Source organism: Mesorhizobium sp. P2_H9 (assembly GCF_056403215.1).
In genome coordinates, this window is record NZ_JBFUFX010000002.1 from 1 (window position 1) to 56299 (window position 56299).

Below are 56299 nucleotides of genomic sequence, written 5' to 3' on the forward strand. Positions count from 1 at the left end.
GAGGCATCCGGCGTGAACGAGTAGGACCCGTCCGCCTTCACCTGGATGGTGCCCGCGCCGATGTCGATGGACTGCGAATAGCCCGTGCCAGGATCGAAGGTCAGCAGCGTGCCGTTGATATGCGTCACCGTCGCGCCATCGGCGCCGGCGACGAAGTCCAGTGTTCCGGTCAGCGCCGGGGCACCTTCCGCAATCGACTGCGAGGCTTCATCATGCGCCGTCGGCACGTCGTCGGATACCGTCACGTTGACCGTGCCGGTTGCCTGGGTGCCATCGGTATCGGTGGCGACTACGCCGACATGGCCCAGATTGACCAGGTCGTCGAGATTGATGCCGGGATGGGCATCGTAATTGTTGTTCARCGTCGCCGTCACCGTCGCCACGTTGTTGGCAACCGACAGATCCAGCGTCACCACCGTCACGGCGCCGTCCTTGCCCACGACCTGGGTRTCCGACACCCGGGTCCAGGTCAGGTTCGCGGTGTTCAGCCCGCTCAGGTCGGTGCCGAAGGCAATCGAGGCGATCGCATCCGAGCCCGGCGTGAAGGTGATCGAGTTCGAGGCGAAGTCCGGACCGGCCGGCGTCGAGCCGTCGCTCAGATTCTGGTCGTCAAGCGCCAGCGTGATCGGAGCACCCGCAGCCGGGCCCGCGCCGTCCGTGATTGTGAAGGCGATGTTGGCCGTCGAAGTGTCGAGGTCGCCATCGGTCACCGTATAGGTCGCGTTGACCGCCACCGGACCGGAGCTGTTGTCGACCGAGGCATCCGGCGTGAACGAGTAGGACCCGTCCGCCTTCACCTGGATGGTGCCCGCGCCGATGTCGATGGACTGCGAATAGCCCGTGCCAGGATCGAAGGTCAGCAGCGTGCCGTTGATATGCGTCACCGTCGCGCCATCGGCGCCGGCGACGAAGTCCAGTGTTCCGGTCAGCGCCGGGGCACCTTCCGCAATCGACTGCGAGGCTTCATCATGCGCCGTCGGCACGTCGTCGACGATCTGGACGGACAGCGTGCCCGGAAGGGAGACGTCTCCGTCGGTGTCGGTAACCGTCACCGTCATGTTGTCGAAGATGGAATCGATCCCTGCGTCGGGGTGAGTCGCGCTATGGACGAGCGTGTAGCTGTAGCTCACCTGGCCTGTGCTGGCGTCGTAGCCGTTGACGGTCAGCGTGTTGCCGAGCGGCGTCGTTATGTCGATCGGCGTCGATGCGCTGTTGGCAAGGGCAGCGCCCGAAATCACCTGGCCGGCGATGGTCAGCGAGCCGACACCGTCTGGCGAGGTGATGGTGAAGGTGCCGGTGTTGATCTCCGACTGGTCGGTTTTGGGCGAAGGATCTTGCGCCTCGCCCGAGCCTTCCGACCCCGAGCTTGCCGGCAGGCCCTTTTCATTGACGATGGTGTCGCCGCCACCGACGGAAGGCGTTAGGTCGATGATCGAGGGAGTGGAGTCCGGCCGCAGGCTTGGGAACAGCTCGCGATGATCCGGCTGGCCGAACGCCAGGTCTGTCGGGGGCAACAGTGCCGACAGGTCAAACCCGTCGCCGATGCCACCGGGGGGAACCGAAAAGTCTGCGCCCGCACTTGGGTTCGGACCGCCCGGACCGGCCGATATGGAACCATCGGCGCCGAAGGCGACATCGACATGGCTGGCTTCCAGCGCTGCCAGCAAGGCAACGCGCGGCACCTCGACGTCGCCAATGATGAAGGTCGGCACGTTGAGGGCGCCGTCCTTGATGACGATGACCGAGCCATCAGCCTGTTCGAGCACGAGGTTGTGGCCGTCGACCTTGATGTTGTCGATCGAGACGTTGGCCGGAAGCTTTACCACGTTGCTGGCGTCGGCCACATATTCGTGGGGCGCAGCTGTCGCCGGGGCCTTCGCCTCCGCAGGTGCATCTTGTTTGACGGGCGCGCCGCTGCCGACATCGACCGGTACGGGCTCGGCAGGCGCGGGCTGTGCGGCCTGCGCTACCTGGATAGCTGCGTGCGACGGCAAGCCGTCATGTTCATGGGGAGCAGAGTGCGCGTCCCAAGAATTCGAGACGGTATCCAACTCGTTACTGGTCGTCATAGCCAAACCCCTCCGGTATTTCCCGGATAGAGACAGTGGCCACTTCCTCTTTGCAACTATCCCGCAATCGTTTTCATATACTCCGATATGTGCGTTTCGGCATTTTTTACATGTGGTAAACTCGAAACATATAACCCAATATACAATGGCTGGGACGCGATCCGCTTGGCGCCTCTCAGTCGCGACTCGTTGGTAAACAGAAGTATAAAGTTAAATAAAATTTGATACAAAATAGACGTCGACAGTTTCCGGAAACTTGTCCACCTTCCTTTCCAGTAATTTGAGACAAGATTGGTAGCGTCCACAGTCAAAGGTGGGCGTTATGAAAAAAGAAAAATCTGCCCTGGGGACAACCGGGCTCAAACTGCTCCTGCTGGCAATGGGCATCGCAAGCCTGCCGCAGCCATCATCCGCGAGCGCCATTTCAGTGGATGTCGGCGCTGCCGCTGGGTTGCTGGCGAAGGTCGAAACCCCGCCCAGTCTCGGTGGCGTTTCGCTGGCCCGGCCGCAACCCTGGCAACCTGCTCCAGCCTACAGGATCGGCATGATTTTCGCCAGCTATGGTCCTGCTGCGGTCCATCAACAGGGTGGTCCTTCGACCGCGCAGGACGATGTCGCAATCGATCCCATCAAGACGGCGGCTATCATTCCGGGCGTGTTCGGTTCGGTTGCCTTGTCGATGCGCAATTTTCCGGTTTCGGCGCGCTGGGCGCCTGTCTACAAGGCAATCGTCGACTGTACCGCGGGCAGTGCGTGTGAGCGCAAGAGCAGCACCTTTGCCGGGATCGTCAAGGAGGCAAAAGACAAGCGATTCGTCGACAAACTGTCTTTCGTCAACGCAAGCATTAACCGCGCCATCGCCTACAAGAAGGACAGCGTGGTTTATGGCAAGCTCGACTACTGGGCCAAGCCCTCGGAAATCCTCGAGCGGCGGGCCGGCGACTGCGAGGATTTTGCCATCCTCAAAATGGCGGCGTTGCTGCATGCCGGCATTCCGGCGCAGAGCATGTCGCTGGTTGTTTTGCAGGATCGCAAGCGCGGTTTCTTTCATGCCGTGCTGTCGGTCAGTACCGGCAGCGGCGCGTTCATTCTCGACAGCCTGAGCAATGTGGTTTCGCGCGACAGCGACCTGCCGAGCTACGTGCCGCTCTATTCGTTCAGCACCGACCGCGCGTGGATCCACGGCGCCAGAACCGGCACGGCGCAAATGGCTGACATAAAGGGGGGCCTTTCGACAGTCGCGCCTGGCGAGGGTCTGCAGCAGTAGATCCGTCAGGGATTTCGGGCGTTTTAGCCGCCGAAGACGAATGCCATCAGCAACTCGGGCTCTATGACAGGCGCCCGCGCCGCACTCAACTGACCGCGGTACCGGCGTTCACCGACGCCGATCACAAACCCGGTGGCAACAGGCGCCTCGCCATTGGCGTCGAGCCGCGCAAATATGTCCGCGACATTGAGGTCCAGAGCTAGCTTCAGGTCGTGTCGCGCGTCATCGGTTGCGGCTATCGGCAGCTGACGCTTGACCAACTGCTGGAACGGCGCATTGAACGTCAGGATCTTCTTCGACGATGACAGGGCAAAGGCCGGTGAGGGGCAGGCGAGCAGAATGGCATTGATCGTCTTGATCGACGCCAGCCTTTGCAAGGTGAGGTTCTCATCGGCCAATCCACGCATGCAGGCCACCCGGATTGCCGATGTCAGGTTTCCGGTATTGGCATGACTCTCGGCGATTTCGTCGATCAGCATGCCGATCGTACACTTCCGACGTTCAGCCATCTGCTTTAGCGATGTCCAGAAAGCCCGCTCCAGGCGGATGCCGCGCCGCGTGCCGCCCCGCGCCACAACCCGGAACTCCAGTCCGAAATCCTCCGTCGCCAGCGGTGGCAGCAGCCGGTCGCGACCGGCAGGAGGGGAGACAGTGCTATCGCTCACTCATGGCCTCCTCTCGCGCCTTGTTGATCGGCTTCATTAGGTAGGTGAGGATCGTCTTGCGTCCAGTCTTGATATCGACCGAACAGATCATGCCGGGGATGATCGAATAGGTCTTGCCGTCGCGTGTCAGCGTCGATTTGTCGGTGGCGACGCGCACCTGATAGTAGGGTTCACCAGTCTTCTGGTCGACCAGGCTGTCGGCGGTGATGTTCGAGACCTTGCCTTCGATGCCGCCGAAGATCGAGAAGTCATAGGCGGTCACCTTGATCAGAGCGTCCTGGCCGGGCCGGATGAAGGCGACGTCTCGCGGTGAAACCCGTGCTTCGACAAGCAAGGTCTCGGAGGTCGGCACGATCCCCGCGACGACCGCGCCGGGCTGGACGAAGGCGCCGACCGTGTTGATGTCAAGCGTGTTGACGATGCCGTCGACGGGCGAGCGGATGTCGGTGCGCGCCACCTTGTCGGTGGCGCCGCGTATCGTCTCATCCACCACCGAAAGGTCGGCCAGCGCCTGCGTCAGATCGCTCAGCGCCTCCTGTTGCAGCTGCAGGCCGAGCTCGTCGACCTGAAGCTTGGCTTCCGTGATGGCCGACTTGGCTTTCTTGATGGTTTCGCCGGCGAGCGTCAGCTGCCCGTTGAGCTCGGTCTGCTCGCGCTCGACGCGGAGCTGCTCGGTTCGCGCCATCAGGCCCTTCTTGACCATCGCTTCGACCAGCTTCGCCTCCTGGTCGCTGACGGCCAGATTCTTGGTGAGGCGATCGGCATTGGCGTTGGCTTCGTCCAGTTCCTTCTCGCGCTGATCGAGGCGTGACTTGAGAACCGACAGCTTGACTTCGAAATTGTCGCGGCGCGCGATGAGCAGCTTCTGCTCGTTGTCGCAGATTTCCGGCGCCACCTTCTGGATCTCGGACGGACAGGGAAATGCGCCCTCGAGATTGCCGGTCTGTTCGAATTGGAGCCGTGCAATGCGCGTCTGCAGCGCCCGCGCCTTGGCCTGCTGCTCGCCAAGGCTGGAGGTGTTGAAGGTATTGTCGAGGCGGATGATGAGGTCGTTCTTCTTGACGACCTGCCCGATCTTCACGGCAATTTCCTGAACGACACCCGGCTCGCTGGCCTGGATGATCTGGGTCTTGGAGGCAGGTATGATCTTGCCGTCGCCGCGCGCGATCTCATCGACCTCGGCAAAGGACGCCCAGGCGACGGAACTCACAAAAAGCGCTCCGATGATGAATATCGACGCCGACGCAAAAAGCGGCGGTCGGTCTTCCCTGGTAAGCATTTCCTACGCCCCAACGTATTCAATGTACTCGATAAGTCTGTTCTGTCAGGCGCTTGTTTTCTGTAGCGCCTGTATCACTTGGTCTTTCGGTCCATCGGCAACGATCTTGCCCTGCTCGATGACAATCAAGCGGTCGGCCAGCTCAAGCATGCTGAAGCGGTGCGTCGAAACGATCAGCGTCGTGTTGCGATCGAAAGCCACTTTGAGCTGCTTGATCAGCTGGCGCTCTGAAGCCAGATCCATCGAGCCGGACGGCTCGTCGAGGAAGACGATTTTCGGTTTGGTCAGCAACAGGCGGGCAATCGCCATTGTCTGTCTCTGGCCGCCCGAGAGATTGGTGCCGCGCTCGCCGACATTCATGTCGTAGCCACGCGGGTGGCGGGAGACGAAATCGTCGACGCCGGCAGCCTTGGCCGCTTCGACGATCTGCTCATCGGTCGCCTCCGGACAGGCCATCAGGAGATTTTCCTTGATGGTGCCCGAAAACAGATCGTTGGCCTGCGCGACTATCCCGACGGCGGCGCGAACCTCCGATGGGTGATATTGGCGGATGTCGATCCCATCCAGCAGCAGCTCGCCGGAGGTCGGCAGGAAAAGCCGACCGATCAGCCGGCCCATGGTTGTCTTTCCGGAACCTATGCGGCCGATGATGCCAATCCGCTCACCTGGTTTCACCGAGAAATTCAGACCGGTCAGAACCTCGTTTTCGGAGCCCGGATAGACAAAACCGACATTCCTGAATGCCATCGCGCCGTTGCGGATGGGGCGATTGACGAACCCCACCGTGTCCGGTCGATCCTCCGGCTGGGCCATGATGGAGTTAACCATTCGCAAGGAGAGCATTGCCTGGCGAAGTCTGGACAAGGTGATCGCGATCTGCCCAAGCGGAGCCACCGCCCGGCCCGCCAGCATGACGGTACCGATGATGGCGCCGGTGGAGACATGCCCTTCCGAGAAGGCATAGGCGCCGGCCACGATCAGGGCGACGGTGACCATCTGCTGGATGGCTTGCGTTATGTTGCCGGCGGCAGCCGAAAGCTGCTTGATCTTCTCGGACGTGTTGGCCGCGTTCTTGGAATGCTCTCCCCATTTTCGCAGGAGATACGCCTCCGCCCGCAGCGACTTGATCGTCTCCAGCGTGGAGATGGATTCGACCAGCAGCGCCTGGCGTTGCGAAGCCTCATTCATGGAGGCGGCGACACGTTTGCCGATGCGCCGCTGCGTTATCAACCCAACGATCACGGAGGCGACAAAGGCAATGGCCGGTATGATGACCAGCCAGCCGCCTATCGCATAGATGACAAGAAGAAAGACGAAAACAAATGCGGTGTCGATGAACACGCTGATGGTGTTGGACGTGAAGAATTCGCGCACGAATTCGTATTGCGTCACCCGATTTGCGTATTCACCGGTTGAGCCGGGGCGTGCCGACAAGGACGAGTTCAGCACTTTCTCGAACAGCAGATAGGAGATGCGAAGATCGGCCTTGCGCCCGGCATAGTCGATCAGGGAGGCTCTGGCGGTCTTCAAAAGCAGGTCGAACAGAATGACCGCGCCGATCCCGATCGACAGCACCCAGAGCGTCGATATGGCCTTGTTGGGCAAGATCCTGTCGTAGACATTCATGGTGAAGATCGGCGAGGCAAGGGCCAACACATTGATGAAGACCGCCGACAGGATGACCTTCGAATAGGTGCGCCAGAACGGACCCATCGTTCCCGTCAGCCAATGTCGCCGCTCAATCTTCGCCGCCGAACCGACGTTCATCCCCTCGAGAGCATTGGCATAGGTTATCGAGAAGGAGACGCCGCCGCTTACATAGCTTCCGGCAAGCTCGGATTTGCTGATGGTTGTGCGACCGTCTTCCTGGGGAGCAGTCGTAAATCCGCCATCCTCGGTCTCGGCAAGCAGCGCAACCGGCAATTGGCTGACGCGAAACAGAATGGCGGGAAGGTCGATGCGTCCGCGAAGAAAATCGCGATGACTGAACTCGGTAATTTCGAGGCCGATGCGCTCGGCAAGATGCCGGATGGCATCGATCTCAATTCGCGTGTCCGACAGCGGCACACCGGCGAACAGCACGGTCTCCGCGCTCGGCCTGCCGAGATATCCGGCGACAGCCGAAAAGCAGGCCTTGAACGCCTCTTTGGGGGACAGGATTTTGGGTTGTGGGTTCACGATCTGCCCGCGGGACTATCGTTCGACCTTGGGCCCTCCTACTTCTTTTTTCTCACCGGGGCGAGGATATCGAAAGGCAGATCGTTTGTCTGCTTCGACGGCGTCCGCGCATAGGTCTCAGTGTCAGCCGTTTCCGGTGCTCCGAACTCGGTCCGTGCATAGGCGGTGGCTTGCTTTGCCGGTTCGAGGTTCATTGTCTTCAGCAACTGTCCGGTTGCCGCCAGCAGCCGATACTGAGCGAAAAGCGATGCGTAGGACGCGGTATCCGCCAGCGTCGCCGTGTTGAACCGAGTATTCTGCGCATCAAGCACGTCGAGCAGGGACCGTTGTCCGACCTTGAATTGTTCACGATAAGACGACACCAGCCTTTCGTTCGCGGCAGCTTGCTGCTTGAGCGTCTTTGCCAGGTCGGCTTGCCGGAAGCGGCGATCCCATGAAGTGCGGACGGCTTCCTCGATTTCCCTCAAGACCTGATGCAGGGCGAGACGCTGCTCGCTGGTGCGGCGGATCTGCTCCTGTTCGTTGGCCTTGTCGATGCCGCCACGGTAGAGGTTCCAGCGCAGCACGACCCGCGCCTGCAGGTCGCTGGTGTCGCCGTCGGCGCCATCGATGTCGGTTCCGGCCCGTGCAATACCTTCGGCGATGACGGAGGGTCCGAATTTCGCCCGTGCAGCATCCACAAGGGAGGCCGCCGCGTCGATGTCGCTGTTGGCCATGTGCACGCGCGGATTGCTTTCCCGCGCCAGGCCGATTGCTTCATCAAGCGACCTCGGCAGTGCGGCGGAGACATCGCCCGGCCTTGATGCGTTGGTCAGCGGCTTCCCGACGGTTTTGAAGAACCGTATCTTGGCCGCTTCCAGTTCCTCGGTCGCTTCCTGCATGCGTGCCTTGGCAGCAAACAGCCGTTCCTCGGCCTGTTGCCGGTCGGCCTCGTTCAGCGCCCCGCCTGCAATGCCTTGCTGGATGTCGCCGAGAATCGCCTGATGGAAGCCGAGGTTCTTCTTTGCCTCGGCGACGATCGAAGCCTGCAGCATGTATTCCAGATAGTCCTGGACAACCGAGAGCCCGATGAATTCGGAGCGCTCCAGCACCCGGAAGGACGCACCATCGACGCGCGACGCCTGACGGTTCAACTCGGCCCGCCTGGCTCCGCTGTCATAGAGCGTCTGCGAAACCGTGAGATCGGCTTCGGCCGGATAGAGCGCGTCATCCTCGATGGAGAGCGCCCGCCGGGACGGGTTGTCGAGACGGCGAGCGCCCGCGGATCCTTCGAGGTCGACGCTGGGAAGATACAGCCCTTTCGCCTGGCGCAACTCGAATTCGATTGCTTCGCGGTTTTCGATTGCCTGGCCAATCTCGGGATTGGACTCCACCGCAACGGCCATGGCCTCTTTGAGGGTGAGCGCATGAGCACTCCCGCAGCTCAATATGGCAACCGTCGTCAGCAGGCCAAGGCGCTTGCTTATGGCCGACAGAGCTGTCGTATTCATATTATTCCACCCCAACTTATTCCACCCCAACGGTTCCCCTGTGCCTTTTTCAGGCACCACAACCCAAGCGTGATTGTCCACAAATTCACGAAAGATGTCAGTGCTTATTGACTTTAGAGGCCACTAAAAAGGTGGATTCAAGCAATAAGGTTTCGGAATGTAGCAAAAATGGCACAGAACCAATACCCGCTGAGCTGTCAGGCAAAAGCCATCAGAGTTCGAACATGGCAAACGAAGACATTCGCGAAGAGGGCTATAAGCGAGTCTCCCCAAATAGCCTGACTATTTCTGGGTGTATATTCTCTGCGAGCGCGACCGGCAGCACCTTGGTGGCGGCTGCAGGTGAGCTTTAGGCTGTTGCCAGACGCCTCGAAGCCGGAACGCACACTGTGGTTGAGCGGTGCCGACCGGGTACCGGTGTTTCAACAGTCTGCGACACTCGAAACTGGCGGAGAGAGCGGGATTCGAACCCGCGTTACGGTCTCCCGTAAACACACTTTCCAGGCGTGCGCCTTCAACCACTCGGCCACCTCTCCGTCTTAGCATTTCGCATCGGCCGGTTTCGCCGCGCGGGTTGGGGAAATGCATCACCCCTTGGGAATTCCGGCCGGAAACTCCGCACCGTGGGCGCCGYCAACCAGCGAACACCCTTTCCCCGCCCCTGAGCCGTCAAAGCAACAGGTGCGGGGCTCATCTAGTCGATCCGGCGTCGAATGCCAAGTCATAACGGGCATTCTATTCGCCGTGCCGGGATTGGCGTCTTTTGCCACGCCGCGCCCCGACGCCTGTCGTGGCGGCGGCAACCGAATAATGTGCACAGGCAGGGCCGTAGAGCCTGCCATGCTTGACTTCGTCGCTGACCGCCTGTCGAGTAGCCGTGAGGCTTTGCGGGGGCATCGTCCGACCATGACATCGACCAATCAACAGCCAGTCGGGCAGCAGCCAACCGGGCGGCCGGACAGTGGGCTTTCCTATATTCCGCCGGCATGGCTGGTCTTCGTCATGGCTTGGTCGGCCTACAGCCTGATTTCCGCATGGCGCCTGACCACCACCGACTACGACCTGCCGGACAGCGTCTTCTATCTCGTCTATGGCGGCCTTGCGGCCAGCATCGTCACCATCCTGTGGGGGCTTTATTTGCTCGGCCTCGCCTTTAACCGCTCGGCGCGGTTCCCACGCCATTTCACCATCTGGCAGGTCGCCACCATCCTGTGGCTCGCGGCAAGGCAGGCCTATATGCTGGTCGTGCCCGATTTCGTTTTCTCTGGCCACGGGCTGGCCGTCACCGCGGCTGAAATCGCCATCGGGTTGCTCTGCATCTATCTGTTGCGACGCGGCGCAGGCGCCGAGACGGCTTATGCCAATCCCGAAAGCGAAAGCCCGCCGGTGCTGGTCTCGATCATCGCCGCCTTGCTTGGCATCATCCTCGGTGCGGCTCTTGGCGCCGGCGCCGGCTTTGCCGCCGGCGCGCTGATTGCCGAAACCACCGACATGAGCTGCTTCGAGGGCGCCTGCGGCTACTTTGCCCTGTTCATCGGGCTGGCCGGCCTGGTTGTCGGGGCGATCGCCGGCGGACTGTTTGCCGTCTGGTGGGTGCACTGGCGAAAGCGGAAGCCGGCAACATAGGTCCAGGCTTCAAATTCGCGTGTCACGATTGCGAACAAAGCGGGCACGCACTATGTCTCGGTTCGCAACACAACCAGAAAAAGTCTAGGGCAATTCCAGGAAAAGTGTGAAACGGCTTTCCCTAGGGAATTGCGTTAAAACAATGAGATACGGCGCCGGAAAAATCCGGGGAGGGTCTGGATGTTTCGCTTCATCTTTCGTCTCGCGGCAATGATATCGCTTTCGGTTTCCGTCATCATGGCGGTGTTGGATGCGACGCGGTCGGTGGCGGCTTCCGCCCTGGTGATGACGCCGCTCAACACGAGCTGGCTTGCCGTCTCGCCGGACACGCGCGGCGCCTTCGAGAGCTTTGTCCGCGACAAGGTCAATCCGATGTTGTGGGACGGCGCCGTCGCCTGGGTGCTCAACCAGCCCGGCTTTGCGGTGTTCGCGGTCGCTGCCTTCCTCCTCTATGCGATCGGCTACAGGCGGCAGCGGCGGAGCGGACAGTTCGCCCCTAACTGATGATCTGTTGTCGGTGCGTTTCCGGCGTCCCCAAGCTCAGAGAAAGGGAGACTGCGCATGTTTTTTCTCAGCGATATGCTGAACAAGAAGCTCAATCTGCCGAAGCCCTCCGAGGCGCTGCCGGGCCGTGCTAGGGCGCTCGCGACGGCCTCCAGGCACTTTGTCTCGAAGCGGCCGCTCAAGGGACCCTATCCCGAGGGGCTGGAGACGGCGATGTTCGGGCTCGGCTGCTTCTGGGGCGCCGAGCGCCTGTTCTGGCAGCGCGAAGGCGTCTGGGTCACTGCCGTCGGCTTTGCCGGTGGCGTCACCCCCAATCCGACCTACCAGGAAACCTGCACCGGCCTCACCGGCCATGCCGAAGTGGTGCTCGTCGTCTACGACCCTAGGATCGTCTCCTACAGCGACCTGTTGAAGCTGTTCTGGGAAAGCCACGACCCGACGCAAGGCATGCGTCAGGGCAACGATGTCGGTACCACCTATCGCTCGGTGATCTACACGTTTGGTGACGCGCAACACCAGGCGGCGATCGTGTCACGCGACGCTTACGAAAGCTCCTTGCGTGGTGCGGGCCGCGGCAAGATCACCACCGAGATCGCGGCGGCGCCCGAATTCTATTTCGCCGAGCAAGACCACCAGCAATATCTGGCGAAGAACCCTTACGGTTATTGCAACCTCAAGGGCACCGGCATTGCTTGCGCCATTCCGGCTGCCGCCTCGGCTTAAGGCCTTTGGCGAAAGGAATTGGTTGTGGCGCCGCGTCCCGGCGCCACGCTTTTCCAAAAGGTCAAAATTCCGCGTGAATTTTGTTTCGGGCCGTGCCAGATTGGCCCTGAGCGGGAGGGGAATACACTCCTGCCTGACGTCGCATGCCTGCCGGTGAACCGGGCCGGTATGCGGTGCGTAACGGAAAAAATAACCGACAGGGTGTGGATCACATGAAACGTATCGTTCTCGGCCTTCTGGCCGCAACTGCAATGGTTCTCCCGGCTTTCGCCGCGGATGTCCAGCCGGCCATCCTCTACGATCTCGGCGGCAAGTTCGACAAATCCTTCAACGAGGCTGCCTTCCACGGCGCCGAAAAGTTCAAGACCGAAACCGGCAACGCCTATGTCGAGTTCGAGGTGTCCAACGCTTCGCAGCGCGAGCAGGCCCTGCGCCGCTTCGCCGAGGACGGCCGCAACCCGATCGTCATGGCCGGCTTTGCCTGGGAGGATGCGCTCAAGGCGGTCGCGACTGAATATCCTGACCTCAACTTCGCCATCATCGACGATGCTGTCGATCTGCCCAATGTCCGCTCGCTTGTCTTCAAGGAGAATGAAGGCTCCTATCTCGTCGGCATAATGGCGGCGATGGCCTCGAAGTCCAAGAAGGTCAGCTTCATCGGCGGCATGGACATTCCGCTGATCCGCAAATTCGAATGCGGCTATGTCGGCGGCGCCAAGTCGGCGGGTGCGACCGAAGTCATCCAGAACATGACCGGTGACACCCCGGCGGCGTGGAACGATCCGACCAAGGGCGGCGAGATCGCCAAGACGCAGATCGACCAGGGCTCCGACGTGGTCTATGCCGCGGCCGGCGGCACCGGCGTTGGCGTGCTGCAGGCGGCAGCCGATGCCGGCAAGCTCGGCATCGGCGTTGATTCCAACCAGAACGGCCTGCAGCCCGGCAAGGTGCTGACCTCGATGCTGAAGCGCGTCGACGTTGCCGTCTACACCGCTTTCATGGACGGCAAGAACGGCACCTTCAAGGGCGGCCTGCAAAATCTCGGCCTCAAGGAGGGCGGCGTCGACTACGCCATGGACGACAACAACAAGGCGCTCGTCACCGACGAGATGAAAGCCGCCGTCGAAAAGGCCAAGGCCGATATCATCGCCGGCACGGTCCAGGTGCACGACTACACCACCGACAACGCCTGCCCGTATTGATCCTGCCAAATAGATTGCAAACCGCCGGGCATCGTCCCGGCGGTTTTGTTTTGAGCAAGGTTTTGCCGCGTGAAACGTCGGCGCGCCCGGCCGCCTAAAACTTTCCCACGAGATAACCCAGCGCAAAGGCTGCAATCAGCCCGAGGGCGATGACGGTTCCGCGCCGGCCGCCGAGCGCGTGCAGGCCGACGCCGTAAGGTCGCCGGCTAAGGCCCTGGATCATTGCCGGCGGTCTCACATCGCTGCTGTCGAGGCTGGACAGGCGCATCTGTGGCAGTTCGGCGATGCGTTGGGTGATCAGTTCCCAGCGATTGTCGGGCTCTGCGCCCGTTGCCTCAGTGCGATCGAAGATGTGCATGCGCTCGGCCAGCCGCATCACCGCGTCGCGGAAGGCGGGGTCGATCTCCAGATCGCGCTCGGCGCGCTCGCGGTCCCGGTCGTTCATCAGGCCAAGCACATAGTCGCCGGCCCGCGCAACGCGATCGCTTTCACTGGCCATCGTCTCCTCCTACCAATGCGGCGGCTTGGTCACTGGCACATCGGATGCAGACTGTTCCTCCAGCGCCAGAAACCGTTCGCTCAGTGCATCGAGCTTGCGCTGCATGCGCTCGATCACCTTCCACTGCTCGGCGATCTGGCCGGACAGTTCGTCGATGGTCTTCTCCTGCTCGGTGGCGCGGATTTCCAGCGTCGTCAGCCGGTCGGCAGGCATGATCATTTCTAAAAATCCCTGGTCTTGGCCCACGCAGCTGCAAAAAGCTGCGAATTTCGGATTCGCCATATTAGCGAATGTGAAGGTCGCGGCCATGTTGGAAATTGACAAGCACGCAGGGATTTGTCGAGAGTGAACACCGCTTCGGCCGATTGGCATGGGCGGGGCATCATGCTAGGCGTTTTGACCAAGCGATAAAAAAATAAGAGTGGGACAGGCTGCATGGCGCAAGCCGCAATCGAGCTTATCGGCATCAACAAGAGTTTTGGCGCCGTGCGCGCCAACCGCGACATCAATCTGGAGATCGCCCGCGGCACCATCCATGGCATCGTCGGCGAGAATGGCGCCGGCAAGTCGACGCTGATGTCGATCCTCTACGGCTTCTACCAGGCTGACAGCGGCGAGATACGCGTCGGCGGCAAGCCGGCGTCGATCAAGACATCCAATGACGCCATCGCGCTCGGCATCGGCATGGTGCACCAGCATTTCATGCTGGTCGACAATTTCACGGTGCTGGAAAACATCATCCTGGGCGCCGAAAGCGATGCGCTGCTGAAAAAGAGCATCGCCAAGGCACGCTCCGAACTCGAACGTCTCGAACGCGAATACGGGCTCGAAGTCGACCCCGACGCGATCATCGAGGAATTGCCGGTCGGCCTGCAGCAGCGCGTCGAAATCCTCAAGGCGCTCTATCGCGGCGCCGAGATCCTGATCCTCGACGAGCCGACGGGCGTGTTGACGCCAGCCGAAGCCGACCACCTGTTCCGCATTCTCAAGCAATTGAAGGAACAGGGAAAAACGGTGGTGCTGATCACTCACAAGCTGCGCGAGATCATGGCCATCACCGACAGCGTCTCGGTCATGCGCCAGGGCACGATGGTGGCGACGCGCGAGACAGCTAAGACCACTGTCGAGGAACTGGCCGAGCTGATGGTCGGGCGGCGCGTCCTGCTCCGGGTCGAAAAGGGCGAGGCGGAAGCCGGCAACGTCAAGCTCGCGGTCAAGAACCTGACGGTGAAGGACCAGCGCGGTGTTACCATGGTCGACGACATCTCCTTCGACATCCGCGCCGGCGAGATTGTCGGCATTGCCGGCGTGGCCGGCAACGGCCAATCCGAATTGCTCGAGGCGATTTCCGGCATCAGGCGCGCCGTTTCCGGCTCTGTCATGCTCGACGGCAAGCCGATAGACCTTACCGGGGCCGCCGATCCCGGCGAGTTGCGCGACCGTGGGCTGGCCCATGTGCCGGAAGATCGCCATCATGTCGGATTGGTGCTGGCCTTCGAGGAGAACGAAAATTCCATCCTCGGCTATCACGACGACCCCCGCTACCTCAAAGGACCGTTCCTCAACATCGATGCCATCATGGCCGATGCCAAGGACAAGATCGAGAAATACGACATCCGTCCCGGCAATCCGCGCCTGAGGACAGCGAACTTCTCTGGCGGCAACCAGCAGAAGATCGTGCTCGCGCGGGAAATGGAACAAGACCCGGGTGTTCTCATCGTCGGCCAGCCGACGCGCGGCGTCGACGTCGGCGCCATCGAATTCATCCACAAGCGGCTGATTGCCATGCGCGACCAGGGCAAGGCGGTGCTGGTGGTGTCGGTCGAACTCGACGAGATCCGATCGCTGTCCGACCGCATCCTGGTGATGTTTGCCGGCCGCATCGTCGGCGAGCGCGGCCCGGAGGCGACCGAAGGCGAGCTCGGCCTGCTGATGGCGGGTGTCGAGCGCCAGGAGGCCGCAGAATGAGCACGCCTTACGCCAAGCTGCCGGCCTGGGCCGACTATGGGCTGATCCCGCTGATCAATTTGTCGGTCGCCTTCATCGTTGCCGGCTTCGTCGTCATGTTGGTGGGCGAAAACCCGCTCCGCGCCGCCGTCATCCTGGTCGAGGGCGCCTTCGGCAAGGGAACCGGCATCGCCTTCACGCTGTTCTACGCCACCACTTTCATCTTCACCGGCCTGTCTGTGGCGGTGGCCGCGCATTGCGGCCTGTTCAACATCGGCACAGAGGGCCAAGCCTACATTGCCGGCCTCGGCGTCGCCGTGGTCTGCCTGACCTTCGACAGCGTGCTGCCATGGTGGCTGACCTTTCCGCTGGCAATCATCGCCGGGGCCGCGGTTGGCGCGCTATGGGCTTTGATCCCGGCCTATCTGCAGGCCAAGCGCGGTTCGCACATTGTCATCACCACCATCATGTTCAACTTCATCGCCGCGTCGATCATGGTCTATCTCCTGGTCGGGCTGTTGAAGCCGGCAGCCTCGCAAGCGCCGCAGACCCGCAACTTTCTCGCCGGCGCCGAACTCCCCAAGCTCAACTGGATCATCGAACTGTTCGGCGCCAAGATCCGCTCGGCGCCCTTCAACATCTGCTTCCTGCTGGCGCTGGTGATGGCTTTTCTGGTCTGGCTGCTGATCTGGCGCACCAAGCTCGGCTACGAGATGCGCACCTATGGCCACAGCCCGAAGGCAGCGCGCTATGCCGGCATTTCAGAGACCCGCATCATCATCGTCGCGATGATGATCTCGGGCGCGCTGGCCGGCATGATGACGCTCAATCCGGTGATGGGTGACCAGCACAATGTGGCGATCGACTTCGTCTCCGGCGCCGGCTTTGTCGGCATCGCCGTGGCGCTGATGGGCCGCCTGCATCCGGTCGGCATCGTGCTGGCGGCGATCCTGTTCGGCATGCTCTACCAGGGCGGCGCCGAACTCGCCTTCGAGATGCCGGCGATCAGCCGCGACATGATCGTCATCATCCAGGGTCTGGTTATCCTGTTTGCCGGTGCGCTGGAGCATATGTTCCGTCCCTATGTGCAGGCGCTATTCGCCTCGTTCAGTCCGAGGTCGGTCGGCATTGAAGCGGTCAAAGGGAAGGGCGCCTGAGATGGATGTGTTCATGGCCATCGTGCAGATACTCGACTCGACGATACGCCTGTCGGTGCCGTTGCTGCTCGCCTGTCTCGCCGGCCTCTATTCGGAACGCGCCGGTGTCTTCGACATCGGGCTGGAAGGCAAGATGCTGGTCGGCGCCTTCGCCGGCGCCGCCGCCGCCTCGGTCATGCATTCGGCCCTTCTCGGCCTCGGCATGGCGATCGTGATGTCGGTCGCCTTTGCACTGGTGCATGGCTTTGCTTCGATCACGCACCGCGGCAACCAGATCGTCTCCGGCGTGGCGATCAATTTCATCGCTGCTGGTTCGACCATCATCCTCGGCCAGGCCTGGTTCCAGCAAGGCGGGCGCACGCCAGCACTGCAGCCGGGCGAACGCTTCGAGGCCATCACCTTGCCCGGCGCCGATACTGTCCGCGACGTGCCGATCCTCGGACCGATCTATGCCGAGCTTCTGTCCGGCCACTCCATCCTGGTTTATCTCGCATTCGCGATGGTGCCGTTTACCTGGTGGGTGCTGTTTCGCACCCGCTTCGGCCTGCGCCTGCGCGCGGTCGGCGAGAACCCGGCCGCCGTCGACACCGCCGGTATCTCTGTCGCCTGGCTGCGCTACCGGGCGCTGATCTGCACCGGTATATTGACCGGCATTGCCGGCGCCTATCTGTCGATGGTGCAGAATGGCGGCTTCGTGAAGGACATGACTGCCGGCAAGGGCTATATCGCGCTGGCGGCGCTGATCTTTGCCAAGTGGAGGCCGGTCAATGCCATGTTCGCCTGCCTTCTGTTCGGCTTCCTCGATGCCGCGGCGATCCGCCTGCAAGGCACGCCACTGCCGCTGATCGGCAAGGTGCCGGTACAGTTCATGCAGGCACTGCCCTATATCCTCACCGTCATCCTGCTTGCCGGCTTCATCGGCAAGGCGATCCCGCCGCGCGCCGGCGGCGTGCCTTACGTCAAGGAACGCTAAGCATGATCCCGAACCACAGGTCCGCGTCAGCGAAAAGTGGGACCCGGTTTTCGGACAAGATCATGCGAGAGAAAGACTAAATGGCTCATGATCTGTTCGAAGCGGCGCAAGCCGCCATGGCCAAGGCCTATGCGCCCTATTCGAAATTCCCGGTCGGGGCTGCGTTGCGCACCGACGACGGCCGGGTTTTCGTTGGCGCCAATGTCGAGAACGCGTCCTTTCCGGAAGGCTGGTGCGCCGAAACCACAGCGCTCGGCCACTACATCATGGGCGGCGGCGGCAAGATCACCGAGGTTGCGGTGATCGCCGAGCGCACAGGCAAATGCTCGCCCTGTGGCGGCTGCCGTCAGCGACTCGCGGAATTCTGCCAGCCGGAAACGAAACTCTATCTCTGCGACAATACCGGCGTGGTCGAGACCATGACCATGGGCGATATGCTGCCCTACGGCTTCCGCGGCGACATTTTGAAATGAAGAACTGGTGAAATGAAGAGCTGGCTGAAATGAAGGAAGCGCTGGATCATCTCGTTGAACGGCTCGACGGCTTGGCGCCGACGACAGCGCTGGTGCTGGGCTCGGGCCTAGGCGGCCTTGTCGACCAGGTCGCGGACGCGGTGCGCATTTCCTACGCGGATTTGCCGGGCTTTCCCAGAAGCGGCGTCACTGGCCATGCTGGCGAGGTGGTGGCGGGGCTTTTCGCCGGCACGCCGGTGCTGATGCTGTCCGGCCGTGCCCACTATTACGAGCACGGCAACGCGGCGGCGATGCGGCCGGCGCTGGAAGTGCTGGCGGGCATCGGCATCACCAAGCTGATCCTGACCAATGCCGCCGGTTCGGTCGATCCGGAGATGGGGCCGGGCTCGGTGATGCTGATCACCGACCACATCAATTTCTCCGGGTCCAATCCTCTGATCGGCGAGCCGAGCGACCGGCGTTTCGTCGGCCTGACCGAAGCCTACGATGCTGGCATTCGCTCGGCGATCGAGAAAGCGGCGAAGGCGGCGGGCACGGCGCTGCACAAGGGCGTCTATATGTGGTTCTCCGGCCCGTGCTTCGAGACGCCGGCCGAAATCCGCATGGCGCGCATCATGGGCGCCAATGCGGTCGGCATGTCGACCGTGCCGGAGGTCATCCTTGCCCGCTTCCTCGGCCTGCGTGTCGCTGCCTGCTCCGTCGTCACCAACCTTGCCGCCGGGATGACCGGGGCAGAGCTCTCGCATCAGGAAACCAAGGACATGGCGCCGATCGGCGGCGCGCGGCTGGCGACGATCCTTAGCCGTGTGTTCCAGGATGGGCTGCCGGAGAGTAAGGTCTCGGCCTGATGCTTCCCCAGGAAATCATCCGGCGCAAGCGCGACGGCCAGAAGCTGTCGACGCAGGAGATCGCCGCTTTCATCGAGGGCCTGACCTCAGGCACCGTCTCGGACGGCCAGGTCGGCGCCTTCGCCATGGCGGTGTTCTTCAACGGCATGAGCCGCGACGAGGCGGTGGCGCTGACGCTGGCCATGCGCGATTCCGGCGACGTGCTCGACTGGTCGGACCTGCCGGGACCGGTCACCGACAAGCATTCGACCGGCGGCGTCGGCGACAATGTCTCGCTGATGCTGGCGCCGATCGTCGCCGCCTGCGGCGCCTATGTGCCGATGATATCAGGCCGGGGTCTCGGCCATACCGGCGGCACGCTGGACAAGATGGATGCCATCCCGGGCTACATCAGCCAGCCCGACATTGCGCACTTCCGCAAGACGGTGCTCGAAACCGGATGCGCCATCATCGGCCAGACCGCCGACCTGGCGCCCGCCGATCGCCGGCTCTATGCGATCCGCGATATCTCGGGAACAGTCGAATCGGTGCCGCTGATCACCGCCTCGATCCTGTCGAAGAAGCTTGCCGCCGGCCTGCAGTCGCTGGTGCTCGACGTCAAGGTCGGCAACGGCGCCTTCATGGAGAAGTCGCGTGACGCGACTGCATTGGCCAACAGCCTGGTCGAGGTCGCCAATGGCGCCGGGCTGAAGGCCTCGGCACTGGTCACCGGCATGAACGAACCGCTGGCGTCAGCGGCCGGCAATGCGGTCGAGGTGCGCAATGCGGTCGACTTCCTCACCGGCCGGGTCCGTGACAAGCGGCTGGAGGATGTGACGCTCGCGCTGGCGGCCGAGATGCTGCAGTCGGCCGGGCTGGTGTCGTCCAACCAGGACGGCATGCGGCGTGCCGCCGAGACGCTCGCCGGCGGCCGCGCCGCCGCCATCTTCGCGCGCATGGTGGCCGCCCTTGGCGGTCCCGCCGACTTTGTCGAGAAGCCGGAAAAATATCTGCCGAAGGCGGCAACGGAGTTCGCGGTCAAGGCGACGGCCAACGGCTTTGTCACCGGTATCGCCACTCGCGACATCGGGCTCGCCGTCGTTGGCCTCGGCGGTGGGCGCACGCGGCCGGATGACAGGATCGACCATGCCGTCGGCATCACCAGGCTGTTGCCGGTCGGTGCGGAAGTGCGGGCCGGCGAGGCGCTGGCGCTGGTCCATGCCCGCACGGTATCGGATGCGGAGGCGGCGGCCGCCGCTGTGCTTTCCGCCTATACGATCGGGGCTTCGAAGCCTGCGGCGGACAAGAGCGTGATCCGGCGGATCCTGCCGCGCGGGTAGGCAGAGGCGGGAAGGCTCTTCTACTGGACGAGCAGCAGCGTGCCGTTTTCGACCTGGTATTTCCCAAGCCGCTGCAGAAAGCTCATGCCGATCAGGTTGGTGTGCAACGCCCGATCGTCAAGCACGACGGCCTGGATGTCCTCGACCGTGATCTTGCCGATCTGCAGGCGATCGATGCTCACCACCGCTGCCTTGATGACGCCGTTGGCGGTGTTGACCTGCTGGTTGAAGTCCGCCTGGTTGAGCGAAAAGCCGATCCTGCGTGCCGTCGATGTGTTGATGGCAACCAGCGTGGCGCCGGTGTCGATCAGGCCGTCGACCTGGCGGCCGTTGAGCTTGAACGAAGTGGTGAAATGCCCGCGCGCGTCCGCCGCGACCAGAACCTTGCGGCCGAGCGGTTGCTGTAGCGGCGGCTTGTCTGGCACCGCGGCCAGCTTCAGTTGCGGTTCTGTCGCACGCTTGGCCTCAGCCGCCGAATTCGACTGGCTGTCGAACATTTCAGGATTCGATTGATAGGCGAACGGGATCAATACCGACGCTGCGGCAAGCACGCAAAAGATGAGAACTGTGCGCAGCATGGGTCGGCCTTTGTGTGCGCCGACACTAATCCCGACATGGTGTTTGCGGCTTTAACGCGCGCCGAAACCGCGCCGTTGCGTAAACGACCGGTAAACGGCCGTCACGATTATTTCGTCCCGTACATGCGGTCGCCGGCGTCGCCGAGGCCGGGCATGATGTAGCCTTTCTCGTTGAGCTGGCGATCGATGGAGGCGGTGAAGACCGGAACATCCGGATGCGCCTTGGTGAAACGCTCGATGCCTTCGGGCGCCGCCAAGAGGCAGAGGAAGCGGATGTTGGTGGCGCCGCGTCCCTTCAGCTTGTCGATGGCCGCGATCGCCGAATTGGCGGTGGCCAGCATCGGGTCGACGACGATCACCAGCCGGTCGGCGAGGTCGCTCGGCGCCTTGAAGAAATATTCGACCGCTTCCAGCGTCTCGTGATCGCGGTAGAGGCCGATATGGGCGACGCGCGCCGCCGGCACCAGATCGAGCAGGCCTTCGAGCAGGCCGTTGCCGGCGCGCAGCACCGAGGCGAAGACCAGCTTCTTGCCCTCCAGCGTCGGCGCTTCCATGGTTTCGATCGGCGTTTCGATGGTGGTCGTGGTCAGTTCGAGGTTGCGGGTGACCTCATAGCCGAGCAGCAGCGAGATCTCGCGCAGCAGCCGCCGGAAGCCGGCCGTCGAGGTCTCCTTCTTGCGCATGATGGTCAGCTTGTGCTGGACAAGCGGGTGGTCGACGACGGTGACGCCCTGCATGGTGTTCTCCTAAATGCATTTCGCCCAAAAGCGCGCGCATAAGTCCCTTCGGAGCGCCGCGCTACAGGCTGCTGGAATGACCCTAGCGACAATGCGCCGGCCAAGGAACCGTTTGGCCCGCGCCGACCACAGTTTTGTCGGGAGAAATCAGCGCGCGCCGCCGTTGAGCCTGGCGAGCAGCGCGGCCTTGGTCTTGCGATCGACGAAGGCCGCCTCGATGGCGGTCCGGGTGACCGCGGCAAGCGCCTTGTCGTCCATCGCAAAATGCTCGGCGGCGATGGCGTATTCGCGCTTCAGCGACGTCCAGAAATAGGGCGGGTCGTCGGAGTTGAGCGTCACCTTGCAGCCCGCCGCTTTCAATGCCGGAAAGGGGTGGTCGGCGAAGCTGTCGAAAACCTTGAGCGCGATGTTGGAACCGGGGCAGCATTCGAGCACGACGCCTTCGTCGGCGATGCGCCGGACAAGGTCGGGGTTCTCGATGGCGCGCACGCCGTGGCCGATGCGCGACGGGCGGATGTGGTCGAGCGCCGCCTGGACGCTCTCCCAGCCCATCAGTTCGCCGGCATGGACGGTGATGCCAAGTCCGGCCTCGCGGGCAATCTCGAAGGCCCTGACATAGTCCTCGAAGTCGCCTATGCGCTCGTCGCCGGCAACGCCGAAGCCCGTTACGAGCGGGTGCCCGCAGCGGGCGGCGAAGCGCGCCGCTTGCTCGATCGATTCGACGCCGACATGGCGCACGCCGGTGACGATCATGCGGCCCTCGATGCCGGTCTTGGCCTTGGCGCGGGACATGCCTTCGCCGAGCGCGTCGGTATAGGCCTTGGGCGACAGGCCGGCTTTTTTGGCGTGGTCCGGCGAGGTGAAGACCTCGGAATAGATGGCGCCGTCGCGGGCGAGACTGGTCAAATAGTGATCGGCCAGCCGGGCATAGTCCTCTTCCGTCCGGAACAGGTCGGCGGAGAAATCATAGGCGGCGAGGAACGAGGTGAAATCGTGCCAGACGAAGGAGCCGTTCTGGATGTAGGGTGAGGTGTCCTTGCCGTACTTTTGCGCCTGGCTGATGACGAGTTCGGGCGCTGCCGCCCCTTCGATGTGGCAGTGCAGTTCTGCTTTCAAAGGCATTCAATCATCCCGTCAGGTCAATCCGGGTCGTGGCCTCATAGGCATCTTGCCACGACAAGGAAGCGCGGCCGAACACCGCGCCTTAAACAATAGCGCCCGCACCATCGATCGGCTATGGTCCCGCCGGTTTTATGACGGATCAAAATAATGTCAGTTGAGAGAACCACGGCCGCGGGCGGCATGGAAACCTCCTATGGTTTCAAGCATGTAGGGGCAGGCGACAAGCAGTCCCTGGTCAACGACGTTTTCCACAAGGTCGCCAACCGCTACGATCTGATGAATGATTTGATGTCGGCTGGGCTGCACCGGCTGTGGAAGGACGCCATGGTGACATGGCTCAATCCGCCGAAACGGCCAGGCTGGAAGGTTCTCGATGTTGCCGGCGGCACCGGCGACGTCGCCTTCCGCATCGTCGAGGCGAGCCAACGCAATGCCCATGCCACGATCCTCGACATCAACGGCTCGATGCTCGCGGTCGGCCGTGACCGGGCTGAGAAAAAAGGCCTTTCCGACAACACCGATTTCGTCGAGGCCAATGCCGAGGAATTGCCTTTCCCCGACGCCACCTTCGACGCCTATACGATCGCCTTCGGCATTCGCAACGTGCCGCGCATCGATGTGGCGCTCAGTGAAGCGTTCCGCGTGCTCAAGCCCGGCGGGCGCTTGCTGTGCCTCGAATTTTCCGAGGTCGACATGCCGCTGCTCGACAAGGCCTATGAGGCCTGGTCGTTCAACGCCATTCCCAGGATCGGCAAGGCGGTCACCGGCGACGGCGAGCCTTATTCCTATCTGGTCGAATCGATCCGCAAATTTCCCAACCAGCAGAATTTTGCTGCCATGATCACCCGCGCGGGCTTCGACCGCGTCTCCTTCCGCAACTATTCGGCCGGCATCGCCGCCCTGCATTCGGGCTGGAAGCTTTGAGGCGAGTGCAGCCATGAGCACAGTCGGCGCTGCTTTCCGGCTCGGACGGGCCGGCTGGGTGCTCGTGCGCGAGGGTGTCGTCGCCGCCTTGCCGGGCGACGAGCTTTCCGGCCTGCCTAAATTCGGCTGGCGCCTGGCGCGGCTTTTCACTCGCCGCCGCGCGCTTGCCTATGAACGCGGCGACCGACTGGCCAAGGCCGTCGTTCGGCTTGGTCCGTCTTACGTCAAGCTCGGCCAGTTCCTGGCGACGCGGCCCGACGTCGTCGGCAACGACATGGCGCTCGATCTCGCCATGCTGCAGGACAAGATGCACACCTTTCCGCAGGCCGAGGCGGTGGCGGCAATCGAAGCTTCGCTCGGGCGCAAGATCGGCGAGCTTTACGTCCGTTTCGGCGATGCCGTCGCTGCCGCCTCGATCGCCCAGGTCCACACCGCTGAAACCGTGCAGAACGGTATCGCGACCCAGGTGGCGGTAAAAGTCATCCGGCCGGGCGTGCGCCGCCGCTTCTTCCACGATCTCGAAAGCTATTTCCTCGCCGCGCGGCTGCAGGAAAAATACATCCCGTCGTCGCGCCGCCTGCGGCCGGTCGAGGTGACTGAGACGCTGGCGCAAACCACCAAGGTCGAGATGGATCTGCGGCTCGAAGCGGCAGCGCTTTCGGAACTGGGTGAGAACACCAAGGACGATCCCGGCTTTCGCGTGCCGTCCGTCGACTGGGAGCGCACCGGCCGCGACGTGCTGACCATGGAATGGGTCGACGGTGTCAAGATGAACGACATTGCCGGCCTCGCGGCCGCCGGCCACGATCTCAAAACCATCGCCGGCAACCTGATCCAGTCGTTCCTGCGCCATACGCTGCGCGACGGGTTCTTCCATGCCGACATGCACCCGGGAAACCTGTTCGTCGAGGCCAACGGCACCATCGTCGCGGTCGATCTCGGCATTGCTGGCCGCCTCGGCAAGAAGGAGCGCCGCTTCCTCGCCGAAATCCTCTATGGCTTCATCACCCGCAACTATCTGCGTGTCGCCGAAGTGCATTTCGAGGCCGGCTACGTGCCGCGCCAGCACAATGTCGCGGCCTTCGCGCAGGCGATCCGCGCCATTGGCGAGCCAATCCATGGCCAGCCGGCCGAAACCATCTCGATGGCCAAGTTGCTGACGCTTTTGTTCGAGGTCACCGAGCTGTTCGACATGGCAACGCGGCCCGAACTGATCCTGCTGCAGAAGACTATGGTGGTGGTCGAAGGTGTCGCCCGCACGCTCGACCCGGCCTTCAACATGTGGAAGACGGCCGAACCGGTGGTTGGCGACTGGATTGCCGGCAATCTTGGCCCGCGCGGCCTCTTGGTCGACGCGCGCGACGGCGCCAAGGCAATGCTGGCGCTGGCCCGTCAGGCGCCGGAACTCGCTGCCCGCACCGAGCGGCTGTCGCGTGAGATCGACCTGATGGCCGAGCATGGGCTGCGCTTCGATGAGACGACCGCGCGTGCGATCGGCAAGGCCGAAGCGCGCTACAGCCGTTCCGGCCGGCTGGCGCTATGGGTGATCGCGCTGACGCTGATCTATATTGCGTGGCGGATTTTCTGACAGCCTGCCGTGAGTGGCTTGCCTCGAATTGATTGCATTGCTAGCATTGCATGCGGCAACGGTTGAACAGAGTGCAATCACATGGCCAATATCACGATCCGCAATCTTGACGACGAGGTCAAGGAACTGCTGCGGCGGCTTGCTGCAGAGAACGACCGCTCGATGGAGGAGCAGGCGCGGGTGATGATCCGGGCCGCGGTCGAGGGCCAGGTCGCTCCGGCGGGCCGCATCGACGAGATCGAAAGGACGCTGCGTGAACTGATAGGCTCGCGCCAGCAGGCGGCGCCCATTGCTGCCGTATCAGGCAAGGTCGCCCTGAGAGGCAGCCTCTCCGGCAAGCGCATCCTGCTCATCATCGGCGGCGGCATTGCCGCCTACAAGACGCTCGACCTGATCCGCCGGCTGCGCGAGCGAGGGGCTGCGGTGCGGGTGGTGATGACGGCGGCGGCGCAGGAGTTCGTGACCACGCTTTCGGTCGGCGCGCTTTCGGCAGACCATGTCTTCACCGAGCTGTTCGACGGCAATGACGAGCACGACGTCGGCCATATCAGGCTGTCGCGCGAGGCCGACCTTCTGGTGGTCGCGCCGGCTACCGCCGATTTGATGGCGAAGCTTGCCAATGGCCATGCCAACGATCTGGCCTCGACCGTGCTGATCGCCACCGACAAGCCGGTCTTGATGGCGCCGGCGATGAACCCGAAAATGTGGGCGCATCCGGCGACCCGCCGCAATCGCGCGACGCTCGGCAAGGACGGTATCGCCTTCATCGGCCCGGCCAAGGGCGAGATGGCCGAAAGCAACGAGGCCGGCGAAGGCCGCATGGCCGAGCCGCTGGAGATCGCGGCTGCGATCGAAGCGCTGCTCGACAGCAGGCCAAAGCCACTGGCCGGCCGAAAGATCATCGTCACCTCAGGACCGACGCATGAACCGATCGACCCGGTGCGCTACATCGCCAACCGCTCGTCCGGCAAGCAGGGCCATGCCATCGCCGCTGCCCTGGCTAGGCTTGGCGCCGATGTACGCCTCGTCTCCGGTCCGGTCGGCATTGCCGATCCGGCCGGCGTGACGACGCTGCATGTCGAAACGGCGGCGCAGATGAAGGACGCGGTCGAACAACTTCTGCCGGCGGATGCGGGCGTGTTCGTCGCGGCGGTCGCCGACTGGCGCACGGCGAATTCGGCCGGCGAAAAGATCAAGAAGGTGGCGGGCGAGGGGCCGCCGGCGCTGCAGATGGTTGAAAATCCGGACATTCTCGCCGGCGTCGGTCATCACAAGATGCGGCCCGGCCTGGTCGTCGGCTTCGCTGCCGAGACGCAAGACCTCGTCAACAATGCCGAGGCCAAGCTGAAGAAGAAGGGCGCCGATTTCATCGTCGCCAATGATGTCTCGCATGACAGCGGCGTCGGGTCTTCCGGCGTCATGGGCGGCGATCGCAACCGGGTGCGGATCGTATCGAAGGCCGGCGTCGAGGAATGGCCGGAGATGAGCAAGGACGAGGTGGCGGCGCGGCTGGCAGCGCTGATCGCGGAACGGCTGAAGACAGTCCTGGTCTGACTATCTAACCGGTCGCCTCCTGTGGCCGGTCGATCGCCGCCGAAATCCTCAGCGCGGCGAGGCAGCCAAGAATCCCCAGCGGCACGAAGGCGAGGAACAGCCAGGCGGCGACGTTGGCCGCCGCTTCGCGGTTCAGGCCTTCGGAAAACCCGCTGGCGTTGGCGACGATGCCGGTCAGCGCGGCGCCCACCGCATAGCCGATGCGCTGCATGGTCGGCACGGCGGCCGAGGCGATGGTCTGTTCGTCGTTGCGCGCCGACGCGACGATGACGCGGGTGACGAAAGGCCAGGCGATGCCGAAACCGCCGCCCTGTAGCAGAGCGCAAAGCAGGATCAGCGGGATCGAACCCGCCGGCACCGTATAGGCGAAACCGGCGATACCCGCCGCGATCATCACCGCGCCACCGACAATGATCAGCCGTTCGCGCTCCGGCGGCGCGTTGGCGACGAGAATGGACAGGATCGACCAGGCGATCGATTCGGCGGCGATGATGTAGCCTGTGGTCAGGATCGGAATGTCGTGCAGGCTGGTCAGGATCAGCGGCCCGTAGACGCCGAAGGAGCAGGTCGCCACCGAAAAGGCGGCGACCATGGTCATGCCGGCGCCGACCGGCGAGCGCCATGAGAACAGAAGCGACGGAAACAGCCGCGAGCGCGGCTTCAGCGCGTCGACGCGGACAAACAGCGCAAGCCCGATCAGGCCGAGGATCAGCAGCAGCGAGGAGCGCAGCAGGGCGATGTCGACGCCGGCGGTGGCGATCAGCACAACGCTGACGGCGAGGCAGCCGAGAGCGGCGTAGGGGAAGGGCGGTGCTGTGCCGATGATCGCCTGCGGCCTGGTTGCTTCGGGAGTGTCGAGCACGATGAAGCTCGCAAATGCCATGGCCGTGCCGCCCAGCGTGAAGATCCCGAAAGCCCAGCGCCACGACAGCAGGTCGGTCATGACAGCGCCGAGCAGCGGTCCGCTGAAGGCGGCGACGCCCCAGATCGCAGACATGACGCCGAACAGTTGCGGCCAGATGGCGCGTGCAAACAGCCGCTCGACCGAGACGAAGGCCAGCGACACCAGCGCGCCGCCGCCAAATCCTTCGATCAGGCGGCCGGTCAGGAACAACGGCATGGAAGGCGCTGTCGCGCAGATCAGCGCACCGGCGGCATAGAGCAAGGCGGCGACGACCATGTTGGTGCGCAGCGGGACATAGCTCACCAGTCGTCCGGCGGCCGCACCGGCGACGATGGCGCCAAGCTCGTAGATAGCCAGCGACCAGCCGACCAGTTGCACGCCGGCGAGGTCGCCAACCATCGCCGGCATGATTGTCGCCACCATCGTCTCGTTGGTGGCGTGCAGCAGGATGCCGAGGCTGATGAAGCAGAAGCGGGCGAGGTCGCCGCTCGCCCACAGCGCGCGCCAGTCCACTCTGTTTTTGCTGATCTCGGTCATCATTCTTACCCTGCCTTGCATATCTCTATGTCGTCGCATGGCACCAGAAGCCAGTGAGGATTTCCGGCGGGGCCATACGCGCTGCTTCAGTCAGGGCAGGCTTCTAAAACCTCAACCGTGGTTGAGTTCAAGCGACTTTTTTTGTGAGACGTTCGCGATTGGTAGAGAGCATCTCAGCTTCGTCATCCAGGGGTCTCCACGACGCCGCGTCGCGGCTGCTTCGCCCGTGGATGACGAGGCGTCAATTCGCCGTACTGCGCAGCTGGAACTGGCTGACGCCGATGGCGATGTTCATGCCGGTCTGCGTCTGCAGGCTGAGCGGCTGCAGCGTGAAGGCCTGCGAGGAGCCGCCGACCAAGAGATTGGCGCCGGCGCCGACCGCTGCCCTCACTTCGGCGCTGGCGCCGACATAGTCGCCGGCCAGCGCGCCCGGTGCATAGATGTTCTTCAGCGGCGTCAGCACCAGCCACTGCATCACCGTCTGCTTGGTCGTGCCGATGTCGAGACCGTATTTGTTGACGACGCCGAAATAGGCTTCCGGCGCGAAGCTCTTGTCTGCCGGGGTGAAGGTGCAGCTCAGATCCTTGGTCGAGCCGAAGATGAAACCGGTGCCGCCGCCGATGGCGCAATCGAGCGTGCCGAGCTCGATGCCTTGGTCCTGCGCATGAGCCTGTCCGGCAAGTGCGGCGGCAATGATTGCGGCGACGATAACGGTCTTGAGCACGGCGGTTCCCCCAAAAGCATGCGGCGCGAAACAGTATCCTGTTCCGCGCCGCGCGTTGAGGGGCGAAATGCGGTTACTTGAACGAGTGGATCAGCTCCAGCGAGGTCACGGCGACCGCCACATTAACGCCCGTCTGCGCCTGGACGCTGAGCGGCTCCAGCACAAAGGCGCCATCCAGCCCGCCGACCAGCAGGTTGGCGCCGCCGCCGGTCACCACGCTCGCCTCGGCGTTGACGCCGTAATAGTGGCCGGCAAGGTCGCCCGCGTCATGGCCGCGGGTGGCGGCCAAAACCGCCCACACCAGCTGGCCCTGATGCGTCTGGCCGAGATCGACGCCGAGCTTGGAGATCATCCCCGTGTATTTCTCGGACGGTCCATGGTGGTACGGGCGGAAGGTGCAGTCGACGCCCTTGTTCGACGTGACGACGTAGCCGACGCCACCGTCGATGGTGCAATCGAGCGTGCCGAGTTGAAGCTTGCCGGCGCTGGCGGGAGCGACGAAAGCGGCGCTGGCGAGCGCCACGGCACAGATGATTTTCTTGATCATGGGTCAGTCCTTTCGAAAATTGCCTTCAACAACGGTTGAATGGCCCGGAGCGTTCCGCCGAAAACTTGGCGCGATCAAGGCAAGGGTTAACGCTTTGCCTTCGGTGGTTAATATAGGGCGACAGTGGTTTTGGTCGTTCGGGCGGAGCGCTCAGTGGCGCCACAGACGCCCAAGCGCTGACCAGGCCTTTTCCAGGGGGCCCTGGTCCGGCAGGTCGATCAGCACCGTGCCATGGAAATCCTGGGGATAGCGCCGGTAGAAGTCGATATCGTTGACGATCCGCCGTCCAGGAATTGCGCGACGCATATCCGGATGCGGCTTCAGCGGCGGATGGGCCAACTGACTTGCTTGCTCAGCCAGCTCGCCAAAATCCTGGTGCGTGAGATCGTCGACGTCGTAGGCGATTTTCGAACGGACATAGCCATTGGCGTTGATGCGACGGGCAATGAACTTCAGCATCTCCCAGATCGGGTCCTGGTTATCGTCCGATCCGCCGTTCTCCACGGCCAGGATGAGGTAAAAGGCCGGCTGCCCCAGCCAGAACATGGTCAGCGCCGTGGCCTTGTCACATTCCGGCTGGCGCGCGATCCAGAACAGCGGGTCGATGTCCCAGTCCCAATTGAAGTCCAGCACGGCCCGGTGCCAATCGTCGGGCGTGGCATTTTCAAGCCAGGCGATCTGTTGCTTGATGTCGTTCTCATCCATCGCCGTGCCACTCGCGTCCCGCAGCTGCTGATGCCGACCTTTGCCTATTCGCGCCTTGCACATTGGCACGCAAAGGTTGCGATTTTGCTGCGCGGCGCGCTTTAAGGCTAGCCGGATCAGGACTGGAACACTGTCGAAAAAAGCCGTCGCTGGTGACGGCAGGCATCGCGCTGGCTGCTATCAGCCGGCGGCGGCGCTGGCAGTGCGCGACAGGCCGTCCTTGGCCGGCTGGTAGGTCGGGTCGAGATGGACCGCCTCGCGATAAGCCTTCGACGCCTTGACCTTGTCGCCGCGCCGCTCATAGACCAACGCCTGGTTGGCCCAGGCCTCGGCATTCTTGCCGTCGAGCTTGATGGCCATGTTGAAGTCGGCGAACGCGTTGTCCTCGTCGTTCATGGCGAGGTAGGAAAGGCCGCGGCCGTTGTACGGTTCGGCGGCGTCCGGCGCCAGCGAGATGGCGGTCGAGAAATCCTCGATGGCGAAGGCATGCTGGCCCTGGCTCTGATAGATCAGGCCGCGATTGTGGTAGGCGCGCGCATCGGTCGTGTCGAGCTGGATCGCCTTCTGGAAATCGTTGAAGGCGTCCTGGGTCTTGCCTGCCTTGCGATAGAGATTGCCGCGGCCGATATAGGCGGCGTCATAATTCGAATTGATCTGGATCGAGCGGTTGTAGTCAGCTAGGGCCGCCGCCTGATTGCCGAGGAAGCGCTGGATCAGCGCCCGGTTCGAATAGGCTTGGTAGAAATTCGGATTGAGCTGGATGGCGGTGTCGAAGTCGTTCAGCGCCGCCTGATACTGGCCACCGCGGCCATAGGCCGAGCCGCGCACATTGTACCCTTCCGGATCCTGGGGACTGCGCTGGATCACGGCCGACAGCGAGGAGATGTTCTCGGTCGAGCCCTGCGCCTTGTCGATGTTGTTGAATTCGCCGGTCGGGGCCGTCTGGCAGCCGGCGAGCACCAACCCGGAAATCAGGGCTGCCGTCAGGGCAAAACCGCGCAATGCTGTCCTGCGCTCTACGCTGATTGCGTTCATGTCTGCCCTGTCCTCACTTCAGTCGCGTCGCTCGGTCCGGGTCCCCCCTCCGGGCCGGGTCACACGTCAAAACAAAAAGGTGGCGGCGATTCCGCATCGCGCCACCTTGGATATCCTTCAAAAAGGACGAAAAATTGGCGTCAGAACCGCGGCGGACGCGGAGCGCCACCAGGACCGCCGGCAGCACCAGCCGCCACCGGGCGCGGCGTCATCGGCAGCAGACCTTCGCGCTGGGCACGCTTGCGGGCCAGCTTGCGGGCGCGGCGCACGGCCTCGGCCTTTTCACGGGCGCGCTTCTCGGAAGGCTTCTCGTAATGTCCGCGCATCTTCATTTCGCGGAAAATGCCTTCGCGCTGCATCTTTTTCTTGAGCGCGCGAAGCGCCTGATCAACATTGTTGTCGCGGACGAGTACCTGCACGGGCAATCCTGTCTTTCGGGTTTGATATCAACAGGCAAGCGGCCATAGCCACTAGCCTCCGCGGCGGTTTACACCACGAATTGTGGCGGCTGATAGCAGAATCAGGCCGCGCTGTCCACAGCCGAAATGCAAGGCGGCGGCCAAAGCGCAGCCGGTTGCGGCGAGATAAGTGGTCAACCTAAGCCGTGGCCAGGTGAAGCTCTTCGAAACCCTCGAAGAATTCGCCGTAGTCGCAGGTTATTTCCTCGCCCGCCGCAATGTCGCGAGTCGCGATGGCTCCGCCATACTGCGAAAAATCCGTGTTCGGCCTGTCGGCATGGTTCATGAAGCGCCCATTGTCGACCTCGTAGACCATGAAGCCGGGCCGGTCGGGGCTTGGATAGGCATATCTGTCGAGCAATTCCCTGAGATGCGCGGGTGCTGCTTCATATCTTTCCATCGGGATCAGCCGGTCGAAGTCCGGATCGAGCCGCCAGATCGACGCCCCCTTGCTGATCGGGTCGGCGGCGAACACGCCGACGCCTTCGATTGCACTCGCAGCAACATAGGTTCTGATCAGCAGCATGGTTCCCGCCCGTCTTCGAACAGAAGTCTTCGAAGACAGACGGAATCGCCAAATCGCATCGAAAAAGCAAGGCCGGTTTTGAGACATTGTGGCCTGCGCGCGGGTGCGTTGGCCGCAAAACCCTTCACGTCCGGTTGATCGAGACGCCGCCATCGGCAAACAGCGCCGTTCCGGTGGTGAAGCTCGACGCGTCAGAAGCGAGATAGAGCGCCGAGCGGGCGATCTCTTCGGGCCGCGCGATGCGCTTCAGCGCATGCAGGCCTTCGACGAAAGCCAGTACTTCGGGACCGGCATCCGGCGCGTTGGTGATGCTTGCCGGCGTGTCGGTGCCGCCCGGCATCAGCGCGTTGACCCGCACGCCTTTCGGGCCATATTCGGCGGCGAGCACCTGCGTCAATCCGATCAGCCCGGCCTTGCTGGCGGCATAGCTGGTCATGCCCGGCATGCCGACCGTGTGGCCGACAAAGGTCGAGGTGAAGATCAGCGAGCCGCCGCCACGTTCGACCATAGCCGGCACCTGATACTTCGCGCCGAGGAATGCGCTGGTCAGATTGGTGTCGAGCGTTTCTTGCCAGCCTTTGAGCGACAATTCCGAAATGGGACCCATCGCGCCGACCGAGCCGACATTGTTGAAGGCGATATCGAGCCCACCGAACCTGCCGACCGCGAGATCGACGAGGGCTTTGGCATAGGCTTCGTCGGTGACGTCGCCGGCAAGGGCGATTGCGGTGCCGTCGGCGTCCTCGATTTCGGCGACGAGCGCGTCAAGTTCCGCCTGGCGGCGGGCCGCGACGATGATCCTGGCGCCTTCCTCGGCAAAGAGTTTTGCCGTGGCGCGGCCGATGCCGGAACTGGCGCCGGTGACGATGGCGACCTTGTTGGCGAGTGCGAGCATTTTCTGCATCCTTTGTTCGCGCCAGCTTCGCCGGCAATTGGATGCTTGGTCGCAGACAGGGGCAGTGTGAGCCACCCGATACCTGCGAAGGCGGCCCCAACAGAGCTATTGCTTCAGCAGCCAGCCGAGCCGGTCGAGCGAGAATGCGTAGCTGATGACAATCAGCAGAGCCATGATGATGCCCGTGGTGGTGTAACCGGCCGCATAGAAACCGGCCGCGCCGCCGAACAGGATGACGAGTTCCAGTACCAGCCGCACCGCGCCCGGAACCGGGACGGGAGCCTGGCCGGATCGGCTTGGATCGTTGAGCACGGCAAAGGCCCCCCAGAGCGCGGCCGCGACAAGTGGCACGGCCAAGGCGAGGAACCAGCGCCACCATCCGCCTGAAAGGCTCCAGCCCGCCACGCCGAGGCCGAGCAAGGCGGCAAGCTCCAGCAAAAATCGCAACGTCAGATTCCACCTGGCGTTACCCAAATCGTCCTCCGAATCCCGAACCGGTGGGATAGTGGCGAAAGGCAGTCACATCAGCCAGCCCCGGATGCGTCATTTTGGTCGCGGCGCAAAACGGCAAGCGCCGTCGCAAACAGCGCAAGGGTGGCAGCGCTGTTTCGCTAGTGATACACCTCGCGCGCCGGAGCCTGAACGAATGCCCGGCGGCAATCCGCGAGACCTTTGGCGCGAGGCTGGAACGTGAAAAAATATTCGGTATTCGCCATCGCCCGCGAGGCCATGCGCGGCCATAAGGGCTGGGAGGAACAGTGGTCCTCGCCGGAGCCGAAGAAGGAATACGACGTCATCATCGTCGGCGCCGGCGGCCATGGGCTGGCGACAGCCTATTATCTCGCCACGGTGCACGGCATCACCAATGTCGCGGTGCTGGAAAAGGGCTGGCTCGGCGGCGGCAACACCGGCCGCAACACCACCATCATCCGCTCCAACTACCTCTATGACGAGAGCGCCGGCATCTACGATCACGCGCTGAAGCTGTGGGACGGGCTCAGCCAGGAGCTCAACTACAACGTCATGTATTCGCCGCGCGGCGTCATGATGTTGGCCCACAACGTCCACGACATCCAGGTGCTGAAGCGCCACGTCCATGCCAACCGGCTGAACGGCATCGACAATGAGTGGTTATCGCCGGAAGCGGCGAAGGAATTCTGCCCGCCGCTCAACATCTCCAAGGACGCGCGCTATCCGGTGGTGGGCGCCGCCTTGCAGCGCCGCGGCGGCACCGCCCGCCACGATGCGGTCGCCTGGGGCTATGCGCGCGGCGCTTCGGCGCGCGGCGTCCACATCATCCAGAATTGCGAGGTCACAGGGGTCAAGCGGGCGCCGAACGGCGCGGTCATGGGCGTCGACACGACGCGCGGCTTCATCGGCGCCAAGAAGGTCGGCGTGGTTGCCGCAGGCCACTCCTCTGTCATCATGAACATGGCCGGCGTGCGCATGCCGCTGGAAAGCTATCCGCTGCAGGCGCTGGTGTCGGAGCCGGTCAAGCCGGTATTCCCGTGCGTGGTGATGTCGAACACGGTGCACGCCTATATCTCGCAGTCCGACAAGGGCGAACTGGTGATCGGCGCCGGCACCGACCAGTATGTCTCCTATTCGCAGACCGGCGGCCTGCACATTCTCCAGCACACGCTCGATGCCATCTGCGAGATGTTCCCGATGTTCACGCGCATGAAGATGCTGCGCTCGTGGGGCGGCATCGTCGACGTGACGCCCGACCGCTCGCCGATCCTGGCCAAGACGCCGGTATCAGGCCTCTACGTCAACTGCGGCTGGGGTACGGGCGGCTTCAAGGCGACGCCGGGCTCGGGCCACGTCTTTGCCCACACCATCGCCAAGGACGATCCGCACCCGATCAACGCGCCCTTCACCATCGAGCGCTTCCGCACCGGCCGTCTCATCGACGAGGCGGCGGCGGCGGCGGTGGCGCACTGAGCACCGCAGGCTTTGCAATCAACCGGCCATCGGCCACGGCGAATTGTAGGAACGAAATAGAATGCTTCTCATCCGCTGCCCCTACTGCGAGGAAGAGCGTCCGGAGCTCGAGTTCCGCAACGCCGGCGAAGCGCATATTGCGCGCTCGGCCAACATGGCCGGCGAGAGCGATGACGATTTCGAGAAGTTCTTCTTCATCCGCTCCAATCCCAAAGGCATCATCTATGAGCGCTGGCGGCACATGCATGGCTGCGCCCGGTTCTTCAACGCCGTGCGCGACACCGTCACCGACACGTTCCTTTTGACCTACAAGGCCGGCGAACCGAAGCCGTCAAAGCTGCCGGGAGTTGCCAAATGAGCGGCGCGTTCCGCATTCCCGGCGCCGGCCGCTTCCAGCAGGCCAAGACCGCCCGCTTCAGCTTCGACGGCCAGGCCTACACCGGCATCGAAGGCGACACGCTGGCCTCGGCGTTGCTCGCCAATGGCGTCCATCTCGTGGGACGTTCGTTCAAATACCACCGGCCGCGCGGCTTCCTGTCCGCCGGTGCCGAAGAGCCGAACGCGCTGGTCGAGATCAAGCGCGATGCGGCGCGCAAGGCGCCGAACATCCGCGCCACCGTGCAGGAACTCTATGAGGGGCTCGACGCGAGCTCGCAGAACCGTTGGCCGTCGCTGGCCTTTGACGTTGGCGCGGTCAACGACATTGCCTCGCCGCTGTTTTCAGCCGGCTTCTACTACAAGACCTTCATGTGGCCGAAGGCGGCCTGGAAGAACCTCTACGAACCCAAGATCCGGGCCGCGGCCGGTCTCGGCGTCGCGCCCGACAAGCCGGATCCCGACCACTACTCCGCCCGCTTTGCGCATTGCGATGTGCTGGTGGTGGGCGGCGGCGCTGCAGGCATTGCCGCGGCGCTCGCCGCAGCCGAGACCGGCGCGCGCGTCATTCTTGCCGACGAACAGGCGGATTTCGGTGGCAGCCTGCGTTTCGAGTCCGGCGCCAAGATCGACGGCCAGGATGGCTATGCCTGGTCGCAAGCCACGGTGGCCAAACTCAGGGCGATGGACAATGTCCGCGTGCTGTCGCGCACGACCGCCTTTGGCTACTACGCGCAGAATTTCGTCGGTCTGGTCGAGCGCGTCAGCGACCATCTGCAAAACCCTGGCCGCGACCTGCCGCGCGAGCGGCTTTGGCAGGTTCGCGCCAGGCGCGTCGTGCTGGCGACCGGTGCCATCGAGCGCCACATGGTGTTTGCCGACAATGACCGGCCGGGCATCATGCTGGCGTCCGCCGCACGCACCTATCTCAACCACTACGGCGTCGCGGTCGGCAGAAATGTCGGCGTCTACACGGCCAATGACTCGGCTTACGCGGCGGCGATCGACCTGAAGAAGGCCGGCGTCAATGTGGCGGCCATTGTCGACCTGCGTGACAATCCGACAGGACCGGTGATCGACGCAGCAAGGGCGCTCGGCATCGAGGTCAATTTCGGCCGCGCGGTGATCCGTGCCGGCGGCAAATTGCGGGTGTCGTCGATGACCGTGCAGCCGAAGAATGGCGGCGGCGAGCGCACCATTGCGGTCGACGCGATCCTGATGTCGGCCGGCTGGACGCCGTCGGTGCATCTGTTCTCGCAGTCACGCGGCAAGGTCGCCTTCAACGACGAGACCAAGCGCTTCGTGCCTGGAATTTATGCGCAGGATTGCGTCTCGGTCGGCGCCTGCAACGGCACGGACGGGCTGTCGGCGACGATCGACGAGGCTTATGCGGCCGGCGCCAAGGCGGCGAAGGATGCCGGTGCGAAAACCGCAAAGGGTACGAAGCCGAAGGTCGACGCCTCGGAGAGCTGGTCGCGCGGCATGCTGGGCGCTGCACCCGGCGCCGGGCCGGATACGACTGTGAAAGCCTTTGTCGATTTCCAGAACGACGTCACCGCCAAGGACATCCGCCAGGCGGTGCATGAAGGCATGCGCTCAATCGAGCACGTCAAGCGCTTCACCACCAACGGCATGGCGACCGACCAGGGCAAGACCTCCAACATGCACGGCCTGGCGATTGCCGCCGAGACGCTGGGCAAGGCGATCCCTGAGGTCGGCCTGACGACGTTCCGGGCGCCCTACACGCCGGTGACCTTCGGGGCCATCATCGGCCACGCGCGGGGTCCGCTGTTCGATCCAACCCGCAAGACGGCGATCCATCCCTGGGCGGCAGCCCAGGGCGCCGTGTTCGAGGATGTCGGCCAATGGAAGCGCGCCTGGTATTTCCCAAAGGGCGGCGAGGACATGCATGCCGCCGTCGACCGTGAATGCGTCACCGTGCGCAAGACGGCCGGCCTGTTCGATGCCTCGACGCTGGGCAAGATCGAGGTGGTCGGGCCGGATGCGGCCAAATTCATGGAACTGCTCTACACCAATCCGTGGGAGAAGCTCGAGCCCGGCCGCTGCCGCTATGGCATCATGCTGCGCGAGGACGGTTTCATCTATGATGACGGCGTCGTCGGCCGACTGGCGCCGGATCGTTTCCATGTGACGACGACGACTGGCGGGGCGCCGCGCGTGATGAACCACATGGAGGATTATCTCCAGACCGAATTCCCGCATCTCAACGTCTGGCTGACCTCGATCACCGAGCAGTGGGCGGTCATCGCGGTGCAGGGGCCGAAGTCGCGCGACATCATCGCGCCGCTGGTCGAAGGCATCGACATGTCGGACGAGGCGCTGCCGCATATGTCGGTGCGCGAGGGCAAGATCTGCGGCGTGCCGACAAGGCTGTTCCGCATGTCGTTCACCGGCGAGCGCGGTTTTGAGGTCAACGTCCCGGCCGACTACGGCCAGGCGGTCTGGGAAGCGCTGTGGGCCGAAGGCCAGAAGCATGGTGCGGCCGCCTACGGCACCGAATCCATGCACGTGCTGCGCGCCGAAAAGGGCTACATCATCGTCGGCCAGGACACCGACGGCACGGTGACGCCGAACGATGCCGGGCTCGACTGGGCGGTCGGCAAGAAGAAGACCGACTTCGTCGGCATCCGTGGCATGGCGCGGCCGGATCTGGTCGCCAAGGGCCGCAAGCAGTTGGTCGGCCTTAGGACGAAGGATCCGAAAGTGGTGCTGGAAGAGGGCGCCCAGATCGTCGAGGATCCGAAGCAGGCGATCCCGATGAAGATGATCGGCCACGTCACCTCCAGCTACTGGTCGGAAAACTGCGGCCGCTCGATCGCGCTGGCGCTGGTCGCCGGCGGCCGAGACCGGATGGGCGACACGCTCTATGTGCCGATGCCGAACGGCGTCATCGAGGTGGAGGTCACCGGCATGGTGTTCTTCGACGAGACGGGAGGGCGCCTCAATGGCTAAGGCTGCTGCGAAGACCACATCCACTGCCACGGCTTCGGTTGAACGCCGCCCCGCGCTCGCCGGTCAGGAGCTTTCCGCCACTGGCGTCAAGCTGGCTATCCTGCCGCCGGCGGAGCGCATTTCGCTGCGCGCGCCGGAGGCTTCGCTTGCAGCACTGTCGAAGGCGCTCGGCGTGACCGTGCCACAGAAGCCAAAGACCTCGGCGACAAAGGCCGGGCGTACGGCTTTGTGGCTCGGTCCTGACGAATGGCTGGTCATCGACGAGGCTGGAAAAGACCCGCTCGCTGATTGCGCCAAGGTTGGCGCGCTGCATTCGGCGGTCGGAATCTCGCACCGCAATATCGCCATATCGGTCACCGGCCCGGCCGCCGCTACGACCGTCAATGCCGGCTGCCCGCAGGATCTGTCGCTCGCAGCGTTTCCGGTGGGGGCGTGCTCGCGCACCATTCTGGGCAAGGTCGAGATCGTGCTGTTGCGCACCGCAACCGACGCCTTCCGGGTCGAATGCTGGCGTTCTTTCTCCGATTATGTCTTTACTTTCCTGTCGGAGGCGGCAGTCGACGCGGCGGCGTAGAGCAATCCTTTTCGGATTGCTCCGGGAACGTCTGCCGCGCTGGATCGTTCTGCGTCAGCACGTCGAGGGAGAATACCGATGCCGTCGAAATCCGCGCCGAAGTCCCTGGTCAAGAAGACGTCGGCGGTCCGCTCGCTCGAACATGAGCGGCACAACGAGGTTAGTGCGGAAGAAGAACTCGAGGAAGGTCTCGAGGATACGTTTCCGGCCAGCGATCCGGTATCGATCACCGCTACGTCCATTTCCGGTGGACCAGCAAGACCTGGCAAGGCCAAGGTCGTGGCGGGAATGAAGAAACCCAAGAAATAGATCCCAGCGGGCTGCAGCGGAGCGGGCCGAAACGGTTAGGAAAACGGCGGCCAGGAGATCCTGCCGCCCTTTGTCGTTCTGCCGTTCTTGGTCAGGCTACCGGGTCGGCTCAGAAGGAGCTGGGCACGATCCACGGGTTGATCTCGATGCCGAGCCGCGGGCCTTTGCTGTCGGCCTTGGCGTCGGACTTTTCGACCGATCCGGTCGCGCTGCAATCGAGCTTCACGTTGGTCTTGGTGTCGACGCAGACAGCAGCGGGTACGTGCTTGCTTGGCTGGCTCGTGCCGGTGAAAGCGGCGCCCGAGAATGCCAGTACTGCAGCGAGGGTGAGGATTGTCTTTTTCATCGTCAGTCTCCGTTTTCGACCGTTGAATTCTCTTCCGTACATGTACGGTGTGACGTACAGATACGCCTGCCGATCGCGAAGTTCAAGCCGAAATCGTACGCGTACGATAAATTTTTTGTTAACCAAGAAACTCGCCCTTGGTTTGGCTGGGAGGTTGGCGAGGAAATAGGGAGACGAAAGGCCGTTCAGCAGTTGACGGGCGTCTCGGTCAGTGGCGTCACGTTTTGCGTGCTGAGCGTGGCCAGCGTGAAATCGCACATCCGCTTCACGAAAGCCTGCGGATCGCCAAAGGGGTAGAACGGAAAGGTGATCAGCAGCGAGATCGTGCCGTGGCCGACTGCCCACAGCATGGTGGCGATGGCGCGCGGATCGCCTTGCAACTTGCCGGCGGCAACGCAGGCCTCGACCCTCGAGATCAGCACTTTCATCGCCGGGTTGCCTTCTTCCATGTCCTCGTAGCTCCTGCCTTCCGGCAGCTTGGTCTTCTCGGTCATGAACACGGTGCGGTATTCGTTGGGATTGCCGAGCCCGAAGGCGGCATATTCGGTCATTACCGCCTGCAACGCCTCGATGGGATCGTCGGACGGGTGCGCCTCGATGCGTTTGGCGAGGGTCTCGAAAGCATCCTCGGCCAGCGCGAAAAGAATGTCCTGCTTGTCGGCGAAGTAGGAATAGACCGACATCGGTGCATAGCCAACGCGCTTTGCCAGCTTGCGGATGGTCAGGCCTTCATAGCCTTCTTCCTGCACCAGCTTGTGGGCCGCCTCGACGAGCTCCGAGCGCAGTTCGGCCTTTTGTTTCTCGCGGCGTTTCTGGACGCTCAGCGGCAATGTCTGTGCCTTTGGTTGGTTGGTGCCTGGCTAAATTATATACGCTGTACGAAAACGGACAAGGGCGCGGGAAGTTCCCATGCGGCATGCATCAGATGGCGCCGACGCCGCCGTCCACCGCCAGCGCATGGCCGGTCATGAAAGAATTTGCGGGGTCGGCGGCAAACAAGATGGCGGTGACGATCTCGTCGACTTCGCCGACCCGCTTCATCGGCACGCCGCGCGTCAACTCGGTCAGCGCCTCGGCTTCCGGCGCGCCGGAGAGGCGGACGAAGCCGTCGACCATCGCCGTTCTGGTGTGGGCCGGGCAGATGGCGTTGATGCGCACGCCGTTGGTGGCGTATTCGGCCGCCGCCGATTTGGTCAGTCCGACGACGCCATGCTTGGCGGCGGCATAGACCGAAAGCTTCGGCGCCCCGACGAGGCCGGCGACCGAGGCGATGTTGACGATGGCGCCGCCCTGGCCGGTCGCCTTGAACTGCTGCTCCATTTGCGGAATCTGGTGCTTCATGGCGTAGAAGACGCCAAGCAGGTCGATCTCCAGGACGCGGCGCGCCTCATCCGAGGCCAGTTGCGGCAGGCGCACCAAGCTCTGGACGATGCCGGCATTGTTGACGGCGACATCCAGTCTGCCGAACTTTTCGACCGCCAGTGCCACCAGCGCTTCCGACACCGCTTCGTCGGCGATGTTGCCGGCCAGTATCGCCGTCTCCGTGTCGAGCGTGGCAGCGAGGTTTTCGAGCGCCGCGTGGTCGATATCGGAAAGGAGCAGCCGCGCGCCTTCGGCGGCAAAGCCTTTGGCCGCGCCGCGGCCGAGGCCGCCGGCGGCACCGGTGATCAGCACCGTCGCTCGCTCGAAACGGCCCATCACGTCTCCTTGTCGATCAGTTTCACCGCGAGACCGGCGAGCAGCTTGACCGCCTCGCCATAGGTTTTGGCCTTGTCCGGATTGGAGGCGTTGCCATCTAACGCCCGTTTGTAGACACCCTGGCAGATGGCAGCCAGCCGGAAGAAGGAGAAGGCGAGGAAGAAGGTCCAGTTGCCGATGCCGGCCAGCCCGCGGCGTTGGCAATAGGCGGCGACGTAGGCTTCCTCGGAGGGCAGGCCGAGGGCGGCACGGTTGATGCCGTCAAGGCCGCGAAAGCCTGACGCATGCGGCAGGCGCCACTGCATGCACTGATAGGCGATGTCGGCGAAGGGGTGGCCCGATGTCGACAGTTCCCAGTCGAGCACCGCCAATACTTTCGGCTCAGTGGGGGCGAACATCATATTGTCCAGCCGGTAGTCACCATGCACCAGCGAGACCAGACCGTCATCTGCCGGCATGTGCGTCTCCAGCCAGGCAATCAGCCGATCCATGTCGGCAACGCCCCCGGTTTCGGCGGCGCGGTACTGGCTGGTCCAGCGCGTCAGCTGGCGTTCGAAATAATTCCCCGGGCGGCCGAAATCGCCGAGCCCGGCTGCTTCGACGTCGACATCGTGCAAGGCGGCAAGCGTCGCGTTCATGGCATCGTAGATGGCGGCGCGTTCATCATTGCCGGAGGCCTCCGGCAGCGCCGGGTCCCAGAAGATGCGGCCATCGACGAAGGCCATCACATAGAACATGCGGCCGATCGGCGAGTCCTCGCTGGAAAGGTGCAGCATGTCGGGCACGGGCACCGCTGTGCCGGCAAGCGCCTTCATCACCCTGAATTCGCGATCGACCTGATGCGCGGACTTCAGCAACTGGCCCGGCGGCTTGGCGCGTAGCACATAGCGGCCACTTGCCGCCGTCAGCAGGTAGGTCGGGTTCGACTGTCCGGATTTGAACTTTTCGATCGAACGAAGTCCGGCAAAACCGGGGATTTCCGCCTCGAGGTAAGGCGCAAGCGCTGCCTGGTCGAGCGCGTTCGGGTCGCTGCCGCTCATGCGGTCTCAGGCTGGCGCTCGATCAGCGTCAGCGTCAGCCAGCGCGCCGTCAGCGCCGGCTTCTTCGAACCCTCGATCTCGATGGTCACGTCATGCGCTGTCTGCACCCAGCCCGACGGCCGGACCTTGACGTCGGCGAGCACGAAGCGGGTGCGGATGCGCGCGCCGGTCTTTACCGGCGCCAGGAAGCGCAGCGAATCGAAGCCGTGGTTGACGCCCATCTTGCCGTTTTCGAGCGGCGGCATGGTCTCGAAGGTCATCGCCGACAACAGCGACAGCGACAGGAAGCCGTGGGCGATGGTGCCGCCGAACGGCGTCTCCAGCCTGGCGCGCTCGGGATCGCAATGGATGAACTGGTGATCGTCGGTGGCGTCGGCGAACTGGTCGATCATGCGCTGCGAGACCACCCGCCACGGCGACACGCCGACTTCCTTGCCGACACTGGCCAGAAGCACATCGAGACTGATCGGTTCCACTGCGATGTCCTCCACTTCAGCCGCCGGCGTTCCGGTCGGTTGTATCATTCCTTGAACAGCGTCAGCCCATGCTGCACCGACTGCCCGCCATCGATCGGCAGGATGGCGCCGGTGACATAGCTGCCAGCACGGCTGCACAAATAGAGCGTTGCGCCGGCAATGTCATCCGGCGCGCCGATACGGCCGATCGGAACATGGCCGCCGACATGTCTGGCCTGTTCCTCGCTGCCGGTGGCAAAAGCGGTCATCCGGCTCTGGAAAGGCCCCGGGGCGAAGGCGTTGACGGTGATGCGGCGGGCGGCGAACTCGATTGCCAGCGTGCGCGTCAGATGGTGCACCGCCGCCTTGGAGGCGGTGTAGGAATAGGCGTCGTCGGCGAGCGGCTGGGTGCCCATCACCGAACCCAGATTGATCACCCGTGCCGGATCGGCATCGCTGGCGGCGGCGTCGAGCAGCGGCAGCAATTCGCGCGTGAGATGGAAGACGGCGGTGACGTTGACGCCGAACACTTTTGCCCAGGCAGGGTAGGGGAAGGTTTCCAGCGGCGCGCCCCAGGAAACGCCGGCATTGTTGATCAGGATGTGCAGTTTTTCGGTGCGTGCCTTGACCCCGGCGACGAGGGCCGCGATCCCAGCCTCGCTGGAGACGTCGCCGGCAAAGCCTTCCGCCCGGCCGGGGCTGCCAAGCCTATTCAATTCTTCGGCGACCTTGATGCAATCCTCGCCCTTGCGCGAGGCGATCATCACCGTGGCGCCGGCTTTGACCAGCGCAGTTGCCGCCATGCGGCCGATGCCGGTTGCGGCCCCGGTGACCAGCGCGGTCTTGCCGGCAACCGAAAAAAGCTCGTCCAGATAGCTCATCGCAGTTCCTCCGCGCCTCTCCCCTCGGGGCGAAAGGGCTCGCGTTGACAAGGCTACCCGAAGTACGGTCATCCTTGCCACGGGTAAAGTGCCCAGATGCGTGAAAGGGTTAGAGACCGATGGCGGAGATGAATCTCGGCATGACCGAGCGGCTAAAGCCGATCCACGCGCGCGTCACGGCGATGGTTCGCGACGAAATCATGCCGCTGGGCGAGGAATTCCTGGCCGAAATCGGCAAGGATGGCGACCGCTGGGTCTACACTGCGCGCCAGACCGAAATCCTCGAAGGGCTGAAGAAGACCGCGAGAGAGCGCGGCCTGTGGAATTTCTGGCTGACCGGCTCGGAGCGCGGCTATGGCCTCTCCACCGTCGAATACGCCTATCTCGCCGAAGAGATGGGCAAGGCGCATCTTGGCGCCGAGGCCTTCAATTGCTCAGCCCCCGACACCGGCAATATGGAGGTGCTGGAACGCTACGGTTCAGTGGACCACAAGAAGGCGTGGCTGGAGCCACTGCTCGAGGGACAGATCCGCTCGGCCTATCTGATGACCGAGCCGGATGTCGCCTCCTCCGACGCCACCAACATCGCCATGCGCTGCGAGCGGCAGGGCGACGACTATGTGCTGAACGGCGAGAAATGGTGGGCGTCGGGCGCCGGCGATCCGCGCTGCGCCATCTACATCGTCATGGTCAGGACCGGTGGCGACGGCGAGCCGCAGCATCGCCGGCATTCGATGATCCTGGTGCCTTCCGATGCCAAAGGCGTGACCAAGGTTCGGGCCATGCAGGTCTATGGCGACGACAATGCACCGCACGGCCATATGCATCTGAGGTTCGACAATGTGCGGGTGCCGGCCGCGAACCTGATCCTCGGCGAGGGCAGGGGGTTCGAGATCGCGCAGGGAAGGCTTGGGCCCGGCCGCATCCACCACTGCATGCGCGCCATCGGCCAGGCCGAGATGGCGCTGGAGATGCTGTGCCAGCGCTCCGTGCGTCGCGAGGCCTTCGGCCAGCCTCTGGCAAAGCTCGGCGCCAATTTCGACATCATCGCCGAATGCCGCATGGAGATCGAGATGGCGCGGCTGCTCTGTCTCAAGGCGGCCTGGATGATCGACCAGGGCGATGCGCGGGCCGCCGCGCCGTGGATCAGCCAGATCAAGGTGATTGCGCCGCGCGTCGCGCTCAGGGTTACCGACGAGGCGGTGCAGATGTTCGGCGCGCAAGGCATCAGCCAGGACACGCCACTGGCGCGTTCGTGGACGCATCTCAGGACGCTGCGGCTGGCCGATGGACCGGACGCCGTGCATCGCCGGCAGGTGGCGCGAACTGAGTTGAAGAAGTACACGCAGGAAAAGGTCTGAGTGACGGCTTAGCCGGCCGCGTTGCGGTGTTCTGGCGGTAACCAAGGAGTACCCCCGATGGCCATCCCCTCCGAGATGAAAGCGTTGCTGTTGGTCGGCGACGGCTACACCAAGACCCCAACCGGCAGTGTGCTGGAAGCGATGGAACCTTATCTCCAGCCCGGCAGCATCGCCGTGCCGACGCCAGGGTCGACACAGGTGCTGATCAAGGTCAGTCTTGCCTCGATCAATCCGTCCGATGTCATGTTCATCAAGGGTCAGTACGGCCAGCCGCGCGCCAAGGGCCAGCCGGCCGGCTTCGAGGGCGTCGGCACTGTCGTCGCTAGCGGTGACGAGCCTTACCCCAAGAGCCTGATCGGCAAGCGGGTCGCCTTCGCCACCGGCGTCACCAACTGGGGCTCATGGGCCGACTACGCCGTTGCCGAGGCGGTGGTCTGTATCCCTCTCCTCGACACGGTCCGCGACGAGGACGGCGCGGCGATGATCGTCAACCCGCTCACCGCGCTCGCCATGTTCGACATTGTCAAACAGGAGGGCGAAAAAGCCTTCATCATGACCGCCGGCGCCAGCCAGCTCTGCAAGCTGATCATCGGTCTGGCGAAAGAAGAAGGCTTCCGGCCGATCGTCACGGTGCGCCGCGACGACCAGATCCCGCTTTTGCAGGAGATCGGCGCGGCCCATGTCCTCAATGAGAAGGCGTCGGATTTCAAGGCGGCGCTGCGCGAAGTGGTGAAGACCGAGCAGCCGCGCATCTTCCTAGACGCGGTGACCGGGCCGTTGGCCTCGACCATCTTCGACGTCATGCCGAAGCGCTCGCGCTGGATCATCTATGGACGGCTCGATCCCGACACGACGATCATCCGCGAGCCCGGCCAGTTGATTTTCCAGCACAAGCATATCGAGGGCTTTTGGTTGAGCGAATGGATGCGCCAGTTCCGCGACCGCCGCGGCCCGGCGATCCTTGAGGCGCAGAAGCGATTTTCCGACGGCCGCTGGTCGACCGATGTCACGGCCGTCGTGCCGCTGACTGATGCGATGGCAAAAGTCCCGGCCGAACTGGCCAAGCCAAATGGCAAGGTGTTCATCAAGCCATAGTCAGCGGGTTGCCTCGTTATCGCAGGCTTTCCAGTTCGCGGATGCGTTTGGCGCCATCGGCCTCGAGCTGTCTGGTGACGGCGCCGATCAGCGTTTCGACAACGACGAAAAGCGCTGCTGAGGAGTCCCAGGCTGATGGCACGGCAGTGCGCCCTGCGATGACATGGCGAGCGAAGCGGGCGATCGGCGACAGCCATTGGTCGGTGAACAGCACGATTTGCACACCGCGCTGGTGCGCCGTTTCGGCAAGACGGACCAGGCTGTCCTGGTAGCGCCGGATGTCGAAGATCACCAGCACGTCGCGCTTGCCCATGTCGATCAGCCGGTCGCGCCAGACGCTTTCCTGTCCGGCGAGGTGGAAGACATTGGGCTGGACGATGGCGAGATGAGCGGCCATGTAGCGCGCCAGCGGATCGGTGAAGCGGCCGCCGATCAGGAAGGTCTTGCCGCGCCGGTCGGCAAGCTTGGCGACGATGTCGGCCAGTTGCTTGTCGGACAGGTGCCTGAACGTCTCGCGCATATTGTCGAGTGTTGCTTCCAGCATCGGCGATACCGGGCCGCCGCCCTGCGACTGTGGATTGAGCGTCCGAATAGCCGGCGATTGCAATTGCGCCGCCAGTTCGTCCTGCAGGGCCGACTGGAACTCCGGGTAGTTCTGGAAGCCGAGCCGGGCGACGAAACGCAGGATGGTCGGCGAGGATACGCCGGCCGCAGCCGAGAATTCGGCGACCGTCTTCAGGCCGATCAGCGGATAGTTGGCAATCAGCGTTTGCGCGGCGCGCCGTTCGCTTGCCGGCATCGTGCCGATGCGGTCCGAGATCAGTTCGGCAATGCTGGAAATCATGTTTTCCCCACCCTTGGCCTGGCCGACACTGCTTTCCCGAATTCGCATTTGACAAAGCCGGTCAAACTGTATGAAATCATCCACAGGGACGCAATGAGGCAAAATACGTAACATACGATACAGCGCTCCCCAGGGGACGACAGACAATGGAGACAGCACGGCCCGCCAGCCTTGCATCGTCAAACTCCGTCAGGGTGACGAACCCGGGTGGATCGAGCCCATTCGTGCTGACCTGCGACCACGCCTCCAATTTCCTGCCGGCCGAATTCGGAACGCTCGGCCTTCCAGTCGAAGACCTTTCCCGTCACATCGCCTGGGATCCCGGCGCGCTGCCGGTCGCCCACCGCATGGCCGAGGCGCTCGATGCGACGCTGGTCGAAACGCGTATTTCGCGCCTGGTCATCGACTGCAACCGCCCGCTCGACGCGCCCGACCTGGTGCCGCCGGTCAGCGAAACCACCGCAATACCCGGCAATACTGGTCTCTCGGAAAAGCAGCGCGCCCAGCGCATCGCCTTGTCGTGGCAGCCCTTCCATGACGCGGTCGCAAATATCGTCGACGCAAGGCAGGCGCGCGGTCGGGAAACCCGGCTGGTTTCGGTCCATTCCTTTACCCCGATCTACAAGGGCAAAAACCGGCCCTGGCACATCGGTATCATTCATGACGAGGATCGCCGATTGGCTTCACCGCTGATCGCCGCGCTCAAGCGGCTCGCCGGCGTCACCGTCGGCGTCAACGAGCCTTATTCGCCGGCCGACCGGGTCTATTTCACACTGGAGCGCCATGCGCGCTCGCGCGGCCTTCCCTGCGCGATGATCGAAATCCGCAATGACGAAATCTCCGGCGAGACCGGGCAGCGGAAATGGGCGGATCTGCTCACAGGCATTTTTCTGGATCTGGAGCCCGAGGAGGCCAAGGGCTCTCGAACAAGCGCAGTCAGAAAGTCAGTTCAATCGGCCAGCTAAGAATCAAAAGGGGACACCAAAATGGCAGCACCGGGTCAAATAGACGTCGATACAACGGAGGACGTAAAAATCCTTCATGGCATGGGCTACGCCCAGGAACTATCGCGACGGATGGGAGCATTCCAGAGCTTTGCGATCTCGTTCTCAATCATCTGCATCCTGTCCGGCGGATTTGGATCATTTCCGATCGCGCTTTCGACGGGCGGCCCATTCTCACTGACCATTGGCTGGATCATTGGCAGCGCGTATGCGCTGATCGTTGCGGCCAGTCTTGGCCAGATCGCATCCGCCTACCCAACGGCCGGCAGCCTGTATCACTGGTCGTCGATCCTCGGCGGCAGGTTCTGGGGCTGGGCAACGGCCTATGTCAATCTGCTCGGGCTTCTCTTTGTCATCCCGGCAGTGAATGTGTTTCTCTATCTCATCACGCGGGATCTGTTCTTCGGTTCAGTGCTCGGCTGGGACGTTTCCGGCTGGGGGATGGGGACACAAGTTGTTTCGGTGGCCGTCATCACCGCGGCGCAAGCCCTGCTCAACCATTTCGGCATCAGGCTGACGACCATCCTGACGGACTTTTCGGGTTACCTGATCCTCGGGGTCACCGTCATTCTCATCATCATGTTTCTGATGGCGGCGCCGAGCTTTGACGTCAGTAAGGCGTTTACGTTTGTGAACAATACGGGAGCACCCGGAGGCGGCGTTTCTCCGCAAACCGGTCCGTTGATGGCGATCATCATCGGCCTCCTCTATCCGCTGTTCACCATCACCGGTTTCGACGCTTCGGCGCACACTGCGGAAGAAACGGTCAATGCACGCAACACCGTGCACAAGGGCATGCTGCATTCGGTGTTTTGGTCCGGTGTGTTCGGTTTTGTGCTGATCCTGGTCATGATCATGGCAATCCCGGACCTGAATGCCGCCGCCGCAACAGGCTGGAGCTCGTTCAACAACCTGTTCATCGCAGCCATCCTGCCATCCTTCATCGGCAAGCTGATGCTAATCGGCGTCATCATCTCCAACTTCCTCTGCGCATTGGCAGCCGTGACGTCCACGTCGCGGATGATCTATGCGTTTGCACGTGACGGCGGCTTGCCATTCTCGGGCTTGCTGAGCTCGGTTAGCCCGACCTACCGCACTCCGGTGGCGGCCATCTGGTTCTCGGCCGTCATGGCTGTCGTGCTCACCGCGGTGACCACGCCGCTCAACGCTTTTGCCGCTCTCTCCACCGGCTGCGCCATGTATCTCTATATCTCCTACGCCATGCCGATTGTCGCCGGCTTCTTTGCCGAAGGCAAAACCTGGACAACCTTCGGCAGTTTCCGCCTTGGCGGTCTGTCGAAAGTCTTCGCGATCATAGTCATGATCGGCACGGTGCTGGTTACGATTGGCGGTCATGCCTTCGTCGTATCCATTCCCGGTACGCCGGCCGATGCTGCCGCCAATCCGCCTGTCGCGGCCACAAGCTTTGTGCCGGGCCTTTGGTACTATTCGCTTGGCTTTGCGATCATCCTGGCAATTCTTTGGTTCGCCATCGAAAACCGTCGCTTCCAGGGCCCGCCTATCGGTGATGCGGCAATCGCCAAGCGCAAGGCGATCATCGCGGCCGCTGAAAAGGCTGTCGGCGAAACCGCCTAAGCAGCAGGCTGAAGCCGTGGCGGGTTCGCTCGCCACGGTTTTTTGTTCCCTTTCAAAGTGACAAGCCCAAAGCGGCTAGCTGGAGTGCCAAAAGAATGGCCGGAAATTTCTCGTTCGATCAGTTGAAGAAGGCGGTCTCCAGCGGCGAGATCGACACTGTGCTGGCCTGCATCGTCGACCTGCAGGGCCGGCTGGCGGGAAAGCGTTTCCTGGCCCAGTATTTCGTCGATTCCGCCCATGACGAGACGCATGGCTGCAACTATCTGCTGGCAGCCGACATCGATATGGAGCCGGTCCCGGGCTATAAGGCGGCGAGCTGGTCGAAGGGTTATGGCGATTTCGTCATGAAGCCGGACCTGGCGACGCTGCGGCGCATTCCGTGGTTGGAAAAGACCGCGCTGGTGATCTGCGACGTGCTCGACCATCACACCCATGACGACCTGCCACATTCGCCGCGCGCGATCCTCAGGAAGCAGGTCAAGCGGCTGACGGAGCGCGGCTATATCGGCTATTTCGCCTCCGAGCTCGAATTCTATCTGTTTAACGAGACCTACGATTCCGCCCGCAAGAAGCATTGGCAGGGCCTCGACACGGCCTCGCCCTATATTGGCGACTACCAGATCGGCATCACCACCAAGGAAGAAGGCGTCATGCGCCGGCTTCGCAATGAGATGGATGCGGCCGGCATCCCGATCGAGAACTCCAAGGGCGAATGGGGTCCGGGCCAGGAAGAGATCAATGTGCGCTATGCCGAGGCGCTCGAGATGGCCGACCGCCACGTCATCCTGAAGAACGGCGCCAAGGAAATCGCCGAGTCTGAAGGCAAGGCGATCTCCTTCATGTCGAAGTACAATTACGGGTTGGCCGGCAATTCCAGCCACATCCACAATTCGCTGTGGAGCGCCGACGGCAAGACGGCGCTGTTCTTCGACAAGAAGGCGGACTGGACGCTGTCGACGCTTGGCCAGCAATGGGGAGCAGGTCAGCTCAAATACGCCAAGGAGTTCACCTGGTTCCTGGCGCCCTACATCAACTCCTACAAGCGCTTCCAGGCCGGCACATTCGCGCCGACCAAGATCATGTGGAGCGAGGACAACCGCACCGCCGGCTTCCGCCTGTGCGGCGAGGGCACCAAGGGCATCCGCATGGAATGCCGCATCGGCGGCGCCGACCTTAACCCCTATCTCGCTTTCGCAGCATTGATCGCCGCCGGCCTGGCCGGCATCGATGAAAAGCTCGAACTGCAAAAGCCCTTCGTCGGCGATGCCTATCAGGCGTCGCGGCTGCCGGAGATCCCGAAGACGCTGCGCGACGCCACCGAGACGCTGGCGAAATCGAAGATGCTGAAGCAGGCGCTCGGCGAGGACGTGCTCGAACACTATGTCCACACCGCAAAGTGGGAGCAGTTCGAATACGACCGTCGGATTACGGATTGGGAACTGCACCGGGGGTTTGAGCGGTACTAAGCTTGCCCTGAACGCCCTTGCCCTCTCGCCGTGGACAACAGGGGCGCCGACGCCGGAGCTCCATTCTTCCCCCCGTCACTATACGGGGAGAAGGTGCCGGCAGGCGGATGAGGGGCAGCGCCAAGTCATATGATTTTCGATTGTTACAAAGTGCGAGGACTTAAAGAATGACCGAAACGGTCAAGATAAAATCCCCCATCGATGGCTCGATCTATGCCGAACGGCCTGTCGCCACCGACCAGGCCATCAACGCCGCCGTCGAGCGGGCCAAGGCGGCGCAGGAGAAGTGGGCGCTGACACCGGTCGTCGAGCGCGGCAAGTATATGCTGGCCATGCTGGAAGCGCTGGTCGCGATGACCGACGAGATCGTGCCGGAGATCGCCTGGCAGATGGGCCGTCCGGTGCGCTATGGCGGCGAGTTCGGCGGGGTCAAGGAACGCACCAACTACATGGTCGAGATCGCCGAAGCCGCTCTCAAGCCGGTTCTGGCCTCCAATCCGAAGGACGGGTTCCGCCGCTATGTGAAGAAGGTGCCGCTCGGCGTGGTCATGGTGATCGCGCCGTGGAACTATCCGTATCTCACCGCCGTCAACACCATCGTGCCGGCATTGATGGCCGGCAGCGCCGTCATCCTTAAGCATGCGGCGCAGACGCTTTTGGTCGGCGAACGCTTCCAGCAGGCTTTCGACAAGGCCGGCCTGCCCAAGGGCCTGTTCCAGAACATCGTGCTTAACCACGCCCAGACCGAAAAGCTGCTCGGCTCAGGCAAGATCGACCATGTCAATTTCACCGGCTCGGTCGGCGGCGGCCGCGCCATCGAAAAGGCGGCGGCCGGCACCTTCATGACGCTCGGCCTCGAGCTTGGCGGCAAGGATCCGGCCTATGTGCTGCCCGACGCCAAGATGGACCATGCCGTCGCCAATCTGGTCGACGGCGCCTTCTTCAATTCCGGCCAGTGCTGCTGCGGCATCGAACGCGTCTACGTCCACGAGAAAGTCTATGACGAGTTCATCGAAGGCTTCATCGCCGAGACGAAGAATTATGTCGTCGGCAACCCGCTCGACCAGGCAACGACGATGGGGCCGATGGCGCAGGCACGCTTCGCCGATCTGATCCGCGAGCAGAAAGCCGAGGCGCTGCGCAAGGGCGCCAAGGCGCACATCAACATGAAGGTGGCCAACGACCAGGCAGGCTCGCCCTATCTGGCGCCGGAGGTGCTGACGCAAGTCGACCATCAGATGAGCGTCATGCGCGAAGAAAGCTTCGGACCCATTATCGGCATCATGAAGGTGCGCAACGACGAGGAGGCTATCGCGCTGATGAACGACAGCCCCTATGGGCTGACTGCCTCGATCTGGACGCGTGATACCGACCATGCGGCGGCGATCGGCGACCGCGTCGAGACCGGCACCGTGTTCATGAACCGTTGCGACTATCTCGATCCGGCGCTGGTCTGGACCGGCGTCAAGGACACCGGCAAGGGGGCAGCACTGTCGGCCATCGGCTACGACAATCTGACCCGGCCGAAGTCGTTCCACCTGCGTGAAACCATCTGATTTTCTGAAAGACAAAAATGTCCAAGCTCATCTCGAAATGGAATTTTCCCACCACCGTCCGCTTCGGCGCGGGACGCATCAAGGAACTGCCGGATGTGCTTGATGCAACCGGCATCAAGCGGCCGCTGTTCGTCACTGATCCGGGATTGGCCAAGCTGCCGGTCGTCGCTTCGACACTGAAGATCCTCGACGACGCCAAGGTGCCCTACGGCGTGTTTTCCGAAGTGAAGCCGAACCCGGTCGATTCCAATCTCACTGCTGGCATTGCCGTGTTCAAGAAGGGCAAGCATGACGGCGTCATCGCTTTCGGTGGCGGCTCGGCGCTCGATCTCGGCAAGCTGATCGCCTTCCAGGCCGGGCAGACGCGGCCAGTGTGGGATTTCGAGGATGTCGGCGACTGGTGGACGCGCGCCGATTCCGATGCGATCGCGCCGATCATCGCCGTGCCGACCACCGCCGGCACAGGGTCCGAGGTCGGCCGCGCCGGTGTCATCACCAATGAGGCGACGCACACCAAGAAGGTGATCTTCCACCCGAAGCTTTTGCCTGCAATCGTGATTGCCGATCCGGAACTGTCGGTCGGCATGCCAAGCTTCATCACCGCGGGCACCGGCATGGACGCGCTCGCCCATTGCCTCGAAGCCTATTGTGCACCGGGCTATCATCCGATGGCCGATGGCATTGCGGTGGAAGGTGTCAGGCTCGTCTTCGAAAACCTGCCGAAGGCCTATGCCAACGGCAAGGATTTGGTCGCCCGCGCCCATATGATGAGTGCGGCTGCCATGGGTGCGGCTGCCTTCCAGAAGGGGCTCGGCGCCATCCATTCGCTGTCGCACCCGATCGGTGCGCTCTACGACACCCATCACGGCATGACCAATGCCGTGTTCATGCCCTATGTGCTGGCCTTCAACCGCGAGGCGATCGACGAGCGCATCGCCCGGCTCGCCGCCTATTGCGGCATCAAGGGCGGGTTCGACGGTTTCGCCAAGGCGGTCATCAAATTGCGCAAGGAGTTGAAGGTGCCGCATGCGTTGCCGGGCCTGATCAAGGGGCTCGATATGGACAAGAAGCGCAAGGGCCTGATCGCCGACATGGCGGTGGTCGACCCGACCGCCGGCGGCAACCCTGTCAAGCTGACCAAGAAGGCGGCGCTGACGCTGCTGGAGAACGCGATCGCCGGCACCGTCTGAGGCGGATTTGGTGCCGGAATATGATTTGGAAAACGAGGGGAAAGGAAAGGGGAAGGGGCGAAAGGCATGCAGAAACTAGTTAGCCGGAAAAATAATCGCGAGGCGATTGCTACCACCGGTTAAAAAGAGTTTACTTTTTCGTACTGCGGGTGCCGGTTTCACAATGCTTTCATCTGGCTGTCACATGAAAACGATACCGCATCGCAGGCGTCCAACGGCGTCAGTTCAATGGAGAGAACACATGTTCAAATTCACGGGGAAAGTGCTTTCCCTTTCGGCCGCGACCCTTTTTGCGTCGTCGGCGATTTCGTCCGCAGCGTCGCTGGACGATCTCGTCAAGGCCGCAAAGGCGGAAGGCCAGCTCACCACCATCGCCCTGCCGCATGACTGGTGCGGCTATGGCGCCGTCATCGACGGCTTCAAGGCGAAATATCCTGAAATCACCATCAACGAACTCAACCCCGATGCCGGCTCCGGCGACGAGGTCGAGGCGATCAAGGCCAACAAGGACAACAAGGGCCCGCAGGCGCCTGACGTCATCGACGTCGGCCTGTCCTTCGGTCCAACCGCCAAGGCTGACGGCCTGATCCAGCCCTACAAAGTGTCGACCTGGGACTCGATCCCCGACTCGGCCAAGGATGCCGACGGTTTCTGGACCGGCGACTACTACGGCGTGCTGTCCTTCCTGGTGAACAAGGACCTCGTCAAGGAAGCGCCGGCCGACTGGGCTGACCTGCTGAAGCCGGAATTCGCCAACACCGTGGCGCTTGCCGGCGACCCGCGCGCCTCGAACCAGGCCATCCAGGCTGTCTATGCCGCCGGCCTTTCCGGCGGCGCGGCTGCGGGCGAAGCTGCCGGCACCGCTGGCCTCGACTTCTTCAAGAAGCTCAATGCCGCCGGCAATTTCGTGCCGGTCATCGGTAAGCCGGCGACCCTGGCACAAGGCCAGACGCCGATCCTGGTGACCTGGGATTACAATGCACTTGCCGGCCGCGACACGCTGAAGGGCAATCCGCCCGTCGACGTCGTCGTGCCGAAGACGGGTGTCGTTGCCGGCGTCTACGTGCAGGCGATCAGCGCTTTCGCACCGCATCCGAACGCTGCCAAGCTCTGGCTGGAGTATCTCTACTCCGACGAAGGCCAGATCGGCTGGCTGAAGGGCTATTGCCACCCGATCCGCTTCAACGATCTTGCCAAGAACGGCAAGCTCCCGGCGGACGTGATGGCCAAGCTGCCGCCGGCCGAGGCTTACGCCGCCGCGGTGTTCCCGACGCTGGACGAGCAGGGCAAGGCGAAGGAAGCCGTCACCAAGAACTGGGATGCCGTCGTCGGCGCCAACGTCAAGTAAGGCTTGAAATCAACCGGGCGGCCCAGCGGCCGCCCGGTGTTCCTCGGAGACGGTAGCCGGCGCATGACAGATCTCTCGCTTTCCGATCACGCAGTTGCCGGGAAGACCGCGCCGCCCAGCGAGGCGCGCGCATTGCGACTGCCGACGCAATGGCTCGGCGTCGCGCCATTTTTCATCTTCGCCATCATGTTCCTGATCTTGCCCACCCTCTATTTGATGCTGGGCGCCTTCCAGAACGATGCCGGCGAATTCACGTTGGAAAACATAGCGGCACTGGCGCAGCCATCGATTGTCGCCGCTTACTGGATCTCGCTCAAGGTCAGCCTTTCCTCGGCATTGATTGGCGCCTTTGCGGGTCTTGCCATCGCCATCGCCATCGTGCGCGGCGGCCTGCCGGAGTGGATACGTTCGGCAACGCTAACCTTTTCCGGCGTTGCTTCCAATTTCGCCGGCGTACCGCTGGCCTTCGCCTTCCTCGCGACACTTGGACGGCTCGGTCTCGCCACGGTGCTGCTCAACACCGTGTTCGGCCTCAACATCTACGCACACGGCTTCAACATCCTGTCGTTCTGGGGCCTGACGCTGACCTATGTCTATTTCCAGATCCCGCTGATGGTGGTCATCATCACGCCGGCGATCGACGGCTTGAAGAAGGAATGGGGCGAGGCCGCCGCGACGCTCGGCGCCACCCAGGCGCAATACTGGCGAATGGTGGTCATCCCGGTGATCTGGCCGAGCTTTCTCGGCACTGTCATCCTGCTCTTCGCCAATGCCTTCGGCGCCATCGCCACCGCCTATGCGCTGACCGGCTCCTCACTCAACATCGTGCCGATCCTGCTCTATGCGCAGATCCGCGGCGACGTGCTGCACAATGCCCATCTCGGCTATGCGATCGCCTTCGGCATGATCGTCATCACCGGGCTGGCCAATGTGTTCTACATCTGGTTCCGGACGCGTTCGGAGAGGTGGCTGAAATGAAGTCCGGCAAATTCTGGGCCTGGGTCGTCTTCGCGCTGGGCGCGGCCTATTTCTTCATTCCGCTGATCGCGACGGTGGAATTTTCCATGCGCATGCGGCGCGGCGAGTATTCCTTCGACGCCTACAAAATCGTGCTGGGCGACGCTCACTTCCAGGCGACGTTCGGCTATTCCGTCGTTGCCGCCATCTTCACCATCATCCTCGGTGTGCTGA

Annotated in this window: 55 protein-coding genes and 1 tRNA gene (1 of these 56 cut by a window edge); 29 read left to right on the top strand and 27 right to left on the bottom strand. The window is 62.9% G+C overall.

What is annotated here, in order from left to right; genetic code table 11:
• Window positions 1–2069 (bottom strand): hypothetical protein (locus AC1DXN_RS03025; protein ID WP_477421455.1); only part of this gene is annotated, 2069 nt, incomplete at its 3' end.
• A gap of 322 nt (window positions 2070–2391) precedes the next feature.
• On the opposite strand from AC1DXN_RS03025, the gene AC1DXN_RS03030 reads away from it, so the two are divergent.
• Window positions 2392–3336: a transglutaminase-like cysteine peptidase gene (locus AC1DXN_RS03030; RefSeq protein WP_477273374.1), complete on the top strand. Its 945-nt coding sequence runs from the start codon at window positions 2392–2394 to the stop codon at window positions 3334–3336.
• Window positions 3337–3359: 23 nt separating this feature from the next.
• Here the strand turns inward: AC1DXN_RS03030 and AC1DXN_RS03035 are convergent, their stop codons facing one another.
• The 5 genes from AC1DXN_RS03035 to AC1DXN_RS03055 all read right to left on the bottom strand — a co-directional run bounded on the left by AC1DXN_RS03035 (window position 3360) and on the right by AC1DXN_RS03055 (window position 9484).
• Window positions 3360–4001: a ribbon-helix-helix domain-containing protein gene (locus tag AC1DXN_RS03035; RefSeq protein ID WP_477248589.1), complete on the bottom strand. Its 642-nt coding sequence runs from the start codon at window positions 3999–4001 to the stop codon at window positions 3360–3362.
• The gene (locus AC1DXN_RS03040; RefSeq protein ID WP_477248588.1) at window positions 3991–5280 is read right to left on the bottom strand and encodes an HlyD family type I secretion periplasmic adaptor subunit; all 1290 of its coding nucleotides are present in this window, start codon (window positions 5278–5280) and stop codon (window positions 3991–3993) included. Before AC1DXN_RS03040 ends, AC1DXN_RS03035 begins: the two co-directional genes overlap by 11 nt.
• Before the next feature lie 45 nt (window positions 5281–5325).
• Window positions 5326–7458 (bottom strand): type I secretion system permease/ATPase, encoded by a 2133-nt coding sequence (locus AC1DXN_RS03045; protein WP_477273372.1) that lies wholly within the window; start codon window positions 7456–7458, stop codon window positions 5326–5328.
• 38 nt (window positions 7459–7496) lie between these two features.
• On the bottom strand, window positions 7497–8948 hold the full coding sequence (locus AC1DXN_RS03050) for a TolC family protein (RefSeq protein WP_477273370.1): 1452 nt from the start codon (window positions 8946–8948) through the stop codon (window positions 7497–7499).
• Between the two features lie 446 nt (window positions 8949–9394).
• A tRNA-Ser gene (locus tag AC1DXN_RS03055) sits at window positions 9395–9484 on the bottom strand.
• Window positions 9485–9854: 370 nt separating this feature from the next.
• On the opposite strand from AC1DXN_RS03055, the gene AC1DXN_RS03060 reads away from it, so the two are divergent.
• From AC1DXN_RS03060 to AC1DXN_RS03075, 4 genes are all read left to right on the top strand, one after another.
• Window positions 9855–10574: a hypothetical protein gene (locus AC1DXN_RS03060; RefSeq protein WP_477273369.1), complete on the top strand. Its 720-nt coding sequence runs from the start codon at window positions 9855–9857 to the stop codon at window positions 10572–10574.
• Window positions 10575–10754: 180 nt separating this feature from the next.
• On the top strand, window positions 10755–11078 hold the full coding sequence (locus AC1DXN_RS03065) for a hypothetical protein (protein WP_477273367.1): 324 nt from the start codon (window positions 10755–10757) through the stop codon (window positions 11076–11078).
• Between the two features lie 57 nt (window positions 11079–11135).
• Window positions 11136–11801, top strand: coding sequence for a peptide-methionine (S)-S-oxide reductase MsrA (gene msrA / locus AC1DXN_RS03070; RefSeq protein WP_477273365.1), 666 nt, complete (start codon window positions 11136–11138; stop codon window positions 11799–11801).
• A gap of 212 nt (window positions 11802–12013) precedes the next feature.
• On the top strand, window positions 12014–13003 hold the full coding sequence (locus AC1DXN_RS03075; protein WP_477273363.1) for a BMP family lipoprotein: 990 nt from the start codon (window positions 12014–12016) through the stop codon (window positions 13001–13003).
• Between the two features lie 94 nt (window positions 13004–13097).
• Here AC1DXN_RS03075 and AC1DXN_RS03080 read toward each other — a convergent pair whose 3' ends face one another.
• Both AC1DXN_RS03080 and AC1DXN_RS03085 read right to left on the bottom strand, forming a co-directional pair.
• Window positions 13098–13502 carry a hypothetical protein gene (locus AC1DXN_RS03080; RefSeq protein ID WP_477273361.1) on the bottom strand — a complete coding sequence of 135 codons (405 nt, stop codon included), beginning with the start codon at window positions 13500–13502 and terminating at the stop codon, window positions 13098–13100.
• Between the two features lie 9 nt (window positions 13503–13511).
• Complete coding sequence (locus tag AC1DXN_RS03085; protein ID WP_477248594.1) at window positions 13512–13718, bottom strand: SlyX family protein; 207 nt, start codon at window positions 13716–13718, stop codon at window positions 13512–13514.
• A gap of 219 nt (window positions 13719–13937) precedes the next feature.
• On the opposite strand from AC1DXN_RS03085, the gene AC1DXN_RS03090 reads away from it, so the two are divergent.
• The 6 genes from AC1DXN_RS03090 to deoA all read left to right on the top strand — a co-directional run bounded on the left by AC1DXN_RS03090 (window position 13938) and on the right by deoA (window position 20219).
• Window positions 13938–15470, top strand: a complete 1533-nt coding sequence (locus AC1DXN_RS03090) for an ABC transporter ATP-binding protein (RefSeq protein ID WP_477273360.1) — start codon at window positions 13938–13940, stop codon at window positions 15468–15470.
• Window positions 15467–16606: an ABC transporter permease gene (locus AC1DXN_RS03095; RefSeq protein ID WP_477248579.1), complete on the top strand. Its 1140-nt coding sequence runs from the start codon at window positions 15467–15469 to the stop codon at window positions 16604–16606. Before AC1DXN_RS03090 ends, AC1DXN_RS03095 begins: the two co-directional genes overlap by 4 nt.
• 1 nt (window position 16607) lies before the next feature.
• Window positions 16608–17579 carry an ABC transporter permease gene (locus AC1DXN_RS03100; RefSeq protein WP_477248578.1) on the top strand — a complete coding sequence of 324 codons (972 nt, stop codon included), beginning with the start codon at window positions 16608–16610 and terminating at the stop codon, window positions 17577–17579.
• An 80-nt stretch (window positions 17580–17659) separates the two neighbouring features.
• Entirely contained in the window at window positions 17660–18052 is a 393-nt protein-coding gene (cdd, locus tag AC1DXN_RS03105) for a cytidine deaminase (protein WP_477273358.1), read from the top strand.
• A 29-nt stretch (window positions 18053–18081) separates the two neighbouring features.
• Window positions 18082–18900, top strand: coding sequence for a purine-nucleoside phosphorylase (locus AC1DXN_RS03110; RefSeq protein WP_477273356.1), 819 nt, complete (start codon window positions 18082–18084; stop codon window positions 18898–18900).
• Window positions 18900–20219 (top strand): thymidine phosphorylase, encoded by a 1320-nt coding sequence (gene deoA, locus AC1DXN_RS03115; RefSeq protein ID WP_477273354.1) that lies wholly within the window; start codon window positions 18900–18902, stop codon window positions 20217–20219. Before AC1DXN_RS03110 ends, deoA begins: the two co-directional genes overlap by 1 nt.
• Before the next feature lie 20 nt (window positions 20220–20239).
• Here deoA and AC1DXN_RS03120 read toward each other — a convergent pair whose 3' ends face one another.
• From AC1DXN_RS03120 to AC1DXN_RS03130, 3 genes are all read right to left on the bottom strand, one after another.
• A complete protein-coding gene (locus tag AC1DXN_RS03120) occupies window positions 20240–20797 on the bottom strand; it encodes a TIGR02281 family clan AA aspartic protease (RefSeq protein ID WP_477248570.1) in 558 nt (185 codons plus the stop codon).
• A 107-nt stretch (window positions 20798–20904) separates the two neighbouring features.
• Entirely contained in the window at window positions 20905–21534 is a 630-nt protein-coding gene (gene upp, locus AC1DXN_RS03125) for a uracil phosphoribosyltransferase (RefSeq protein ID WP_095084682.1), read from the bottom strand.
• A 147-nt stretch (window positions 21535–21681) separates the two neighbouring features.
• Window positions 21682–22656, bottom strand: a complete 975-nt coding sequence (locus AC1DXN_RS03130) for an adenosine deaminase (protein ID WP_477273352.1) — start codon at window positions 22654–22656, stop codon at window positions 21682–21684.
• 147 nt (window positions 22657–22803) lie between these two features.
• On the opposite strand from AC1DXN_RS03130, the gene ubiE reads away from it, so the two are divergent.
• The 3 genes from ubiE to coaBC all read left to right on the top strand — a co-directional run bounded on the left by ubiE (window position 22804) and on the right by coaBC (window position 26722).
• The gene (ubiE, locus tag AC1DXN_RS03135; protein WP_477273350.1) at window positions 22804–23580 is read left to right on the top strand and encodes a bifunctional demethylmenaquinone methyltransferase/2-methoxy-6-polyprenyl-1,4-benzoquinol methylase UbiE; all 777 of its coding nucleotides are present in this window, start codon (window positions 22804–22806) and stop codon (window positions 23578–23580) included.
• A gap of 13 nt (window positions 23581–23593) precedes the next feature.
• Window positions 23594–25168 (top strand): 2-polyprenylphenol 6-hydroxylase, encoded by a 1575-nt coding sequence (gene ubiB / locus AC1DXN_RS03140; protein ID WP_477273348.1) that lies wholly within the window; start codon window positions 23594–23596, stop codon window positions 25166–25168.
• 81 nt (window positions 25169–25249) lie between these two features.
• Window positions 25250–26722: a bifunctional phosphopantothenoylcysteine decarboxylase/phosphopantothenate--cysteine ligase CoaBC gene (coaBC, locus tag AC1DXN_RS03145; protein WP_477273346.1), complete on the top strand. Its 1473-nt coding sequence runs from the start codon at window positions 25250–25252 to the stop codon at window positions 26720–26722.
• Window positions 26723–26726: 4 nt separating this feature from the next.
• Here coaBC and AC1DXN_RS03150 read toward each other — a convergent pair whose 3' ends face one another.
• The 9 genes from AC1DXN_RS03150 to AC1DXN_RS03190 all read right to left on the bottom strand — a co-directional run bounded on the left by AC1DXN_RS03150 (window position 26727) and on the right by AC1DXN_RS03190 (window position 33500).
• The gene (locus AC1DXN_RS03150) at window positions 26727–28163 is read right to left on the bottom strand and encodes an MFS transporter (RefSeq protein WP_477273344.1); all 1437 of its coding nucleotides are present in this window, start codon (window positions 28161–28163) and stop codon (window positions 26727–26729) included.
• A gap of 241 nt (window positions 28164–28404) precedes the next feature.
• Window positions 28405–28887, bottom strand: a complete 483-nt coding sequence (locus AC1DXN_RS03155) for a DUF992 domain-containing protein (RefSeq protein ID WP_477421457.1) — start codon at window positions 28885–28887, stop codon at window positions 28405–28407.
• 73 nt (window positions 28888–28960) lie between these two features.
• Entirely contained in the window at window positions 28961–29434 is a 474-nt protein-coding gene (locus AC1DXN_RS03160; RefSeq protein ID WP_477273341.1) for a DUF992 domain-containing protein, read from the bottom strand.
• 150 nt (window positions 29435–29584) lie between these two features.
• Window positions 29585–30202, bottom strand: coding sequence for a DUF4274 domain-containing protein (locus AC1DXN_RS03165; RefSeq protein WP_477273339.1), 618 nt, complete (start codon window positions 30200–30202; stop codon window positions 29585–29587).
• Window positions 30203–30319: 117 nt separating this feature from the next.
• Complete coding sequence (locus tag AC1DXN_RS03170; protein ID WP_477273337.1) at window positions 30320–31174, bottom strand: tetratricopeptide repeat protein; 855 nt, start codon at window positions 31172–31174, stop codon at window positions 30320–30322.
• A gap of 140 nt (window positions 31175–31314) precedes the next feature.
• Window positions 31315–31593 carry a 30S ribosomal protein S21 gene (rpsU, locus tag AC1DXN_RS03175; protein ID WP_023671138.1) on the bottom strand — a complete coding sequence of 93 codons (279 nt, stop codon included), beginning with the start codon at window positions 31591–31593 and terminating at the stop codon, window positions 31315–31317.
• Window positions 31594–31771: 178 nt separating this feature from the next.
• Complete coding sequence (locus AC1DXN_RS03180; RefSeq protein ID WP_477248551.1) at window positions 31772–32158, bottom strand: SET domain-containing protein; 387 nt, start codon at window positions 32156–32158, stop codon at window positions 31772–31774.
• Window positions 32159–32282: 124 nt separating this feature from the next.
• Window positions 32283–33053 carry an SDR family oxidoreductase gene (locus AC1DXN_RS03185; protein WP_477273335.1) on the bottom strand — a complete coding sequence of 257 codons (771 nt, stop codon included), beginning with the start codon at window positions 33051–33053 and terminating at the stop codon, window positions 32283–32285.
• Between the two features lie 105 nt (window positions 33054–33158).
• The gene (locus tag AC1DXN_RS03190) at window positions 33159–33500 is read right to left on the bottom strand and encodes a DUF2568 domain-containing protein (protein WP_477273330.1); all 342 of its coding nucleotides are present in this window, start codon (window positions 33498–33500) and stop codon (window positions 33159–33161) included.
• 243 nt (window positions 33501–33743) lie between these two features.
• On the opposite strand from AC1DXN_RS03190, the gene AC1DXN_RS03195 reads away from it, so the two are divergent.
• The 5 genes from AC1DXN_RS03195 to AC1DXN_RS03215 all read left to right on the top strand — a co-directional run bounded on the left by AC1DXN_RS03195 (window position 33744) and on the right by AC1DXN_RS03215 (window position 39228).
• Window positions 33744–34997: a sarcosine oxidase subunit beta gene (locus AC1DXN_RS03195; RefSeq protein ID WP_477248545.1), complete on the top strand. Its 1254-nt coding sequence runs from the start codon at window positions 33744–33746 to the stop codon at window positions 34995–34997.
• Between the two features lie 61 nt (window positions 34998–35058).
• On the top strand, window positions 35059–35355 hold the full coding sequence (locus AC1DXN_RS03200; protein ID WP_477273328.1) for a sarcosine oxidase subunit delta: 297 nt from the start codon (window positions 35059–35061) through the stop codon (window positions 35353–35355).
• The gene (locus AC1DXN_RS03205; RefSeq protein ID WP_477273326.1) at window positions 35352–38345 is read left to right on the top strand and encodes a sarcosine oxidase subunit alpha; all 2994 of its coding nucleotides are present in this window, start codon (window positions 35352–35354) and stop codon (window positions 38343–38345) included. The genes AC1DXN_RS03200 and AC1DXN_RS03205 overlap by 4 nt, the downstream gene beginning before the upstream one ends.
• Entirely contained in the window at window positions 38338–38919 is a 582-nt protein-coding gene (locus AC1DXN_RS03210; protein ID WP_477273324.1) for a sarcosine oxidase subunit gamma, read from the top strand. Before AC1DXN_RS03205 ends, AC1DXN_RS03210 begins: the two co-directional genes overlap by 8 nt.
• Before the next feature lie 78 nt (window positions 38920–38997).
• Window positions 38998–39228 (top strand): hypothetical protein, encoded by a 231-nt coding sequence (locus tag AC1DXN_RS03215; RefSeq protein ID WP_477273322.1) that lies wholly within the window; start codon window positions 38998–39000, stop codon window positions 39226–39228.
• A gap of 109 nt (window positions 39229–39337) precedes the next feature.
• Here the strand turns inward: AC1DXN_RS03215 and AC1DXN_RS03220 are convergent, their stop codons facing one another.
• The 6 genes from AC1DXN_RS03220 to AC1DXN_RS03245 form a co-directional block, all read right to left on the bottom strand.
• Entirely contained in the window at window positions 39338–39574 is a 237-nt protein-coding gene (locus AC1DXN_RS03220) for a DUF680 domain-containing protein (protein ID WP_477273320.1), read from the bottom strand.
• Between the two features lie 185 nt (window positions 39575–39759).
• Window positions 39760–40404: a TetR/AcrR family transcriptional regulator gene (locus AC1DXN_RS03225; RefSeq protein WP_477248533.1), complete on the bottom strand. Its 645-nt coding sequence runs from the start codon at window positions 40402–40404 to the stop codon at window positions 39760–39762.
• A 91-nt stretch (window positions 40405–40495) separates the two neighbouring features.
• Window positions 40496–41272, bottom strand: a complete 777-nt coding sequence (locus AC1DXN_RS03230; protein WP_477273318.1) for an SDR family NAD(P)-dependent oxidoreductase — start codon at window positions 41270–41272, stop codon at window positions 40496–40498.
• Window positions 41272–42312, bottom strand: coding sequence for a phosphotransferase family protein (locus tag AC1DXN_RS03235; RefSeq protein ID WP_477273316.1), 1041 nt, complete (start codon window positions 42310–42312; stop codon window positions 41272–41274). The genes AC1DXN_RS03230 and AC1DXN_RS03235 overlap by 1 nt, the downstream gene beginning before the upstream one ends.
• Window positions 42309–42836 carry a MaoC family dehydratase gene (locus tag AC1DXN_RS03240; protein WP_477248527.1) on the bottom strand — a complete coding sequence of 176 codons (528 nt, stop codon included), beginning with the start codon at window positions 42834–42836 and terminating at the stop codon, window positions 42309–42311. Before AC1DXN_RS03240 ends, AC1DXN_RS03235 begins: the two co-directional genes overlap by 4 nt.
• A complete protein-coding gene (locus AC1DXN_RS03245; protein WP_477273314.1) occupies window positions 42833–43648 on the bottom strand; it encodes an SDR family oxidoreductase in 816 nt (271 codons plus the stop codon). Before AC1DXN_RS03245 ends, AC1DXN_RS03240 begins: the two co-directional genes overlap by 4 nt.
• Before the next feature lie 119 nt (window positions 43649–43767).
• On the opposite strand from AC1DXN_RS03245, the gene AC1DXN_RS03250 reads away from it, so the two are divergent.
• Window positions 43768–45009 (top strand): acyl-CoA dehydrogenase family protein, encoded by a 1242-nt coding sequence (locus AC1DXN_RS03250; RefSeq protein ID WP_477273312.1) that lies wholly within the window; start codon window positions 43768–43770, stop codon window positions 45007–45009.
• 57 nt (window positions 45010–45066) lie between these two features.
• Complete coding sequence (locus AC1DXN_RS03255; RefSeq protein WP_477273310.1) at window positions 45067–46104, top strand: zinc-binding dehydrogenase; 1038 nt, start codon at window positions 45067–45069, stop codon at window positions 46102–46104.
• A gap of 16 nt (window positions 46105–46120) precedes the next feature.
• Here AC1DXN_RS03255 and AC1DXN_RS03260 read toward each other — a convergent pair whose 3' ends face one another.
• A complete protein-coding gene (locus AC1DXN_RS03260; RefSeq protein WP_477248593.1) occupies window positions 46121–46948 on the bottom strand; it encodes a MurR/RpiR family transcriptional regulator in 828 nt (275 codons plus the stop codon).
• Between the two features lie 146 nt (window positions 46949–47094).
• Between AC1DXN_RS03260 and AC1DXN_RS03265 the strand changes: the two genes are divergently transcribed.
• The 8 genes from AC1DXN_RS03265 to AC1DXN_RS03300 all read left to right on the top strand — a co-directional run.
• The gene (locus AC1DXN_RS03265) at window positions 47095–47913 is read left to right on the top strand and encodes an N-formylglutamate amidohydrolase (protein ID WP_477273308.1); all 819 of its coding nucleotides are present in this window, start codon (window positions 47095–47097) and stop codon (window positions 47911–47913) included.
• A 21-nt stretch (window positions 47914–47934) separates the two neighbouring features.
• Window positions 47935–49548 carry an amino acid permease gene (locus AC1DXN_RS03270; protein WP_477273306.1) on the top strand — a complete coding sequence of 538 codons (1614 nt, stop codon included), beginning with the start codon at window positions 47935–47937 and terminating at the stop codon, window positions 49546–49548.
• 95 nt (window positions 49549–49643) lie between these two features.
• On the top strand, window positions 49644–51014 hold the full coding sequence (locus AC1DXN_RS03275; protein ID WP_477248514.1) for a glutamine synthetase family protein: 1371 nt from the start codon (window positions 49644–49646) through the stop codon (window positions 51012–51014).
• Window positions 51015–51181: 167 nt separating this feature from the next.
• Window positions 51182–52570: an aldehyde dehydrogenase family protein gene (locus AC1DXN_RS03280; protein ID WP_477273304.1), complete on the top strand. Its 1389-nt coding sequence runs from the start codon at window positions 51182–51184 to the stop codon at window positions 52568–52570.
• 17 nt (window positions 52571–52587) lie between these two features.
• The gene (locus AC1DXN_RS03285) at window positions 52588–53760 is read left to right on the top strand and encodes an iron-containing alcohol dehydrogenase (protein WP_477273303.1); all 1173 of its coding nucleotides are present in this window, start codon (window positions 52588–52590) and stop codon (window positions 53758–53760) included.
• A 241-nt stretch (window positions 53761–54001) separates the two neighbouring features.
• Complete coding sequence (locus AC1DXN_RS03290) at window positions 54002–55108, top strand: ABC transporter substrate-binding protein (protein WP_477273301.1); 1107 nt, start codon at window positions 54002–54004, stop codon at window positions 55106–55108.
• 63 nt (window positions 55109–55171) lie between these two features.
• Window positions 55172–56086 (top strand): ABC transporter permease, encoded by a 915-nt coding sequence (locus AC1DXN_RS03295; RefSeq protein WP_477273299.1) that lies wholly within the window; start codon window positions 55172–55174, stop codon window positions 56084–56086.
• On the top strand, window positions 56083–56299 hold the 5' end (the start) of the coding sequence (locus tag AC1DXN_RS03300; RefSeq protein ID WP_477248506.1) for an ABC transporter permease. The gene runs 575 nt beyond the window's last position; the window shows 217 of its 792 coding nt (coding positions 1–217); its start codon is at window positions 56083–56085; its stop codon lies off the right edge, out of view. The genes AC1DXN_RS03295 and AC1DXN_RS03300 overlap by 4 nt, the downstream gene beginning before the upstream one ends.

Excerpts from the sequence above, each read along its gene's own strand:
- AC1DXN_RS03030 (WP_477273374.1), top strand. The coding sequence starts at position 2,392 with ATGAAAAAAGAAAAATCTGCCCTGGGGACAACCGGGCTCAAACTGCTC.
- AC1DXN_RS03040 (WP_477248588.1), bottom strand. The coding sequence starts at position 5,280 with ATGCTTACCAGGGAAGACCGACCGCCGCTTTTTGCGTCGGCGTCGATA.
- AC1DXN_RS03050 (WP_477273370.1), bottom strand. The coding sequence starts at position 8,948 with ATGAATACGACAGCTCTGTCGGCCATAAGCAAGCGCCTTGGCCTGCTG.
- AC1DXN_RS03060 (WP_477273369.1), top strand. The coding sequence starts at position 9,855 with ATGACATCGACCAATCAACAGCCAGTCGGGCAGCAGCCAACCGGGCGG.
- AC1DXN_RS03065 (WP_477273367.1), top strand. The coding sequence starts at position 10,755 with ATGTTTCGCTTCATCTTTCGTCTCGCGGCAATGATATCGCTTTCGGTT.
- msrA (WP_477273365.1), top strand. The coding sequence starts at position 11,136 with ATGTTTTTTCTCAGCGATATGCTGAACAAGAAGCTCAATCTGCCGAAG.
- AC1DXN_RS03075 (WP_477273363.1), top strand. The coding sequence starts at position 12,014 with ATGAAACGTATCGTTCTCGGCCTTCTGGCCGCAACTGCAATGGTTCTC.
- AC1DXN_RS03080 (WP_477273361.1), bottom strand. The coding sequence starts at position 13,502 with ATGGCCAGTGAAAGCGATCGCGTTGCGCGGGCCGGCGACTATGTGCTT.
- AC1DXN_RS03090 (WP_477273360.1), top strand. The coding sequence starts at position 13,938 with ATGGCGCAAGCCGCAATCGAGCTTATCGGCATCAACAAGAGTTTTGGC.
- AC1DXN_RS03095 (WP_477248579.1), top strand. The coding sequence starts at position 15,467 with ATGAGCACGCCTTACGCCAAGCTGCCGGCCTGGGCCGACTATGGGCTG.
- AC1DXN_RS03100 (WP_477248578.1), top strand. The coding sequence starts at position 16,608 with ATGGATGTGTTCATGGCCATCGTGCAGATACTCGACTCGACGATACGC.
- cdd (WP_477273358.1), top strand. The coding sequence starts at position 17,660 with ATGGCTCATGATCTGTTCGAAGCGGCGCAAGCCGCCATGGCCAAGGCC.
- AC1DXN_RS03110 (WP_477273356.1), top strand. The coding sequence starts at position 18,082 with ATGAAGGAAGCGCTGGATCATCTCGTTGAACGGCTCGACGGCTTGGCG.
- deoA (WP_477273354.1), top strand. The coding sequence starts at position 18,900 with ATGCTTCCCCAGGAAATCATCCGGCGCAAGCGCGACGGCCAGAAGCTG.
- AC1DXN_RS03120 (WP_477248570.1), bottom strand. The coding sequence starts at position 20,797 with ATGCTGCGCACAGTTCTCATCTTTTGCGTGCTTGCCGCAGCGTCGGTA.
- upp (WP_095084682.1), bottom strand. The coding sequence starts at position 21,534 with ATGCAGGGCGTCACCGTCGTCGACCACCCGCTTGTCCAGCACAAGCTG.
- AC1DXN_RS03130 (WP_477273352.1), bottom strand. The coding sequence starts at position 22,656 with ATGCCTTTGAAAGCAGAACTGCACTGCCACATCGAAGGGGCGGCAGCG.
- ubiE (WP_477273350.1), top strand. The coding sequence starts at position 22,804 with ATGTCAGTTGAGAGAACCACGGCCGCGGGCGGCATGGAAACCTCCTAT.
- ubiB (WP_477273348.1), top strand. The coding sequence starts at position 23,594 with ATGAGCACAGTCGGCGCTGCTTTCCGGCTCGGACGGGCCGGCTGGGTG.
- coaBC (WP_477273346.1), top strand. The coding sequence starts at position 25,250 with ATGGCCAATATCACGATCCGCAATCTTGACGACGAGGTCAAGGAACTG.
- AC1DXN_RS03150 (WP_477273344.1), bottom strand. The coding sequence starts at position 28,163 with ATGACCGAGATCAGCAAAAACAGAGTGGACTGGCGCGCGCTGTGGGCG.
- AC1DXN_RS03160 (WP_477273341.1), bottom strand. The coding sequence starts at position 29,434 with ATGATCAAGAAAATCATCTGTGCCGTGGCGCTCGCCAGCGCCGCTTTC.
- AC1DXN_RS03165 (WP_477273339.1), bottom strand. The coding sequence starts at position 30,202 with ATGTGCAAGGCGCGAATAGGCAAAGGTCGGCATCAGCAGCTGCGGGAC.
- AC1DXN_RS03170 (WP_477273337.1), bottom strand. The coding sequence starts at position 31,174 with ATGAACGCAATCAGCGTAGAGCGCAGGACAGCATTGCGCGGTTTTGCC.
- AC1DXN_RS03180 (WP_477248551.1), bottom strand. The coding sequence starts at position 32,158 with ATGCTGCTGATCAGAACCTATGTTGCTGCGAGTGCAATCGAAGGCGTC.
- AC1DXN_RS03185 (WP_477273335.1), bottom strand. The coding sequence starts at position 33,053 with ATGCTCGCACTCGCCAACAAGGTCGCCATCGTCACCGGCGCCAGTTCC.
- AC1DXN_RS03200 (WP_477273328.1), top strand. The coding sequence starts at position 35,059 with ATGCTTCTCATCCGCTGCCCCTACTGCGAGGAAGAGCGTCCGGAGCTC.
- AC1DXN_RS03205 (WP_477273326.1), top strand. The coding sequence starts at position 35,352 with ATGAGCGGCGCGTTCCGCATTCCCGGCGCCGGCCGCTTCCAGCAGGCC.
- AC1DXN_RS03210 (WP_477273324.1), top strand. The coding sequence starts at position 38,338 with ATGGCTAAGGCTGCTGCGAAGACCACATCCACTGCCACGGCTTCGGTT.
- AC1DXN_RS03215 (WP_477273322.1), top strand. The coding sequence starts at position 38,998 with ATGCCGTCGAAATCCGCGCCGAAGTCCCTGGTCAAGAAGACGTCGGCG.
- AC1DXN_RS03220 (WP_477273320.1), bottom strand. The coding sequence starts at position 39,574 with ATGAAAAAGACAATCCTCACCCTCGCTGCAGTACTGGCATTCTCGGGC.
- AC1DXN_RS03230 (WP_477273318.1), bottom strand. The coding sequence starts at position 41,272 with ATGGGCCGTTTCGAGCGAGCGACGGTGCTGATCACCGGTGCCGCCGGC.
- AC1DXN_RS03235 (WP_477273316.1), bottom strand. The coding sequence starts at position 42,312 with ATGAGCGGCAGCGACCCGAACGCGCTCGACCAGGCAGCGCTTGCGCCT.
- AC1DXN_RS03240 (WP_477248527.1), bottom strand. The coding sequence starts at position 42,836 with ATGATACAACCGACCGGAACGCCGGCGGCTGAAGTGGAGGACATCGCA.
- AC1DXN_RS03245 (WP_477273314.1), bottom strand. The coding sequence starts at position 43,648 with ATGAGCTATCTGGACGAGCTTTTTTCGGTTGCCGGCAAGACCGCGCTG.
- AC1DXN_RS03250 (WP_477273312.1), top strand. The coding sequence starts at position 43,768 with ATGGCGGAGATGAATCTCGGCATGACCGAGCGGCTAAAGCCGATCCAC.
- AC1DXN_RS03255 (WP_477273310.1), top strand. The coding sequence starts at position 45,067 with ATGGCCATCCCCTCCGAGATGAAAGCGTTGCTGTTGGTCGGCGACGGC.
- AC1DXN_RS03260 (WP_477248593.1), bottom strand. The coding sequence starts at position 46,948 with ATGATTTCCAGCATTGCCGAACTGATCTCGGACCGCATCGGCACGATG.
- AC1DXN_RS03265 (WP_477273308.1), top strand. The coding sequence starts at position 47,095 with ATGGAGACAGCACGGCCCGCCAGCCTTGCATCGTCAAACTCCGTCAGG.
- AC1DXN_RS03270 (WP_477273306.1), top strand. The coding sequence starts at position 47,935 with ATGGCAGCACCGGGTCAAATAGACGTCGATACAACGGAGGACGTAAAA.
- AC1DXN_RS03275 (WP_477248514.1), top strand. The coding sequence starts at position 49,644 with ATGGCCGGAAATTTCTCGTTCGATCAGTTGAAGAAGGCGGTCTCCAGC.
- AC1DXN_RS03280 (WP_477273304.1), top strand. The coding sequence starts at position 51,182 with ATGACCGAAACGGTCAAGATAAAATCCCCCATCGATGGCTCGATCTAT.
- AC1DXN_RS03285 (WP_477273303.1), top strand. The coding sequence starts at position 52,588 with ATGTCCAAGCTCATCTCGAAATGGAATTTTCCCACCACCGTCCGCTTC.
- AC1DXN_RS03290 (WP_477273301.1), top strand. The coding sequence starts at position 54,002 with ATGTTCAAATTCACGGGGAAAGTGCTTTCCCTTTCGGCCGCGACCCTT.
- AC1DXN_RS03295 (WP_477273299.1), top strand. The coding sequence starts at position 55,172 with ATGACAGATCTCTCGCTTTCCGATCACGCAGTTGCCGGGAAGACCGCG.